Here is a 57,671-nt window from a genome sequence, read left to right on the forward strand (position 1 = left end):
GGCACCGGCATCCACGCGGTCGCCGGGATCCTGGCGGCCCTGTTCCAGCGCGAGCACACCGGGCGCGGACAGCGGGTGAACGTGGCCATGCAGCACGCCGTGCTGAACCTGTGCCGGGTCAAACTCCGCGACCAGCAACGCCTCACCCACGGCCCGCTGCCCGAATACCCCGGCGACGACTTCGCCGACGAGGTCCCCCGCTCCGGCAACGCCTCCGGGGGCGGGCAGCCCGGCTGGGCCGTGCGATGCGCGCCCGGCGGACCCAACGACTACGTCTACGTCATCGTCCAGCCCGTCGGCTGGCCACCCCTGGCCCACCTGATCGGCCGCCCGGAACTGGCCACCGACCCGGAATGGGCCACCCCCGAGGCCCGCCTTCCCAAACTCGCCAAAATGTTCCAGCTGATCGAGGAATGGACCGCCACCCAGCCCAAATGGCAGGTCCTGGAACGCCTCAACACACACGACATTCCGTGCGGGCCGATCCTGTCCACCAAGGAGATCATCGAGGACCCCTCGCTGGCCGCGAACGAGATCGTCGTCGAGGTCGAGCATCCCGAACGCGGCACCTTCACCACCGTCGGCAACCCCCTCAAACTCTCCGACTCCCCCACCCACATCACCCCCTCCCCCCTCCTGGGCCAGCACACCGAGGAAATCCTCATCGGCGAACTCGGCCTGGGAGACGAAGAGTTGCGGCTTCTCAGGTCGAGCGGGGTGATCAGGTGACCTGACTGAGCACGGGAGCCGCCGACGGTGCGCGTCGGCCGGCCCCATGATCCGTGCGCGCACGAAAGGAATTTGGACAGGGGGCGCTGGCCAGATCTTTCGACGCAAGGAGTGCTTGACCGAGATGACAACCATCGACTACTCGACGTCCGTCCCGTACCGGGAGGTGACGGACCACAACGGCCGCGTGTACCGCATCGGTGAGTCCGATGTCGACATCATGGGCCGCCGACGCAAATGGATGGTCATCCTGCCGTGGATCGGCATGATGGGCATCAGCTCCGCCGAGTACGCGTTCACGTCCGCGGAGGAAACGCTCCACGAGGCTCATCTGTGGAGCAGCGGACACATCTTCTGGCTGATGGGCGTCTGGGTGTTCTTCCAGGCGGCCGTGGCCTTCCCCGCCGGACAGCTGAGGGAGAGCGGCAAACTGCCCGCCCGTACGGCGATGATGATCGGCGCGGTGGGCACGATGCTCGGCTATGTCTCGCTGGCGTTCGCGCCGAACGTGCTCGTGGCCTACTTCGGCTTCGGCATGTGCAGCGGTATCGGCGCCGGTCTCGTCTACGCGACCTGCGTGAACATGGTCGGCAAGTGGTACCCGGAGCGCAAGGGCGGCAAGACCGGCTTCGTCAACGGCGGTTTCGCCTACGGTTCGGTGCCCTTCGTGTTCCTGTTCACCTCGTACATGGACCTGAGCAACTACCAGATCGTGCTCGCCTGCGTGGGCGTAGGACTGTGCCTGGTCGTGGCCTCCGCCGGCTGGTTCTTCAAGGACCCGCCGAAGAACTGGTGGCCCGCGCAGGTCGACCCGCTCAAGGTCACCGAGGACCCGAAAATCCGCCGGGCACTGGAGAAGAACCCGCCGTCGCCCAAGCAGTACACCCCGAAGGAGGCCGCTCGTCAGCCCGTTCTGTGGATGATGTGGTTCTGCCTGCTGTGCACGGCCGGCATCAACATCTTCGGTATCGCCTTCCAGGTGCCGTTCGGCAAGGACATGGGCTTCGCGGGCGGGATCGTGGCCACGGCGATGTCCCTGAAGGCCATCGTCAACGGCACCGGCCGCGGTGTCATCGGCTGGATCTCCGACCGCTACGGGCGCCGCAACACCCTGATCATCGTGTGTCTGGTGCTGGGCTCCGCCCAGTTCGGTGTGCTGATCTCCGGCCAGATGGGCAGCATGCCGTTCTTCCTCTTCTGCTCCATGGTCTCCGGCTTCGGCGGCGGCGCGATCTTCCCGCTGTTCGCGGCCATGACGGCGGACTACTTCGGTGAGAACAACAACGCCTCCAACTACGGCATGGTCTACAGCTCGAAGCTGATCTCGGGCCTCGTGGGCTCCGGAATGGGCGCGGTCGTGGTCGGCGCCTGGGACTACGAGGGCGCGTTCGTCCTGGCCGGCTCGATCGGTCTGGCCTCCGCGGTGCTGGCCGTGTTCCTGAAGGCACCCGGTACCCCGCGGACCAGTCGCGGTATCGCTCCCAACCCCCAGCCGCTCGGCGAGGAAATGGCCTGACCCGCACGTCCGACACGAATGGCCTGACACGGAGGAATTGGCCTGCAATGACGGCAGATCCCATCGCAACGAACAGCTCGTCGAACCACCCCGACGCCGCACACCGTCCCTACCGAGAAGTGACCGACGCGCGCGGCCGCGTCTACCGCGTGGGCGAGACCGACCGGGACATCCTCGGTCACTCGCGCAAGCTCATGGTGTATCTGCCGTGGCTCGCCATGATGGCCATCAGTGTCTTCGAATACGCGTACGGCTCGGCGGAGGACACCCTGTCCCACGCCCACGGCTGGACGCAGAGCAACACCTTCTGGATCCTCAGCGTCTGGGTCTTCTTCCAGGCCGGCATCGCCTTCCCGGCGGGCTGGCTGCGGGAGAAGGGCGTCCTGACGGCCCGCAAGGCCATGTACACCGGCTCAGGTCTGTGCCTCGTCGGGTTCCTCGCCCTGTCGCACCTGAGCAACGTCTGGCTGGCGATCCTGGGCTTCGGCGTCGTCGGGGGGATCGGCGCCGGGCTCGTGTACGCGACCTGCATCAACATGGTCGGCAAGTGGTTCCCCGAACGCCGTGGCGCCAGAACGGGATTCGTCAACGGGGGATTCGCGTACGGGTCACTGCCGTTCATCTTCATCTTCAACTACGGCTTCGACACCGCGAACTACCACCGGGTCCTGGACCTGATCGGCTGCTACATCATGATCGTGGTTCTCGGGTCCGCGTTCTTCTTCAAGGATCCGCCGAAGAACTGGTGGCCCGCGGACATCGATCCGTTGGCGTACTCCGGCGACCGGAAGAACGCGACGAGCCTCGCCAAGAACCCTCCGGCGGTGAAGCAGTACACACCCAAGGAGGCGATCAGGACCGGCATGCTCCCCCTGATGTGGCTCTCCATCGTGCTGACCGCGGGGGTGTCGATCTTCGGGATCTCCTTCCAGGTCGACTACGCCAAGGAGGTGGGCTTCGGCCCTCTGGTGGCGGCCTCGTCGATGGGTGTCATGGCGGTCATCAACGGCATCGGCCGGGGTGTCGTGGGCTGGCTGTCCGACAAGTGGGGCCGCAAGTCCACCCTGGTGTTCGTCATCGTCGTGCTGGGCCTGGCCCAGTTCGGCGTGATCTGGGCGGGCGATGTGAAGAGCGAGGCGTTGTTCCTGTTCTTCGCCTTCCTCTCCGGCTTCGGCGGCGGCGCGTTCTACCCGCTGTTCGCGGCGCTCACCCCGGACTACTTCGGGGAGAACTACAACGCCTCCAACTACGGGCTGGTGTACAGCGGCAAGCTGATCAGCGGTCTGTTCGGCGGCGGACTCGGCTCCATGGTGGTCGCCACCTGGGGCTACGACGGGGCGTACGCCCTGGCCGGCGCCGTGTCCATGGTGGCCGCGGTGATCGCCCTGCTGCTGCGGCAGCCCGGGCGGACAGCGGTGCCGCAACCCGCCGGCTGACGGCACGCGCGCGTGAGGAGGCCCTCCCGGGATCCCGGGAGGGCCTCCTCATGTGTGCGGGTCGGTCAGCACTTCTCGCGCAGCGAGTGGAGGTGTTCGCTGGAGCGCCGCGCGAACGTGAAGGACTCGGCCGGCTGGTCGTGCTCGGCCTGCCAGTGATGGGCGAACCGCTCACCGCGCAGCCTGGTCACGGCCGAGATGAACCGCTGGTAGTCGATGTCGCCGTCGCCGACGTCGGTCATGCGGTAGCCGTAGGTGTTCGCGGGGTCGCTCACCCCGTCCTTGACGTGGAACAGCGGATAGCGGTGGGGCTGCTTGAGGACGTAGTCCAGCGGCTCGAACGGTGCCGCCGTGCCGTCGGGGCGCTTGGAGAAGCGGAACTGGCCCGAGTACGCCCAGAAGATGTCCATCTCCAGGAACACCAGGTCGGGGTCGGTCTCGGCGAGCAGGACGTCGTAGAGACGGACCTTGGGGTTGTCGGTGGCGAAGGAGAACTCCTCGGAGTGGTTGTGCTGGTAGAACTTCATGCCGCGTGCCCTGGCGGCCGCGCCGTAGGTGTTGAACTCGTGCGCCGCGCGCTTCCAGGCGTCGACGGTGGAGCCGTAGCGGAACGGTCCCGAGGCGGTGCCGATGTGCTTGAGGCCGAGGGCCTGGGCGTCGTCGAGGACCTTGGTGAGGTTCTGGGCGAAGGTGTAGGCGTTCGGGTCGTCGGAGTAGTAGCCGACGTGGCTGCCGATCGGGTTCAGGCCGTGGTTCCTGGCCAGCCGCTTGAGCTGGGCGAGGGTGATCGGGCCGGCCGAGCCCTGGGTGTATCCGGCGAACTCGACCTCGTCGTAGCCGTACTTCGCGAGTTCGGCGAAGACGGGCGCGAAGCCGAGGGTGGAGACCTTGTCGCGCAGGCTGTAGAGCTGGATGCCGAGCCGGCCGGGCGGCAGGACGGGACGGCCCCGGCCCGCGCCGCCGGACGCGGCCTCGGTGGCGGCGCCGGCGGGGGTCGCGGCGGCTCCCACGAGCGCGGCGGCGGTGGCGCCCGCGGCCACACCGAGCATGCCTCGTCTGGTGAGGCGGTGGGTGAGTTCGGGGTCGGGCTGGGAGATGCGGCTCATGCCTGAACTCCTCGAGGTCGGAGGCGTTGTCAGTGGTGGGTGCTTCACTGGTGATCAGTCGCAGGAGACCGGTCGTGCGGGGCCGGTGGGGTGGGCCGGTCAGCCGAGACCGGCCAGTCGGAGCAGGAGTGCTTTCACATCGGTGGCCGCGACGCGGTCGCCGACAGCGCGGGGGGTGGAGCAGATGAGAAGCGGACCGTCGTCGTCGCTCGCCGGGAGGCGGCCGTGGCTGCCGCGGACAGGTGAGGGGTCCAGAGGCACGACCGCCATGCGGTAGCGCAGGCCGAGTTTCTTGCGGGCCAGTGCGGTGGCCGCCCTGACCTTGACGTAGGGGTCGCGGGGATCCATGAAGAGTTCGACCGGGTCGTAGCCGGGTTTGCGGTGGATCTCGACGAGTTGCGCGAAGTCGGGCGCGCGGGCGTCGTCGAGCCAGTAGTAGTACGTGAACCAGGCGTCCGGCTCCGCTACGGCGACGAGCTCTCCGGAGCGCGGGTGGTCGAGGTGGTGGGCCTTCTTGCCCTCGTCGTCCAGGAGCCGCTCGATGCCGGGCAGTCCGGCGAGAGCGTCCCGGGTCGCCTCCAGGTCTTCGGGTCGGCGCACATAGACGTGGGCGATCTGGTGGTCGGCGACCGCGAAGGCACGTGAGGCCATCGGGTCCAGGTACTCCATGCCGTCCTGGGTGTGCACCTCGAGCAGTCCTGCGCGGCGCAGGGCGCGGTTGATGTCGACGGGCCGGCTGACGCTGGTGATGCCGTACTCGGACAGCGCGACGACGGTACGGCCCTGCGCGCGGGCGTCGTCCAGGAGCGGGGCCAGGGCCCGGTCCAGGTCGGCGGCCGCCTTCAGGGAGCGCGGGTCGTCGGGGCCGAAGCGCTGGAGGTCGTAGTCGAGGTGCGGGAGGTAGCACAGCGTCAGATCGGGGTGCCGGGTGCTGTTGATGTGGCGGGTCGCGTCGATGATCCAGCGGCTGGAGACGAGGTCGGCGCCGGGGCCCCAGAAGTGGAAGAGGGGGAAGGTGCCGAATTTCGCGGTGAGTTCGTCGTGCAGGGCCGGAGGGCGGGTGTAGCAGTCGGGTTCCTTGCGGCCGTCGGAGTAGTAGACGGGACGGGGGGTGACGGTGATGTCGGTGTCGGCGCCCATGGCGTACCACCAGCAGATGTTGGCGACGGTGTATCCGGGATGGGCGCGGCGGGCGGCGTCCCACAGCTTGTCCCCGGCGACCAGGCCGTTGTGCTGGCGCCACAGGAGTACGTCGCCGAGGTCGCGGAAGTACCAGCCGTTGCCGACGACGCCGTGCTCGGCGGGGTGGGTGCCGGTCAGGAAGGTGGACTGGGCAGCGCAGGTGACGGCCGGCAGGACGGTTTCGAGGGGGGCGTGGGAGCCCGCTCGGGCGAGGGTCTTGAGGTGGGGCATGTGGTCGAGGAGACGGGGGGTGAGGCCGACGACGTCGAGGACGAGGAGCGGGGTGGGGCCTGAAGTGTTCCGGGCGGTGCTCATGGGAGTTCCTTCAGGCCGAGGTCCGTCAACAGGTCGCGGGCGAGGGTGAGTTCGGCGGCGATGCCGTCGGCGAGCTGGGTCCGGCCGCGGGGCCGCAGCTCGGGCGGGAGGGCCTGCCAGGTGTAGGTCTCGACCTCCAGGTGGCGGGTGAGCGGGTGCGGGCCACCGACCAGGCGGGTCAGCGCGGCCTTGAGGACGGGGAGCGTGGAGGTGAGGGGCGCGGCGGGGGCCGCGTGCAGGGGGACGTGGAAGTGGGCGCGCCAGGGGCTCGCGTCGGGCAGGGTGTCGCCGCCGAGTGCCTCGCCGAGGTCGTCGGTGCCGCGCAGGCCGGCGGCGGTCGCCGTGCGGGTCTGGTGCAGGAAGCGGGGTTCGTCGAAGGCGGCGAGGGCCGTGCGGACCTCCGGCAGATGGGGGTGCTCGGCGTGCAGGGCCGCCGAGAGCTGGGACTTGACGACGGGCACGTCGGCCGCGGTGAGGGCGTCGAGGGCGGTGTGCGGATCCTCGAAGGAGGTGGCGAGGTGGCACGTGTCGACGCAGACGCCGATCCGGTGGTGGGCGATCGCGGACAGGGGGGCGAGGGCGTCGTGGGTGGTCTCGACGACGCAGCCGGGTTCCGGTTCGAGGCCGATGCGGATGGACCGTCCGGTCAGCTCCTCCAGGGCGTCGAGGCGTTCGGCGAGTGTGCGCAGGGCCTTCTCGTGGCGCCCGGTGCCGTGGGCGGCGGTGCGCCACGCCAGCGGCAGGGTCGAGATGCTGCCCTCGGTGACGTCGTCGGGGAGGAGTCCGGCCAGGACCCGGGCCAGGGCGGTGGTGTGCTCCAGGCGTTCGGGGTCGGCCCAGTCCGGCCGGTAGACGCGGTACTTGACCTCCTCGGCGCCGAACCCTTCGTAGGGGAAGCCGTTGAGGGTGACCACTTCCAGGCCGCGCCGGTCGAGTTCGGCGCGCAGGGCGCGCAGGGCGGACGGGTCGGAGTCCAGGGCGCGGGCGGCGTCGGCGGCCAGCCACAGGCCGATGCCGAGGCGGTCGCGGCCGAGGCGGCGGCGGACGGGCTCGCAGTGGTCGCGGAGCTGGGCGACGACGCCGTCGAGGGTCTCCGCGGGGTGGACGTTGGTGCAGTAGGCGAGGTGGACGGTGGAGCCGTCGGGGTGGCGGAAGCGCATGCCCTACTCGCCCCCGCGCAGGATGGAGTTGCCCTCGTGGGTGGCCGCGGTGGCCGTGGTGTCGAGGGCGAGGCGGCCGCTGAGCCCGTAGAAGGCGACGGGGTTGCGCCACAGCACCCGGTCGACGTCGTCCTCGGTGAAGCCGTTCGCCAGCATGGTGTCGGCGACCCTGCGGGTCTTGAGGGGATCGCTTTTGCCCCAGTCCGCGGCGGAGTTCACGAGCACCTTCTCCGGGCCGTACTCCTTCAGGATCGCGACCATCCGCTCCTCGTCCATCTTGGTGTCGGGATAGACGGAGAAGCCCAGCCAGCAGCCGCCGGCCTTGGCCTCCTTGACGGTGGTCTCGTTGAGGTGGTCGACCAGAACGTGGTCCGGGGACAGTGCGGACTCCCTGACGACGTCGAGGGTGCGGCGCAGGCCGGCCAGCTTGTCGCGGTGCGGGGTGTGCACGAGGGCGGGCAGTCCGTGGTCGGCGGCGAGCTGGAGCTGGGCGGCGAGCGCGGTGTCCTCGGCGGGGGTCATGGAGTCGTAGCCGATCTCGCCGACGGCGACGACCTGGTCCTTGACGAGATACCGGGGCAGTTCGTCGAGGACGGGCATGCAGCGCGGGTCGTTGGCCTCCTTGGGGTTGAGGGCGAGGGTGCAGTGGTGGGCGATGCCGTACTGGGCGGCGCGGAAGGGCTCCCAGCCGAGGAGGGAGTCGAAGTAGTCGAGGAAGGAGGAGGGCGAGGTGCGGGGCTGGCCGAGCCAGAAGGAGGGTTCGACGACGGCGCGGACACCGGCCGCGTGCATGGCCTCGTAGTCGTCGGTGGTGCGGGACGTCATGTGGATGTGGGGGTCGAACAGGCGCATCAGGACTGCTCCTTGGACTCGGTCGGCGTCGCCTGGGTCAGGGCCAGCGCGCGATGGAGGTCTTCGGGCACTTCACGCCCCGCCGCGGTGCGTTCGGCGGCGTAGTCGCCGAGCATGCGGGCGAGTTCCGCGTCGGCGGCGGCCCGGCGGTCCAGGTCTGCCACCGCGTCGACGGGCACGCCGGTGAACAGGCACTTCAGGACGGCGTGCCGCCACTGGTGGGGGTCCAGGTGGCGGGCCGCGTAGGGGCCGACGGCGGCGGTGAGGAGCCGGGTGTCGTTGGTGCGCAGGGCGTCCTCGACGAGGGGGAGCGCGTCCGGGCCGGGCACGAGGTGGGGCAGGGCGTGCAGGACGGCGCGGCGTTCGGCGGCGGTGCCCTGCCGGTAGACGCGGGTGAGGGCGTCGATGTCGGCGTGGGCCGCGTGCAGGATGAGGACGCGGGCGGCGTCGGCGTGCTCGGGCCCGCAGCGGCGGCCTGCCTCGGCCAGGCGCAGTTCCCACACGGAGATGGGGCCGTGGACGCCGGGGTGGGCGGCGGCCTCGTCGAGGGCCTGGTCGAGCCAGGCGCGGGCGGCTCCGGCGAGGCGGGTGTCGAGGTGGGCGTGCAGGGTGGTCGGCGGGGTGTGGGCGAGGGCGTCGGGGTCCACCGTGGGGGTGTCCGGGGTGGAGTGGGTGCGGGTCATGCGGTGCTCCCTTCAGGGGTGGCGGAGGGATCGCCGGGAGGTGCGTGGGTGGCCGCCGCTCGGCGCAGGAACGGGAGGGACTGTTCGGCGAAGTGGGGGCCCGCGTGGGAGTGGCGGGGCAGTTCGACGACGGTGAGTCCCCGGTAGCCGGTGTCGGCCAGGGCGGCGAGGACGGCAGGGAAGTCGATCTCCCCGTCGCCGAGTGGGAGGTGTTCGTGGACGCCGCGGCGCATGTCCTCGATCTGGATGTGCCGCAGCCAGGGGGCGGCGGCGCGTACGCAGGCCGCGGGCGGGAGCGGTTCGAGGCACTGGCAGTGGCCGATGTCGAGGGTGAGGCCGAGGGGTTCGGGGTCGCCGAGTTCCCGGCGCAGGCGGTGGAAGTCGGCGAGGGTGGCGAGGAGGTGGCCGGGCTCGGGTTCGACGGCGAGGGGCACGCCCGCGGTGGCGGCGGCGTCGAGGACCGGGGTGAGGGTTTCGGCGAGGCGTTTCCAGGCCGTGTCCTGGTCGGTGCCCGTCGGGGTGATCCCGCTGAAGCAGTGCAGGGCGTGTGCGCCGAGGTCGGCGGCGACCCGGACGGCACGGATCAGGAGGTCGACGCGGCGGGCCCGGTCGTCGGGGTCCGGGTCGAGGAGGGAGGGGCCGTGTTTGCGGCGCGGGTCGAGAACATAGCGGGCGCCGGTCTCCACGGTGACGCCCAGGCCGAGCGCGTCCAGCCGCCGGGCGACGCGACCGGTGCGGGCGGCCAGGTCCGGGGCGAGCGGGTCGAGATGCATGTGGTCGAGGGTCAGGCCTACGCCGTCGTAGCCGAGGTCGGCGAGCAGTCCGAGGGCGTCGTCGAGCCGGAGGTCGGTGAGACCGTTGGTTCCGTAGCCGAAGCGCAGGGGTGTGCCGTTGCGGGATCGGGCGGGGGCCGCGGCTGCCGGACTCGTCGGACGCTCACCGTCCTCGCGAAGAGAGTCGGCCGGCCCGGGCGCGACCGCTCCCCTCCCCCGCCTCACCGCTCCTCCCCGCGACGCTCCGCGCGGACGGCGCCCTCCCCCGGCCCGTCGCCGGGTCTCGCCGCGCTCCGCCCGTCGGTCCCGGCCCCGCCTCCGGTCGTGTCACCGGGCGCCGCGTCGGTACGCCTCGTCGCCAGCCGCCGCGCGAACCCGACGAGAGCCTCGTACTGCTCCCCCAGCGCCGCCGGCCCGCCCCCCACCGGGTCCTTGAAATAGAAGCCCAGTTCCGTGAGCGGCCCCGACAGTCCCACCTCGTGAGCGCGCGCGGTGAGCCGGGCCAGGTCCAGCACCAGCGGTGCCGCGAGGGAGGAGTCGCAGCCCTGCCAGATGGTCTGGAGGATCATGCGGGTGCCGAGGAAGCCGTCGAAGGCGACGTGGTCCCAGGCCGTCTTCCAGTCGCCGAGCGCGGGGACGTCGTCGATGTGGACCTCGCCCTCGGGGGACATGCCCAGGGTGTCGGTGAGGACGCGCTCCTTGCCCGCGTTCTTCGCCGCCGCGGCGGCCGGGTCCGCCAGCGCCGCCCCGTCCCCGCCGCCCAGGAGATTCGTCCCCGACCAGGCCCGCACCGTCAGCGCCCGCTGCACGAACATCGGTGCCAGCACCGCCCGCAGCAGTGTCTGCCCGGTCTTGCCGTCCCGGCCCGCGTACGGCAGTCCGCTCGCCGTCGCCGACGCGGCCAGTGCCGGGTGGCGCAGGCCCGTGGAGGGTGTGAAGTCGACGTAGGGGCAGCCCGCGCGCAGGGCTGCCGCCGCGTACAGCGAACTCGGCGGCAGCGCTGGGCCGGTGGGCACCGGCTCGGTGGACGCCACGTTCACCACGACCGCCCGGGTCAGCCCGCGGCGTCGTACGAAGTCCTGGATGTCCGCGGCGAAGGCGGCGATCAGTTCGTCCTCGCTCCGGGGCTCCCCGGGGACCGGTCCGCCGGGCCTGATCTCCCGTTCGGCGGCGGCGAGTTCGGCCGCCACGGCGGAGGGCAGGCCCGGGGGCAGTACGCCACCGGCGGCCAGTGCTTCCGCGCGTTTGGGCAGGGGACAGTCATCCGTGTCGTGGCCGCCGAAGACGAGGGAGGACAGGGCGGGCAGGCCGCTGTCGGCGAAGGCCGGGGTCTCGGTGACCAGGCCGGTCGGCGGTTGCAGGCCCGCGGCGACGGCGGCGCAGCCGGTGACGACGGTCGTGGCGACGGAGCCGCGCGCCCCGATCAGCCAGACACCGACGCGTGGCGAGGAAACGGACGCGGGCATGGGCAGCCTCCTTGTCGAACGCGTCGTGTGTGAACCCCTGGTGGGGAAGCCCCTGTCGAGGGAGGGGACGAGACGGCGGGCGGAGGTCCGGCGTCCCCCGCCCGCCGCCGCTCAGCCGCCCTTGACGGGCAGTTCCTTGATGCGGACGTTCCGGAAGGACACCTGGTCGTCGGATCCGTGGTTCTGGATACCGAAGTGACCGTCGGAGAGGCTCCGGGCCGGATCGGTGTTGGTGAAATCGTTGATCTTCACGCCGTTGAGCCAGACGCGGAGTCGTTCGCCCTCCACGCGGATCTCGTACGTGTTCCACTCCCCCGGCGGGTTCAGCGCGCGGTCGCGCTTCTTCAGGTCGGCGGAGCGGAAGCCGTAGACGGACCCGGTCGTCCGCTCGGGCACGTCCGTGGCGTCGATCTGGATCTCGTAACCGTTGTTCACGGCCGACCACGGGTCGTCCGAGGGCGGGAATCCCACGAACACACCGGAGTTGTCGTCGCCGGCCGTCCTCCAGTCGAGCTTCAGCGAGTACGCACCGAAGTCCGTCGCGGCGTACCAGAGCATCCCCATGCCGCCGGTCGTTGTGAGGGTGGCGTCCTCGTCCAGGGTGAAGGAGCCCGGGCCGGCCTGCCGCCAGCCGCCCAGCGACTCCGCGGTGCCGTCGAACAGCGGACGGTATCCGTTCTCCGGTCGGCAGTCGGCCTGCGCCTCGCCGATCGCATACAGGATGCCGCCGACCAGGTGCTGTCGGAAGGCGGGGTCCGTGTACGACTCCTTCGTGTGGCCGCCGCCGGTGTAGAAGGCACGGCCGCCCTGGTAGTTCTGGCACCAGGCGATCGGGTGGTCCCCGTTCATCGTGCCGCCGGTGTACGACGACTCGTCGAGCGAGGCGAGGACATGGGCCCGTTCCCGGGGGTTGGAGCGGTAGTTGTACCACTCGTCGGTCCGGTTCCAGGTCGGCCCCAGTGCCGAGGTGGCCGGGTGGGCACGGTCCTCGACGACGACCGTCGCGGGCTGGATCGCCGGGTGCGACTGGAAGTAGGCGCCGGCGAGGCCGCCGTAGAACGCCCAGTCGTACTCGGTGTCGGCGGCGGCGTGGATGCCGACGTAGCCGCCGCCCTTGCGGATGTAGCCCTCGAAGGCCTTCTGCTGGGCGGCGTCCAGGACGTCGCCGGTCGTCGACAGGAAGACGACCGCGTCGTAGCGCCGGAGGTTGCCGGAGGTGAAGGCGCCGGCGTCCTCCGTGGCGTCGACGGTGAAGCCGCTCGTGGCGCCGAGCTCCTTCAGGGCGGTGACGCCGTCGGGGATGGAGTCGTGCCGGAAGCCGGCCGTCTTGGAGAAGACCAGTACACGTTCCCCGTCATGCCCGCCCTGTGAGGCGGCGGGTCCGGAGACACAGCCCAGAAGCACGGCGGCTCCCACAACTGCCGTGGTCAGTCGGCTCGTTGAGCGCATCGCAGGTTCCTCCTGTCAGCCGGTCGTGAAGGTGAGGTCGGCCGCGTCGAGCCGGGCCGCGGACCCGGTGCTCCCGTTGAGGACCGGGCAGGGCGTGGTGGTGCCCTCGGTGCGCAGGGCAGGGGCCGGCCGTACGGGCGGGTGCGTACGCCGGGATGCGCGTCATCCCGGCGTGTCGACAGGCGGTCAGTTGCCGAACGCCGCGTCGAAGGAGGCCGACGGCGGCTCGAAGTCGTATGCCTTGAGGCTCTTCAGTGCCTCGGGGGCACCCTGGAGCCGGTCCATGCCGGCGTCCTCCCACTCGACCGAGACGGGGCCCTGGTAGTCGATGGAGCGCAGCATCCGGAACACGTCCTCCCAGGGGACGTCGCCGTGGCCGGCGGAGACGAAGTCCCAGCCGCGGCGCGGGTCGCCCCAGGGCAGGTGGGAGCCGAGGCGGCCGTTGCGTCCGTCGAGGCGCTTGCGGGCCTCCTTGCAGTCCACGTGGTAGATGCGGTCGCGGAAGTCCCAGAGGAAGCCGACGGGGTCGAGGTCCTGCCAGACGAAGTGGCTGGGGTCGAAGTTGAGGCCGAACGCCGGCCGATGGTCGACCGCGTCCAGGGTGCGGACGGTCGTCCAGTAGTCGTAGGCGATCTCGCTGGGGTGGACCTCGTGGGCGAACCGCACACCCTGCTCGTCGAAGACGTCGAGGATGGGGTTCCAGCGGGTCGCGAAGTCCTCGTAGCCGCGCTCGATCATCGACTCGGGGGCGGGCGGGAACATGGCGACCAGGTGCCAGATGGCGGAGCCGGTGAAGCCGATGACGGTGTCGACGCCGAAGGCGGCCGCGGCCCGCGCGGTGTCCTTCATGCGGTCCGCCGCGCGCCGCCGAACCCCTTCCGGGTCGCCGTCGCCCCATACCTCGCTCGGCAGGATGGCCTGGTGGCGTTCGTCGATGATGGCGTCGCAGACGGCCTGGCCGACCAGGTGGTTGGAGACGGCCCAGCACTTCAGGCCGTACTTCTCCAGGAGTTGGTGGCGCGAGGTGAGGTACGTCGGGTCGGCCAGGGCCTTGTCGACCTCGAAGTGGTCGCCCCAGCAGGCGAGTTCCAGTCCGTCGTAGCCGAAGTCGCGGGCCAGACGGCAGACCTCTTCGAGGGGAAGGTCGGCCCACTGGCCGGTGAAGAGCGTGAATGTGCGCGGCATGTCGCTTGCGCCTCCTCAGACGGCTATGGGTGTGTAGACGGAGTTCTTCTCGGCGCTCTCCTCGACCGCCGCGAGAACGCGCTGGACCTGGAGTCCGTCGGTGAAGGAGGGTTCGGGGCGGCGGCCCTCGGCGACGGCGTGGACGAGGTCGCGGGCCTGGTGGACGAAGCTGTGCTCGTAGCCGAGGCCGTGGCCCGGCGGCCACCAGGCCTCCAGGTAGGGGTGGTCGGGTTCGGTGACCAGGATGCGGCGGAAGCCGGCGTGCGCGGCGGGCTCGGTGCCGTCGTGGTACGAGAGTTCGTTGAGGCGCTCCAGGTCGAAGGCCAACGAGCCGCGCTCCCCGTTGAGTTCGATGCGCAGGGCGTTCTTGCGGCCGGTGGCGTACCGGGTCGCCTCGAAGGAGGCGAGGGCGCCGGAGGTGAAGCGGCCGGTGAACAGGGCGGCGTCGTCGACGGTGACCTGGCCGGTGCCGGCGGACGTCACCGCGGACAGCCCGCTGGTGGCGCCGACGGGCAGGGGCCGTTCCCGGACGAAGGTCTCCGTGAGGGCGGACACCCCCGCGAGCCGCTCCCCCGCCAGGTACTGGGCGAGGTCGATGATGTGCGCCCCGAGATCGCCGAGCGAGCCCGAGCCGGCGTGTTCCTTGCGCAGCCGCCAGGTGAGGGGGAACTCCGGGTCGACCAGCCAGTCCTGAAGGTACGTCACCCGCACATGCCGCAGCCGCCCGAGGCGGCCCTCGGCGACCATGTTCCGGGCGAGCGCGGTGGCGGGCACCCGGCGGTAGTTGAAGCCGACCATCGACAACTGGCCGCGCCCGTAAGCCTCTTCGGCCGCCTCCGCCATCCGTGCGGCTTCCTCGACCGTGTTGGCGAGGGGCTTCTCGCACAGCACGTGCTTGCCCGCGGCGAGCGCGGCGACGGCGATCTCGGCGTGGCTGTCGCCGGGGGTGCAGATGTCGACGAGGTCGACGTCGTCCCGGGCGATCAGGGCACGCCAGTCGGTCTCGGCCGCCGCCCAGCCGTGCCGCTCGGCGGCGGCCCGCACGGCTGCCGGGTCACGGCCGCAGATCGCGGACAGCACCGGCTGCCTGGGCAGGTCGAAGACGCGGCCCACGGTGCGCCAGCCCTGGGAGTGGGCGGCGCCCATGAAGGCGTAGCCGACCATGCCCACCCTCAGGGGCGGCTTCTCGGCCCCTTCTGACTGCTGCGGCTGTGCCATGCGGAATGTCCTCCTCGTCGTCGTGGCGCGGTGGGGGGTGCCTCCCGCCCGACGGGCCGCTGCGGCCTGTCGGGCGGAACGCCTCACTTGAAGCCGGTGGACATGTACTGGTCGATGTTGGTCTTGTCGACGACGGCCGAGTAGAGCGTGAGCGAGGCCGGGATCTCGAACTCGGCAAGGCCGCCGATGCCCTTGCTCTGGCCGAGCGCGCGGGCGAGGTCGATCGCGGACGCGGCCATGGTCGGCGGGTAGAGGACGGTCGCCTTGAGGACACCGTCGTCCTTCTTGATGGCCTGGAACGCGGAGAGCGCGCCCGCGCCGCCGACCATCAGGAAGTCGTCCCGCCCGGCCTGCTCGATGGCCCGCAGCGCGCCGACCCCCTGGTCGTCGTCGTGGTTCCACAGGGCGTCGAACTTCGACTGGGCCTGCAGGAGTTGGGCCATCTTGGCCTGCCCGGACTCCACGGTGAACTCGGCGGCCTGCCGGGCCACCTTCTTGATGTTGGGGTAGTTCTTCAGGGCGTCGTCGAAGCCCTTGGTGCGCTGCTGGGTCAGCTCCAGGTTGTCCAGGCCGGCCAGTTCGATGACGCGGGCGTCCGACTTCCCTTTGAGCTTCTCGCCGATGTAGTGCCCGGCGTTGAGGCCCATGCCGTAGTTGTCGCCGCCGATCCAGCAGCGGTACGCCTGCGGGGTGTTGAAGATCCGGTCGAGGTTGACGACCGGGATGCCCGCGCGCATCGCCTGCAGTCCGACCTGGGTGAGCGCCTTGCCGTCGGCGGGCAGCACCACCAGGACGTCGACCTTCTTGTTGATCAGCGTCTCGATCTGGCCGATCTGCGCGGCCGTGTCGTTGGAGCCCTCGGTGATCTCCAGGGTGACGTCCGAGTACTTCTTGGCGCGGCTCTTGGCGTTGTCGTTGATGGCGTTGAGCCAGCCGTGGTCGGCCTGGGGTCCGGCGAAGCCGATGGTGACCTGCTTGCCGGGCTTGTCGTCGGCGGCCGGCTGGTCGTTGGCGGCCGGTTCGTCGTCCGAGTCGTTACTCGTGCAACCCACGAGGAGGGCACCCGCTCCTATGGCGGCGGTCCCGAAGAGCAGCCCTCTGCGGCTGGTGAGCTCTGGCATGGCGGTGAACCCTTTCCTCAGGTCGTGCTTGCGGTACGGCGCTGGACCAGCACGGCGGCGACGATGATCGCGCCCTTGGCGATCTGCTGGACGTCGCTCTGCAGGTTGTTCAGGGCGAAGATGTTGGTGATCGTGGTGAAGATCAGGACCCCGAGCACGGAGCCGGTGATGGTGCCGCGGCCGCCGCTGAGCAGCGTGCCGCCGATGATCGCGGCGGCGATCGCGTCGAGCTCGTAGAGGTTGCCGTTGGTGTTCTGGCCCGAGCCCGAGAGGATGATCAGCAGGAAGGCGGCGATGCCGCAGCACAGCCCGGACAGCAGGTAGAGGTAGAGGCGTTGGCGGCGGACGTCGATGCCGGCGAGGCGGGCGGCCTCCGCGTTCCCGCCGACCGCGACGGTGCGGCGGCCGAAGGTGGTGCGGTTGAGGACCAGCCAGCCGATGATCGTGACGACGGCGAAGACCATGACGAGCGGCGGGATGCCGAGGACGTAGGCGTCGCGCAGCCCGAGGTCCAGGACGCTGTCGACGGTGACGATCTGTGTCTTGCCGTCGGTGATCTGCAGGGCGAGGCCGCGGGCCGAGGCGAGCATGGCGAGCGTCGCGATGAAGGGGACCATCCCGCCGTACGCGATGAGCAGTCCGTTGACCAGTCCGCAGCCGAGGCCCACCAGGACCGCGGTGAGGAGGATGCCGCCGAAGCCGTACTCCTGGGTGGCGACCGTGGTGGCCCACACGGAGGCCAGGGCGACGATCGCGCCGACGGACAGGTCGATGCCGCCCGACATGATCACGAAGGTCATGCCGACCGTGACGACGCCGATCACCGAGCCCTGGGTGAGGACGAGTTGGAGGTTGCGGGTGTCGAGGAACTCGTCCGGCTTGGTGATCCCGCCGACCACGATCAGCGCGGCGAGGACTCCGAGCAGGGAGAGGGTGCGGAGGTCGACTCGGGCCAACAGCCCTCGCCAGACGGGTGGTTGAGACACGGGGGCGGTCTTTCCGGTGCCGTCCCGGGGCGGGGAGACGTGCTGCGTCATGACGCCGGGCTTCCTTCCATGACGAGGTCCAGTACGCGGGATTCGTCGAGCTCGCGGGCGGGGGCCGTGTGCACGACACGGCCCTCGCGCAGGACGAGGACGCGGTCGGCGAGGCCGAGCACTTCGGGCACCTCGCTGGAGACGAGCAGAACGGCCAGGCCTTCGTCGGCCAGTCGACGGACGACTGCATACAGTTCACTGCGGGCACCGACATCGACGCCGCGGGTCGGCTCGTCGAGGAGCAGCACCCGGCAGCCGCGCAGCAGCCAGCGGGCGAGGACGGCCTTCTGCTGGTTGCCGCCGGACAGGGTGCGGACCGGGACGGACGGGTTGTCGGGCCGCAGGGAGAGCTCGCGGGTGGCCGCCCTCGCCGCGCCGAGTTCGGCGCCGCGGTCGATCCAGCCGCCGCGCGAGAAGCGGGACATGGTGGAGACCGAGACGTTGCGGGTGACGGACTCCAGCATCAGCAGGGCCTGCGCCTTGCGCTCCTCGGGGGCGAGGCCGAGTCCGGCGCGGACGGCGGCGCGGACGCTGCCGGGCTTGAGCGGTCGGCCGTCGACCAGGACCTGCCCGGAGGTCGGCTTCCGTGCACCGTATACAGTCTCCAGTATTTCGGATCGGCCGGATCCGACGAGGCCGGCCAGTCCGACGATCTCACCGGGGTGCAGGGTGAGGTCGAAGGGCTCGAACTCGCCCTCCCGGCCCAGGCCTCGGACCTCCAGGACCGGGGTGCCCGTGGGAGGCGACACGGGCCGGTCGGGGAAGACGTACTCCACGTTCCGTCCCGTCATCAGCGCCACGACCTCGCGGGTCGGGGTCGACTTGGCGGGCAGCCCGCCCGCGACGGCCCGTCCGTCCTTCAGCACGGTGACGCGGTCGCCGATCCGCCGGATCTCCTCCAGCCGGTGGGAGATGTAGACGACGGCGACACCGTCCGCGGTGAGGTCGCCGACGATCCGGAAGAGGTTGTCGACCTCGTCCGGGTCGAGGGCGGCGGACGGTTCGTCCATCACGATGAGCCGTACGTCGTGGGAGAGGGCCCGTGCCATGGAGACGATCTGCTGCTGGGCCGCGGACAGGTCGCCGACCAGGCGGGCCGGGTCGATCTCGGGGTGCCCGAGCCGCTTGAGCAGCAGACCGGTCGACGCGCGGGCCGCCTTGCCCCGTACGACGAATCCGGCCGCCGTCGGTTCGTGGCCGAGGTGGACGTTCTCGGCGACCGACAGGTGCTCCACCAGGTCGAGTTCCTGGTAGATGGTGGCGATGCCGAGGCGCATGGCGGCGATCGGCGAGCGCAGGGTGACCGGCTCGCCGCGCCAGGTGATGGTGCCGTCGTCGGGCTGGTGGGCGCCAGCCAGGACCTTGATGAGGGTGGACTTGCCGGCCCCGTTCTGGCCGAGCAGACAGTGCACTTCACCGGCCTGGACGTCGAGGTCGACGCCGTCGAGGGCCCGGACTCCGGGGAACGACTTGGTGATGCCGGACATGCTGAGGAGCGGTGGTTCTGGTGCCATGTGTGGTTCCCCTCGGCTGGCGTGCGGGCCGTTTCAGGGCAGGGCGAGGCAGCGGGTCGTGCCGGTGGGCTGTGCCGGACCAGTGGCTTGCGGGGACTTGCGCGGGCCGCTTCCGGCTCACGCAGGCCTGTTCGGTGCTACGCGGGTGAGAACAGGTGGTCGCTGATCAGCCGGGCCGCGCCGATGACTCCGGCGGTGGGGCCCAACTCCCCCAGAACGATGGGCAGGTTGCCGGTCGCGAGGGGCAACGACTGGCGGTAGACCTGGGTGCGGATCGCGGCGAGCAGGGTGTGGCCGAGGCCGGTCACCCCGCCGCCGATCACCACCAGGCCGGGGTTGAAGAAGCTGACCAGGCCGGCGATGACCTGGCCGGTGCGGTTGCCGCCCTCACGGATGAGGTCGAGGGAGGTGGCGTCGCCGGCGGCGGCCGCGGCCGCGACGTCGATGGCGGTCAGGGTGCCGTTGCTCTCCAGCCGGGCGGCGAGTTCGGCGGAGTGTCCCTGCTGGGCCGCGTCGATGGCGTCCCGGGCGAGGGCCGCCCCGCTGAAGTGGGCTTCCAGGCAGCCCTGGTTGCCGCAGGCGCAGGGGCGGCCGTCGGGCACCGCCTGGATGTGTCCGATGTCGCCCGCGCTGCCCGTCGCACCGCGGTGGACCTCACCGCCGACGACGATGCCGCAGCCGATACCGGTGCCGATCTTGACGCAGAGGAAGTCGCCCACGGAACGTGCGACGCCCGCGTGCTGCTCCCCCATCGCCATCAGGTTCACATCGTTGTCGACCATGACCGGGCAGCCCAGCTCCTGGCTCAGCGCCTCCCGGACCGGGAACCCGTCCCAGCCCGGCATGATCGGCGGAGCCACCGGAACACCCTCGGGGAAACGGACCGGCCCCGGCACACCGATGCCGGCGCCGTCGAAACCCTCCGCGAGCCCCGTCGCCTTCAACTTCGCCGCCATGGACAGGACTTGCTCGAAGACCGCGACCGGGCCCTCGCGGACGTCCATGGGTTGGTTGAGGTGTCCCAGGATCTCCAGTTCGGCGTTGGTGACGGCGACGTCGACCGAGGTCGCGCCGATGTCCACACCGAGGAAGCGCAGATTGGGGGCGAGCCGGATGTTGTGGGAGCGGCGGCCGCCGCGCGAGGCAGCGAGTCCGTCGGCCACGACCAGGCCCGTCTCCAGCAGCCGGTCCACCTCCACGGCTAGTTTGGACCGCGACAGGTCGACCTGATCGCCGAGCTGCGCACGGGAGTTGGGACCCCCGTCACGCAACAGCTTGAGCAGCCGGGCCTGATGAGAATTCGCGGGTCGCGCCGTCATCCGTCTCACGAGCCCCTCCCCGCCTCACTCGGCCGCCTGCCGTCGTGCTTTCGAGGGGAACGTAGCAGCGGCTGCCCGACCTGGGAAGAAGCTGTGCATGAATTAGTGCCGACTTTCTCCACTCTCAGGACAAAGGAGAGTCGGCACCTCAGGACTTGGCCCGGGCGTGGTACGAGCGCCGCGTGTGTTCCGTGTGTTCGCGCATGAGCTGCGTGGCGCGGGTCTCGTCACGGTCCATGATCGCGCCGATCAGCTCCCGGTGTTCGTCCCAGGACTGCTGTCCGCGCTGCCGGGCGATGGGCGCGTAGTACCAGCGGACGCGCCGGTCGACCTGAGCGGCCAGCTCGGCGAGAACGGCGTTGCCGGCCAGTTCCATGACCTTCGCGTGGAAACGGGCGTTGAGCAGGACCGCGGCCTCCACGTCGTCCGCGGCGACGGCCCGCATGCCCTGCTCCTGGATGTCGCGCAGTGCCTCGATGCCGGCCTTGGACGCGCCCGCCGCGGCGAGCCGGGCGGCTTCGGCCTCCAGCAGCGTGCGGACGGTGAGGAGCTGGTCGGCCTCCTCCTCGGTGGGCTCGTGCACGAACGCACCCTGCGCGGGCCGCAGATCCACCCACCCCTCCGTGTTCAACCGCTGCAACGCCTCGCGCACCGGCTGCCGGGAGACGCCGAGGTGTCCGGCGAGCTCGCTCTCGACCAGATGCTGGCCCGGCTGCAGAGCACGGGTGGTGATGAGTTCGAGCAGCGCCTCGTAGACACGGTCGCGCAGCGGGCCGGGGCGTTCCAGCTTGGGCACCGCACCCTGCGGCAGTCCTGGCGTCGACAACATCGGTCGGTCCCCCTCCTGGCAGCGCGAGACGACTGCAGTCCGAAAGTCGGCATGAATTGTCTTTCGTCTACAGCCTACGGCGCACCGTAGCCAGTCCGTCACGGAGTCGACCGCGTCACACCATGTCGTACCGGCAGGTCACGGGCAGCGGACGACCTGTCCCGCGTACGACAGGTTCCCGCCGAACCCGAAGAGCAGCACCGGGTCCCCGGTGGAGAGGGCGCCCTGCTCGACGAGCTTGGAGAAGGCGAGCGGGATGCTGGCCGCGGAGGTGTTACCCGATTCGGCGACATCCCGTGCGACGACCGCGTTGACAACGCCGATCCGCTCGGCGAGCGGCTCGATGATCCGCAGATTGGCCTGGTGCAGGACGACCCCGGCGAGCTCCTCGGGCGCGAGCCCCGCCCGCTCGCAGGCCTTGCGGGCCAGGGGCGGCAGCTGGGTGGTCGCCCAGCGGTACACGCTCTGCCCCTCCTGCGCGAACCGCGCGGGCTGCCCCTCGATGCGCACCGCGTTCCCCATCTCGGGCACCGAACCCCACAGCACGGGCCCGATACCGGCCTCGTCGCCCGGACCGCAGGCCTCCACCACGGCGGCCCCCGCCCCGTCGCCCACGAGCACACAGGTCGTGCGGTCGGTCCAGTCGGCGACGTCGGACATCTTGTCGGCGCCGATGACCAGCGCCCGGGTCGCGGCACCCGCCCGGAGGGTGTGGTCGGCGGTGGCCAGCGCGTGCGTGAAGCCCGCGCACACCACGTTGACGTCCATCGCGGCGGGCGAGGGGATGCCGAGCCGGGCGGCGACCCGGGCGGCCATGTTCGGGGAGCGGTTCACGGCGGTGGACGTGGCGACCAGGACCAGGTCGATGTCGTCGGGCGCGAGACCGGCGGCGGCGAGCGCCTTGGCGGCGGCGTGCGAGGCGAGCTCGTCGACGGGCTCGTCGGGCCCCGCGATGTGGCGCGTGCGGATGCCCACCCGGCTCCTGATCCACTCGTCACTGGTGTCGACCAGGCCCGCCAGGTCCTCGTTGGTGAGTACCTTGGCGGGCTGGTAGTGGCCGACGGCGGCGATGCGCGAGCCGTTCATTGGGTGGTCCCCCTCGTTGCCTTGGGTAGCGGGATCCACCAGTCTGATCAGTGACTCGCGGGTACGACGGCACCCGAGGCGACAGGAAACCGTCGCCAAGGTTGTCGGCTTCTGTCAGGCCCTCGGACGCCCGAACACTTCCGGGACGCTCACTTGGTGAAGAGCTGCGTGGCCTTCTGGACGAGTTCGTACAGGCCGTAGGCGAGCGGCGCCCCCACCCACAGCCAGGCGAAGGCGATCAGCGGACGCCGGTCAGGCGGGCTCTGACTGCTGTCGGTCTGCGACATCGGCGGCCTCCCTCGGTGCGGGGATGTGGTGACGGACATCGACGGGCCGGACCAGTTCGTTGGCGACGAACCCGATCGCGAGCAGCCCGATCATGATGAAGAGGGACATGGTGTAGAGGGAGGAGCCGTCCTTGCCGGCCTCCTCCTGCCGGTCGGCGATCCAGTTCACGATCAGCGGTCCTAGGACACCGGCCGTGGACCAGGCGGTGAGCAGCCGGCCGTGGATCGCGCCGACCTGGTAGGTCCCGAAGAGGTCCTTCAGATAGGCGGGGATCGTGGCGAAGCCGCCCCCGTAGAACGAGAGGATCACCAGGGCGCACAGGATGAACACCGGCTTGGACGAGTCGCCGACCAGCGCGATGAGCAGATACATCAGCGCGCCCGCGCCCAGGTAGAGGCGGTAGATGTTCTTGCGGCCGATCAGGTCCGAGGTGGACGACCAGCCGATGCGGCCCGCCATGTTGGCCGCCGAGAGCAGCGCGACGAAACCGGCCGCGGCCGACACCGACACCGGCGTCGAGGTGTTCCTGAAGAAGTCCGTGATCATCGGCGCGGCCTTCTCCAGGATGCCGATGCCCGCGGTCACGTTCATGCAGAGCACGACCCACAGACACCAGAACTGCGGGGTCCGCACGGCATTGCGGGCGGAGACCTGCGGCCCCGCGAGAATGCTCGGCCCGCTGTCGCCGATGGGCTTCTCCGTGCGCGGCACCCGGACGAGCAGCACGCCCAGTGTCATGAAGACCGCGTACGACAGCCCGTGCACGAGGAACGCCGCCGCGATCCCGGAGCTGTCGGAGCCGAACGACTCCAGCATCTGCGCCGACCAGGGCGAGGCGATCAGCGCGCCGCCTCCGAAGCCCATGATGGCGATGCCGGTGGCCATGCCCGGCCGGTCCGGGAACCACTTGATCAGTGTCGACACGGGCGAGATGTAGCCGATGCCGAGGCCGATGCCGCCCACGAAGCCGTAGCCGAAGACGATCAGCCAGAACTGCTCGGTGTACGCACCCAGTGCGGAGAGCAGGAACCCGGACGAGAAGCAGATCAGGGCGACGGTCATCGCCCAGCGCGGTCCGTTGCGTTCCACGAGCGTGCCGCCGAACGCGGCCGACAGGCCGAGCATGACGATGCCCAGTTGGAAGGGCAGCGCGCTCTGCGTACCGCTGAGGCCGAGCGCGGACTCCAGGGGCGGCTTGAACACGGACCAGGCGTACGCCTGACCGATGGAGAGATGGACCGAGAGCGCGGCTGGGGGAACGAGCCAACGGCTCCAGCCGGTGGGGGCGACGGGGGGACTCATGATCCCGGACGGTAGGGAGAACCAGGGGAGTTGAGAAGGCGGCGCGTCGAAGGTATGCGATGAACGGTATGCAGCACGCGCCGAACGGTCGGACCATCCGGTTTCCGTGTCGTACCCACCACTGAGCGTGCCCTTGTCGGCACCTCGACCATACTGTAGACAATATGGGGTCGACGGCATTCGGTATCGCGCATCCCTCGGGGTGGGCTGCGGCCTGCGCCGGCGCGTGCAGGACAATGGCATCGTGAAGGTCACCGCGCCGCACGACGACCCGGTGACCGGGGGCAACCTCTGCATCAAGGGCCGTTTCGGCTACCAGCACGTACAGAACCGGGGCTGATCAGGACATGGGACGAGTCACGGAACGACGCAAGGTGATCCGCATCCGGGACGGGGCCGTCTCCTCCCGCCCGGACACGCTGGTCGCCGAGGAACCGCTGGAGATCCGGCTGAACGGCAAGCCGCTCGCGATCACCATGCGCACACCGGGCGACGACTTCGCCCTGGCGGCCGGTTTCCTGGTCAGCGAGGGTGTACTGGCGACCGGATCCGATCTGCGGAACATCGTCTACTGCGCGGGAGCGACCGTCGACGGTTCCAACACCTACAACGTGGTGGACGTGCGGACCGCCCCCGAGGTGGTGATCCCCGACATCACGCTCGAGCGCAACGTGTACACCACCTCGTCCTGCGGCCTGTGCGGCAAGGCGAGTCTCGACGCGGTCCGTACGACAACCCGATGGCCCATCTCCGACACTCCCCCGGTCCGTCTCGAACCCGAACTGCTCGCGGGCCTCCCCGACCGGTTGCGCGCGGCTCAGCGGGTCTTCGACCGGACCGGGGGTCTGCACGCCGCCGCCCTCTTCACCGAGGACGGCGAGCTCCTCGACATACGCGAGGACGTCGGCCGGCACAACGCCGTCGACAAGCTGGTCGGCCGTGCTCTCCAGAACGACGACCTGCCCCTGTCCCGCGTCGTCCTGCTCGTCTCCGGCCGGGCGTCCTTCGAGCTCGCCCAGAAGGCGGTCATGGCCGGCATCCCCGTCCTGGCCGCCGTCTCCGCGCCCTCGTCCCTCGCCGTCGACCTCGCCGTCGAGACCGGTCTCACCCTCGTCGGCTTCCTGCGCGGCTCGTCCATGAACGTGTACGCGGGAGAGGACCGCATCGCCCTGCGGACCACGGCCGCCCAGAACTGACCACGCCCCACGCGGCACACCGGCGAGCCCCGGGGTCCCGCCCCGGGGTTCAGCCCCGGCTGAGGGTCAGCTCCGCCGCGCGTACCACCGACCCCAGCCGGGGGAAGTCCAGCCGCACGGACGCCTCGTGCTCGGCCGTCGTGAACGCGGCCATGGCGTCCTCGACGAAGACGAGGTCGTAGCCGAGGTCGCCTGCGGCGCGGGCGGTGGACTCCACGCCGAGGTTGGTGGCGATGCCGCCGAACACGAGGGTGGTGACGCCGAGTTCACGGAGGCGGTCGTCGAGGCCGGTGCCCTGGAAGCCGCCGATGGTCCGCTTCACGATCTCGACGTCGCCGTCCCGGGCGAGGCCGGTCACCAGCCCGCTGCCGGGCGGCTGTTCGGCGACCCCGGGGCGTTCGACGCGGACGAGGACGACAGGGGCGCCCGCCGAACGGAAGGCGGTCGCCAACTCCTCGGAGACAGCGAGGACTTCGGTGCCCTTGCGGGGCTCCAGGGGCAGCGCGACGATCCGGTCCATCAGATCGACGAGGACGAGGGCACTGCGCGCCGGATCGAGGGTGACGGGTTCGGTCATGACGGAACGTTATCCGCCGTCAGCCGTCCGTACCGGAAATCCGGATCAACAGGCCCGGGAATCAACCGCGTTCGGCGACGCCGTACGCCGGCCCCGGGCGCCGCCCCGTTCGGCATCACGTTCCTCCGGCTGCCCATGGACCGGACGAGCAAGAGCCACTAACGTCCCGTGGGTGCCCGAGGACATACGAGCACGACAGCGGACGGGAACGGGGCTCGGCCTGTTGCTGGCCCTGGTTCTCGGGGCCGTGCTGCTCACGGCCCTGCCCAAGGACGACGATCGGCAGGATGCGGGCGACTGCATACCGCACACCGTCGGCGCGTGGTCGGCGGACGACCGGCTCACCGGCGAGTTCGCCCGCTACGGCGATGACGCCACCCGCGCCGACGACTGGACCGGCGGTGACGGCACCCACTCGGTGCGGCTGCCGGACGGCCGGGTGCTGTGGCTGTTCTCGGACACCTATCTCGGCCAGGTGTACGCCCCGCCCAACCCGGTCGGCGAGTCCTTCGCCTGGCGGGACACCACCGCCCCGCTGGTCCGCAATTCCGCGGTGCTGATGCGCGAGGGCCGGCTGGAGACCACCCTGCCGGCCCCGCTCTTCCCCGACCCGGCGCCCAACCAGTGGCGGTGGCCGGTCGCGGCGCGGGTCGAGCCGCGTGCGCCCGGGTCGGACGAGCGGGTCGTGCGGGTGCTGCTGTGGGTGCGGACGGCGGGGGCGGCGCCGTGGATCTACGGGATGCCGACGGCCACCGAGGTGGCCACGCTCTCGCTGCCCGATCTGCGGGTCGAGTCCATCACCAAGGTGTTCGACCAGCAGCTGGTCCCGGACGCCTCCCGGCGTGTCCTGTTCGGCACCACGCTGATCAAGGAGGACGGCTGGACGTACGTCTTCGGCGGCGACGACGGCCAGGCGGTGTCCCGTCCGGTCTCGTCGGCGTATGTGGCGCGGGTCCCGGAGGGCAGGCTCGGGGAGCCCGCGGCCTGGCAGTACTGGAACGGCTCCACATGGGCCTCCGGAGGCCGCCCGGCCCCGGTGCTCGGCAACCGGCACAAGCGCACCGGGGTCGGCAGCGCCTTCTCCGTGGTGCGCAAGGACGGCACGTACGTGCTGTTCACCATGGCGGCGGGTACCGCGGGACTGACCACCGTCACCTCGTACTGGGCCTGCTCCCCCACCGGTCCGTGGCACGGGCCGACCAGGAACCTCGGTGCCGCGCTGCCGGAGGGCGAGGTCGCGGCGTACAACCCGCAGGTCCACACCGAACTGGGCGGCGGCGGACGGCTGGTGCTCAGCTACGACGTGAACTGGCTGGAGCCGGCCGCCGCGGCGGCGCAGCTCAACCGGAACGTGTCCCTGTACCGACCGCGGTTCGTGACGCTGACGCTGAGGCCGACGAAGTGACCTCGGCCCCCGGCTCCTCCCCCGGCCGCCCCTCCGCGCCCAGGTCGTGGGAGCGGCGCTTGGCGATCACCGCGCACACCATCAGCTGCATCTGGTGGAAGAGCATCAGCGGCAGTACCGCCAGCGACGCGTGCGCGCCGAAGAGCACGCTCGCCATGGGCAGTCCGGAGGCGAGGGACTTCTTCGAGCCCGCGAACTGGATCGCGATCCGGTCCTCGCGGTCGAAGCGGAGCGCCTTTGCGCCGTACCAGGTCAGCGCCAGCATCACGGCGAGCAGTACGGCCTCGACCATGAGCAGCCCGGCCAGCCTGATCGGGCTCACCTGGTGCCAGATGCCCTGGACCATGCCCTCGCTGAACGCGGTGTAGACGACGAGGAGGATCGAGCCGCGGTCGACCAGTCCGAGGACCTTCTTGTGCCGGGTGACGAAGCCGCCGATCCAGCGGCGCAGCAGCTGCCCGGCGACGAACGGCACCAGCAGCTGGAGCACGATCTGGACGAGCGAGTCGGCGGAGAAGCCGCCGGCGCTGCTGCCGAGCAGGGCGGCGGCCAGCAGCGGGGTGATGACGATGCCGACCAGCGAGGAGAACGAGCCGGCGCAGATCGCCGCGGGCACGTTGCCGCGGGCCATGGAGGTGAAGGCGATCGACGACTGGATGGTCGAGGGGACGAGGGTGAGGAAGAGCAGGCCCTGGTAGAGCGGTTGGGTCAGCAGCACCGGGACGAGGCCGCGGGCGGCCATGCCGAGGAGCGGGAATATGAGGAAGGTGCAGGCCAGGACCGTGACATGGAGCCGCCAGTGCTTGACCCCCTCCATCGCCTCACGGGTGGAGAGGCGGGCGCCGTAGAGGAAGAAGAGGAAGGCGATCGCGGCGGTGGAGGCTCCGGAGGCGACGTCCGCGCCCGTCCCGCGCGCCGGGAGGAGGGCGGCGAGGCCCACCGTTCCCAGGAGCAGCAGGATGTACGGGTCGATCGGCATCCAAGTCGGCCAACGCAGGCGTTTCACGGTGCTCCATCTAGCTGGTGTCTGTCGGCGGTACCGGGGCCGCAGGACCCCCGTTCATCGTCCTCCTCCGGACCGCGATCGGGAATCCGGCATACGGCACTGACTGTCATCACGTTCCGCGATAAGCTCCGGCTCATGTACGACCCGTCGCAGTTGCGTACGTTCCTGGCGGTGGCGCAGACGCTGAGTTTCACGCAGGCGGCCCGGCGGCTCGGGCTGCGCCAGTCGACGGTCAGCCAGCACGTACGGCGGCTGGAGGACGCCACGGGGCGGCAGTTGTTCACCCGGGACACCCACTCCGTGGAGCTGACGGAGGACGGCGAGGCGATGCTCGGCTTCGCGCGCCGGATTCTGGACGTGCACGAGCAGGCGTCGGCATTTTTCACGGGTACCCGGCTCCGCGGCCGGTTGCGCTTCGGCGCGTCGGAGGATTTCGTGCTGACCCGGCTGCCGGAGATCCTGGAGGGCTTCCGCCACGACCATCCCGAGGTCGACCTGGAGCTGACCGTCGAGCTCTCGGGCACCCTGCACGAGCAGTTGGAGGCCGGGAAGCTGGATCTGGTGCTGGCGAAGCGGCGGCCGGAGGATCCGCGCGGTGAACTCGTCTGGCACGACAAGCTGGTGTGGATCGGCGCGGAACGGCTCCGCCTCGAGGCGGACCGCCCGGTTCCGCTGATCGTCTATCCCCCGCCGGGTATCACCCGCGCCCTCGCCCTGGAGGCGCTGGAGCGTCAGGGCCGTGAGTGGCGCATCGTCTGCACCAGCGGCAGCCTCAACGGCCTCGTCGCCGCGGCCCGCGCCGGCCTCGGCGTGATGGCCCACTCCCACGGCCTGGTCCCACCGGGCCTGGTCCGTGTGCCGGACCGCGCGGGTCTGCCCGAACTCGGCCGGGTCGACTTCGTCCTGGTCCACGGCCGCAGACGCACGGCGGCCCAGGGCGCGGCGGACGCGCTGGCGGCGGCGATCCTGACGGGCGGGGACCGGCTGCACCGGCGTTAGCGGCCGGGCATCGCGTACGTCAGCTGCTTCACCCGGCGCAGGAACGGCGTCGCCTCCACGTGCTGGACCCCCTCCAGCCGGCCCAGGGGCCCGCTCAGGTAGGCGTACAGACCCGCCGCGTCCCGGACGACCACGGTCGCGACGAGGTTGGACGGGCCGGCCGTGGCGCTGGCGAAGGCGACCTCGTCGTGACCGGCGAGGGCCCGGCCCACGGAGGTCAGGGCGCCCGGGGCGGCGGTGATCCACAGACAGGCCGCCCGCGGATAGCCGAGCACCTCGGAGTGGTACTCGATGTCGATGTACACGGCCCCGGAGCCGAGCAGCGTGGCGAGGCGGCGTTTGACGGCGGACTCGGAGCGGCCGGTGGCCCGCTGGAGTTCGGGGTAGCCCGCCCGTCCGTCGCGCCGGAGGACGGCGAGCAGGGGTTCGTCGTCGGGTTCGGGACGGACCGGTCCGGGCGCGGGCCGCGGGTGCGGTCGCAGGGCGGCGACCTGTTCGCCGGTGAGCGCGCCGAACTTCCCCGACCAGCCGCCCGGGCCGCCGTAGAAGCGGTGGAGCAGCTGGTGGGCGCGGATGTCCACGACGCTCGGGGTGCGAGGCAGTTTGCCGAGGAGCAGTTCGTCGTGGTCGCCGGAGCTGCGCGGCAGGGTCATGCAGACGATCTCGGTGCCCCCGGAGGCCAGTCCGATCCAGGACGTGTCGGGTCGTTTGGCGAGGGCGTCGGAGATGCTGGGGGCGCTGTCGGGCGCACAGCGGAACCGGAGCATCCACTGGTCCGCGCCGAGGACGTACGCGTCGCGGAGCGCGAGGACCCGCAGCCCGGCCTCGGCGCACAGCTTGCGGTAGCGGCGGGCGATCGTCTGGTCGGAGGCCCCGAGCACCGCGCCGAGACGGCTGAAGGAGGCGCGGCCGTTGACCTCGAGCGCCGAGAGCAATTGGAGGTCGAGGGCGTCCAGAACGGTGGATTCCAGCGTCAACATGCCTTCTCCTGTCGAGTTCCGGCGCTCTGATACCCATCACCGATGGGATCGTCCGTATCGGAGCCATCGTACGAACCGCTACGCAGCCCACGGACGAGGAGTTGAGGACATGCGTACATGGGGGCCGCTCACCGCGGTGTGCCTGGGCACGTTCATGTTGTTGCTGGATGTGACGATCGCGATCGTCGCGCTGCCGGACATGGCGCGTGCGCTGGACGCGTCGCTGAGCGATCTGCAGTGGGTGATGGACGGGTACGCGCTGGCGCTGGCCGCGCTGCTGCTCGGGATCGGGGCCGCGGCCGATGTGCTCGGGCACCGGCGGGTGCATGTGGCGGGTGTCGTGGTGTTCGCGGTGGCGTCGCTGCTGTGCGGCCTCGCCTCCGGGCCGGGGGCGCTGGTCGCGGCACGGGGACTGCAGGGGGTGGGCGCGGCGGCGATGTTCGCGACGACGCTGCCGCTGCTGGGCTCGGTCTACCAGGGGCGGAGGCGGTCGGTGGCGCTCGGTGTGTGGGGCGCGGTGAGCGGCGGGGCGGCCGCGGTGGGGCCGGTGCTCGGCGGGCTGCTGACCGACGGGCCGGGCTGGCGGTGGATCTTCTACGTCAATCTGCCGGTGAGCGTGGCCGCGGTGTGGCTGACGCTGCGGCTCGTGCCCGAGTCGCGGGCGGCGCGCGGGCGCCGGGTGGACTGGGCGGGCACGGTGACGTTCGCGGGCTTCGCGGGCGGGGTGACGTACGGGGCGGTGCGGGCCGGCTCGCACGGCTGGACCGCGGCCGGCACCCTCGCCTCGTTCGGGCTCGCGGCGCTCGCGCTGGTCTGCTTCGTCGTGGTGGAGCGGCGGGTGGCCGATCCGCTGCTGGATCTGCGGCTGTTCCTGCGCCCCGCGTTCAGTGGGGTGATGGCGGGGGCGCTCGCCTACAACGCGGCGGCGTTCGGGGTGATGGCGTACACCTCGATCTGGCTGCAGACCGTGCTGGGGATGAGCCCGGTGCGCGGCGGGCTGGTGTTCCTGTGGATGTCGCTGGCCGCGTTCGTGGTGTCCGCGGTCGGCGGGCGTCTGCTGCACGGGGTGCCGGTCCGGATCACCGTCGGGGGCGGGCTGCTGCTGATCGGTTCGGGGCAGTTCTGCATGGCGGTGCTGGACGCGGGGTCGGGGGCGGCGGTTCTGGTGCCGGGGCTGCTGCTGGTGGGCTTCGGTACGGGGCTGGTGGCGCCCGGTATCGCGGGGGCCGCGCTGGCCGCCGTACCGCCGGAGCGGGCGGGGATGGCCGGTGGCGCGGTGAACACCTTCCGGCAGCTCGGGTACGCGCTCGGGATCGCCGGTTTCGGTACCGCGCTGACCTCCCGGATGCGGGACACGCTGCCGCCCGAGGCGGCGCACACGCTCGCGGGCGGCGGCGCCGGGGCGCTGCGGGGCGTCTTCCCGGAGCAGGTGCTGCGGGCGGCGTTCGCCTCGGGGCTCAACACGGCGGCGGTGACCGCGGGTGCGCTGGCGACGGTCGGCGGGGTGCTGGTCCTCGCCCTGGTCCGGGCGCCGGTCGCCGGCGAGGCGGGTGTGACGGATCCGGCCGCGAAGACGCTGACAGAGGAGACGGCAGCGCGGCGGAACTGATCCTTCCGCGAGCCGCCGTGAGCCGTGCCCGGGTCCGTAGCCGGGTCGTACAGATTCGGTGGAGATTACGGGACCGAAACTTACTCAACCGTCAGTTTTCTGTCCGACCCTTCCCCATGTGAGCGCATTTTCCGGCGCTGACCAGTGCGTACCCGAACATCGCTCGGATCCGCACCCCCTCCCGCCCCGTCCCCGGGTGGGGTAGCTTTCACGGCGCTGTGCGGAGCCACCAGGAACGGGGACCAGGGAGCGGGGAGCGGGGTTTGCGCGAGTTCACCAACCCTCCGTTGGCGTTGCCGTCCCCCGTGGGGGGACTGGCCGACGTCGTCTTCCGGCGTGCCGAGGAGGACCCGCTGCACATCGCGCTCGGCCGCAAGGACGAGCAGGACCAGTGGCGTGACGTCTCCTCCGCGGAATTCCGGGACGAGGTGCTCGCCCTCGCCAAGGGGCTGCTCTCCCAGGGCATCCGGTTCGGTGACCGGGTCGCCATCATGTCCCGCACCCGCTACGAGTGGACCCTCTTCGACTACGCCCTGTGGACGATCGGCGCCCAGGTGGTGCCGATCTACCCCACCTCCTCGGCCGAGCAGTGTTTCTGGATGCTCTACGACGCCGAGTGCACGGCCGCGGTCGTGGAGCACGAGGACCACGCGATGACGATCGCCACCGTCATCGACCGGCTGCCGCAGCTGCACCGGCTGTGGCAGCTGGACGCCGACGCCGTGCACGAGCTGTACGACGCGGGCGCCGCCCTCGACGACGACGTGGTGCACCGGCACCGGCAGGCGGTCACCCCGGACTCGGTCGCCACGATCATCTACACCTCGGGCACCACGGGCCGCCCCAAGGGCTGTGTCATCACCCACGGCAGCTTCATGTGGGAGGCGGACACGGTCGCCGAGCGCTGGGAGCCGGTGTTCCACTCCAAGAAGGGCGACGAGGCGGCGACCCTCCTGTTCCTGCCGCTCGCGCACGTCTTCGGGCGGATGGTGGAGGTCGCCGCGATCAGCCGCGGGGTGCGCTTCGGGCACCAGCCGCAGCTCAACGCCGCCGCGCTGCTGCCGGACCTGGCCGCGTTCAAGCCGACGTTCATCCTCGCCGTGCCGTACATCTTCGAGAAGGTCTTCAACGCCGCCCGCCGCAAGGCCGAGAAGGAGGGCAAGGCCGGGCCCTTCGAGAAGGCCGTCGAGATCGCCGTGAAGTACGCGGAGGCCGTCGAGGCCAAGGCCTGGGGCATCGGGCCCGGCCCTTCGGCGGGTCTACGCGTGCAGCACCAGCTCTTCGACAAGCTCGTCTACGCCAAGGTGCGGGCCGCGATGGGCGGCCGCATCCGCAACGCGATGTCGGGCGGCTCCGCGATGGACCGCCGGCTCGGCCTGTTCTTCGCGGGCGCGGGCGTGCAGATCTACGAGGGCTACGGCCTGACCGAGTCGACGGCGGCCGCGACCGCCAACCCGCCCGGGCGCACCCGCTACGGCACGGTCGGCCAGCCCATCCCCGGCGTCACCGTGCACATCGCGGACGACGGCGAGATCTGGCTGCACGGTCCCAACATGTTCCAGTGCTACCTCAACAACCAGAAGGCCACCGACGAGACCCTGCACGACGGCTGGCTCGCCACCGGCGACCTGGGCTCCCTGGACGAGGACGGCTTCCTCACGATCACCGGCCGCAAGAAGGAGATCCTGGTCACCTCGGGCGGCAAGAGCGTGGCGCCCGGGCTGCTGGAGGAACGCGTCCGGGACCATCCGCTGGTCGCCCAGTGCATCGTCGTGGGCAACGACCGCCCGTACATCGCCGCACTGGTCACCCTCGACCAGGAAGCCGTCGAGCACTGGCTGGCGATGCGCGGCAAACCACAGCTGACGGCGGCCGAGCTGGTGCGGGACGCGGACCTGGAGACGGAGGTCAGACGGGCCGTGGTCGCCGCCAACACGCTGGTCTCGCAGGCCGAGTCGATCCGTACGTTCCGCATCCTGGCGCAGCCGTTCACCGAGGAGCACGGGCTGCTGACGCCGTCGCTGAAACTGAAGCGCAAGGCGATCGAGACGACGTACGCCGGCGAGGTCGAGGCCTTGTACCGGGCCTGAGCTTGTTTCCGGCGGATTCTGTCGGATTCCGCGGTCAGGAATGCATCGGGGCGGTTGATCGTTGACGATGGGAGTACCACCTGTCGGCAACCGTAAGGATCAAGAGCTCGTGAGCAGCAAGGTCCCCCCGATCATCCTCAACAACGGCGTGGAGATGCCCCAGCTGGGGTTCGGAGTCTGGCAGGTGCCGGACGACGAGGCCGAGCAGGCGGTCAGCACCGCTCTGGAGGCCGGGTACCGCAGCATCGACACAGCGGCGATCTACGGCAACGAAGAGGGCACCGGCAAGGCGATCGCCGCCGCCGGTCTCCCGCGCGAGGACATTTTCGTCACCACCAAGCTCTGGAACAGCGACCAGGGATACGACGCCACCCTGCGTGCCTTCGACACCTCGCTGGAGAAGCTCGGCCTGGACTTCGTGGATCTGTACCTGATCCACTGGCCCACCCCCGAGCGGGACTTGTACGTCGACACGTACAAGGCGTTCGAGAAGCTGCACGCCGACGGCCGCGTCCGTGCCATCGGTGTGTCCAACTTCGAGCCCGCGCACCTCGAGCGGCTGATCGCCGAGACGTCCGTCATCCCGGCCGTCGACCAGATCGAGCTGCACCCGCACCTCCAGCAGCGCGCGGCCCGCGAGTACCACGCGGAGCAGGGCATCGCCACCGAGGCCTGGTCGCCGCTCGGCCAGGGCAAGGGTCTCCTGGAGGTCCCGGCGGTCGTGGCCATCGCGCAGAAGCACGGGCGCACCCCGGCGCAGGTCGTCCTGCGCTGGCATCTTCAGCTGGGCAATGTCGTGATCCCCAAGTCCGTGACTCCGTCCCGGATCAAGGAGAACATCGAGGTCTTCGACTTCAGCCTGGACACCGAGGACCTCGCCGCGATCAGCGCGCTCAACGAGGACCGGCGGCTGGGCCCGGACCCGTCGACGTTCAACGCGGCCTGACGGTACGGCGTTCCGGGGCCCGGGCGGTGGTGCGCCGCCCGGGCCTTCGTCATGTCCCCGCCTCGGGCTCGGGGAACAGCCGCGCGAGGGCGGCGGTACGGCTGGAGACGCCGAGCTTGCGGAAGGTGTTCTCCAGGTGCTTGCGGACGGTACTGGGCGCGACGACGAACTGCCGGGCGATGGCGTCGGTGCCGAGCCCGTCCGCGACGGCCCGCATGACGTCGAGTTCCCGGACGGTGAGCCGCACCGGCGCCTGCCGGCGCAGCGCGGCCTCCCGGTAGACCGCGTACAGGTGCGGACGCATCAACTCCAGTACGAGGCGGTCGCGTTCGCTGAAGCGGCGTGAGGTCTCCCGGGAGAAGTTGTACGTGCGGATGCGGCCGGGCGCGCTGGGCAGCATCACGAAGAGCGTGTTGACGACGGGCTTCAGATACTCGCTGTAGAAGGCCTGGTTCCGTATCTCCCGTGCGGACTGGTAGTCCAGGTTCTGGGCGACCGGGAGACGGCCGCAGGCCTGGTCGGCGAGTCGGCAGTGCGGATGCTGGTGCCGCCAGCGCCAATAGGCCTCGATGTGCGGATCGTCGCCGTAGTCGCTCGCGTACACCTCCTCCTGGAGATGCAGATACCGGCGGGTGGGATTGTCGACCTCGTCGAACCCGGCCAGGTCGCAAGGGATCAGCCGGCCCAGCCCGCGCAGGAGACTGCGGGGCGGGAACTCGTCCCCGTCGTCCTGCCGGGCCTCGTCGAGGACGTCGAACATCGTCCGCAGGTCGTGTGTCGTGATCGAGTGACGGCTCATGTCCGCCTCCTGTCGCCGGACTTCTTCGACGGTACGCCTCTGCGGTCGAGGGCCCTGAGGATTCGTCAAATGGCGAATGGTGGCGGGGGCTTGGTGAGTCCACCGTGGTCTCCAGGTATCCGAGCGAGAAACGGGGTTCAGCAATGGAGACACGAACACGGACAGGGGCGTTCACCGCGGCCTGCGCGGCGGTCGCCCTCGCCGGCGGCATGGTCCTCGCGGCGCAGACGGACGCGGCGGCCGCAGCGCAGGACTGCTTTAACTCTCCCGCCACGGTGTGGGGCGGCAGCGGTCCGGACACCCTCAACACCGGTGCGGCCAAGGATGTGGTGCACGGGCTGGGCGGGAACGACAGGATCGACTCCGGCGCCGGCGCGGACACGGTCTGCGGGGGCAGGGGCAACGACACCCTGCTCGCGGGTAGTGGCGACGACCGGGTCACGGGCGATGAGGGCGAGGACGTCATCCGGGGGTATGCGGGCTCCGACGAGCTGCGGGGGTTCGACGGCAAGGACACCGTGGACGGCGGCGACGGAATCCACTTCACCTGGAACTGGGGCAACGACAGGCTGTTCGGCGGCCGCGGGCCGGACACCCTGCTGGGCAGCGCGGGCAAGGACACGCTGGACGGCGGACCCGGGCCGGACACCCTCGACGGCGGCCTCGGACGGGACGTGCTCAAGGGCGGCGCCGGGAAGGACATGCTCCGGGGCAACTCGGGTGACGACACGATCGACGCCCGGGACAACGAGAAGGACCGCGTGCGCGGCCACGCCGGCCACGACCGCTGCTACGTCGACCCGATCGACGACGTGTCCGGCTGTGAGGTCAAGGTGTTCGGCTAGGCGTCACGAGGGGCGTCCTCCTCCGAGGAGGGGGCGCCCCTTCGGCCGGTCACCGTGGCGTACGCGCTGACCAGGATCAGCGCGGCGCCGGCCCACTGCGCAGGGGAGGGCCGCTCCCCCAGTACCAGCGCCCCCAGCGCCAACGCGCCGACGGGCGTCAGGAGCAGCAGGACCGCGCCGACGTGGCTCGGGAGCCGGGGCGAGTAGACGGCGACCATGAGCCAGCCGATGATGCCGCTGGTGAGCGCCGCCAGGGCGAGCCAGGCCAGGGTGCCCGCGGGCGGGGCGAGGTCGAGGGCGCCCCAGGCCCAGCCGCCGAGAGCCGAGGCGACGGTGGCCGAGAAGACCACCGCGGTGTAGGTCGTGCGGACGTGGCCGTGGAAGCCGCCGCGGCGCAGGAGGAACAGGAAACCCGAGTAGCTGAGAGCCGCCAGAATCGCGTGGAGGGTGCCCGCCGCGGGGTCGCTGCCGCTCGCGCCCTTCTCGAACAGCCCACCGGTGAGCGCCACACCGGCGACCAGGACCGGCAGCCACAGCAGGAAACGGCCCGGGACGCACTCACGATCCACCGCCCAGGCCAGCAGCGGCACCAGGACGACCTGCACATTGACCAGCACGGTCGACAGTCCCGCGCCCACCTCGCCGATCGCCTTCGTCCACAGCAGCATGTCCCCCGCGAACAGCACCCCGCCCACCAGTCCGTACGCCAGCTGCCGCCGGGGCGGCGGGCCTTCGCGCCGGTACTCCGGAAGGACCAGCAGCACCAGCGCGGGCAGCGCCAGCAGACACCGGTACACCGAGGCCGTACCGGCGTCCGCGCCGGACAGTTCGATGCACACCGGCGACACGGCCAGCGTCAGCGCGGCGACCGCCTGCCCGCCGCGCGGGCCCAGGGGCTCCCGGGACGGGCGCAGACGGTCTCGGACGGTGTCGGTACGTGCCACGGAGCGGTCCTCGCGACGGTTACGGAGATCGCCCGCGTACCCGCGCCCCGACCGTCCATGCATCGGCCACCGGTCCGCGCGACGCACACGCGGACCGGTACCGGCCCGACCTGGCGCTCGTCAGTTGGGCTGGCCGATCGGCCGTACGACCACGGTGTTCACGTCGACGCCCTCTGGCTGCCGGATGGCCCACACCACCGAGTCGGCGATCTGGTCGGCGGTGAGGAGGTGGCCGGGCGGGAGGCTGCCGTAGCTGTCCCAGAAGGGGGTCTCCACCCGGCCCGGCGCGATATGGGTCACCCCGACGCCCCACTCGGTCACCTGGCGCCGGGTGTTCTCGGCGAGCCCGGTCACCGCCCACTTCGTCGCCCCGTAGATGTTGCCCGGGCCGGGCACGAACCCGGCGACGCTCCCGACCAGCACGATCCGGCCGCGCGTCTCCTTCAGGGCGTCGATGGAGGCGCGGATGAGCAGCGCCGGGCCCAGGACGTTGGTCAGCACCATCTCGGTCCAGCCGGCGGGGTCGCCTTCCGCGACGGAGTCGTGGGTGGCGAAGCCAGCGTTGGCGACGACCGTGTCCAGTCGGCCGAATTCCTTGAGCGTACGGTCGACCGCCGACCGCACACTGTCGTAGTCGGCCGCGTTGCCGACGAGCGTCAGCAGCTCGGTCGGGTTGCCGAGTTCCCCGGCGAAGCCGCGCAGCCGCTCCTCACCTCGCCCGGTGACGGCCACCCGGTGGCCCGCAGCGAGCAGTTGCCGGGCGACCGCGGCGCCGATACCGCTGCCGCCGCCGGTGATCAGTGCGACCGGAGAGTCGGTCATGGTTACCCCCTGTGGTGTCCTGCGGATGCCGGGGAGTAGATCACTTGAAGCGTTCTCGAAGTCAAGTGCCGCAGGTGGCACGGTAGTCGGCGGACGGGAAGTGGCGGCGCCACTCGGTGGTGGTCAGGCCGCTCCCGGCCCGCGCGCACACCTGGTCCGCCGCCCGCCGGGGTGACAGCGCGGCAGCGCGGTCGGCAAGATGGGCGGTCGTGATGAGCAACCGACCGCCGTCCGCGGTGAATCGGAGATCTCGTACGGGCCCGTCGCCGGCTCGCAGTGTGGCCGCGGGAACGGCGGGCGAGCCCGTCTCCCACACCTGCACCGCCGCGTCGGGCGCGCTGCCCGCGAGCAGTGACCCATCGGCGGAGAAGGCCAGGGCCGCCGGATGCACGGTCGATCCGGATCCCCGCAGAACGGCGAGGCGGCGCCAGCTGCGGGCGTCCCAGAGGGTGAGGCGGCCCTGCGGGTCGGCGGCGGCCAGATATCCGCCGTCCGCGCTGAATACGGCCCTGGTGAGGACGTCCTCTCCGCGGACACCCTTGACTCCCTTGAGCCGCCTGCCCGTTGTCACATCCACGAGCGTTCCCTCGTCGGTGAGTGCCGTGCGGCCCGTGGGGTCGACGGCGACCGTCTCCTCGCCGGCGACCGTGCGGCGCTCGGCCGAGTCGGGCGCCGCCTCGTCCCGCCAGCCGCGGCCCGTCAGCCCGTGCAGGGAGAGCGTGCGCACGACGCTCGTGCGTCCGCCCTCGCGATAGCGCAGCACGCCCTCGGCCAGGTCCAGCCGGAAGTCGCCGAGGGCCGAGTTCTGCACGGGATACGTCAGCAGCGGCTCTCGCGGCATGTCGCCCGCCGGTGTCGGAAGGTCCGTGCGCCATACCGCGACGGTGCCCACACCCCAGGTCACGGCGTAGTCGCCGGCGAACTCCACGAGGAGCGCGCCTCCGTCGAGCGGTAGCGGGGGTCGCTCCCGTCCCGCGCGGAAGTCCCAGGTCACGACCCCGTCGGGGGTGCCGGCGGCCACGGCCCGCTGATCGGCGGTGAAGGTGAGTTCGCCCTGGCACACGGCCCGTTGGGTCGCCGCGGGCGCGTGTCCGGTGACGAGGTCTTCCGTGCTGACGTCGAGGACGCGCAGGCGCGCGCCGTCCTGGTCGCACCAGGCGAGGTACCGGTCGTCGTGGCTCAGCACCGGCATCGCCCCGTCGTCGCTGCCGCGCTCGTACCGCATCACGACCCGCTGCCGCCGCAGGTCCCACAGTTCGAGCGTCGCGCGCCCGTCGTCCGCACCCGGCGCCCGCCATCGGACGAGGACCGTCCGCCCGCTGCCCCCGAACGTGACCTCCGTGTCGGGTCGCTCCCCTACCGCCAGCCGGCGTGCGCTCCCGTCCACCAGCCCGCCGATCAGCACATCCTTGCGGCCGGGCCCCTGGTAGGCGACGAACCTGCCGTCGGCACTGACCTGACGCACGCTCTCCGACAGCCCGGGCCGCTCGACGGACCGGATGCGCCGATGGGTCCGTACGTCCCACTGAACGGCCTTGTCGTGCACGACGGTGGTGAGGATCCGCCCGTCCCGGTCGAGCCAGGCGGGCGCGTTGAGGGCGCGGCCGCCCGCCTCGGGCTGGGTGAACACGTCCTGCTCGCTCTGTGCGGCGGCGGTGCGCAGGGCCTCCCGGGTCTCCGGCAGATCGGCGGTGCGCCAGGCGGCGAGGGCGAGGCGCATCGCGGTGCGTGGTTCGGCGGAGCGCAGGGTGCCGGACAGCGCGGCCGCCCTGCGGGCCTCGGCCTCGTCGCGCTGCCGCGCACTGACGTCGCTCTGCCGCCAGGCGGTGGCACCGGCGACCACGGTCAGACACAGCAGCACGGCGAGGCCGGCGGTGAGCGCCCGCAGCCTGCGCGCCGCCCGGGTGCCGGCCCGGCGGCTCTGCTCGTGGGCATCGACGCTCGCTGCGAGGAAGTCACGTTCGAGACGACTCAACTCGCCTTGCGGCGTCCCATCGCCGCCGTCCCCGAAGGCCTCCCGCGCCTCCGTCAGCCGCACCCCCCGGTACAGGGCGCCCGGATCCCGCCCCAACTCGCCCCAGGTGCGGGCCGCTTCGGTCAGTTTCCGGTGCAGGCGCAACCGGTCGCGGTCCTCGTCCACCCAGCCGTGCAGTCGGGGCCAGGCGGTGATCAGGGCCTCGTGGGCGAGTTCGACCATGTCGCCGTCGACGGTCAACAGACGGGCGCCGACGAGTCGTTCGAGGACTCTGGCGGTGGTTGCGTCGGCGTCCAGCTCTGTACGGTCCAGGGGCCGCCGGGTGTCCTCGGTGCCGTCGCCGGGGTTCACCAGCCGCAGCAGCAGCGCCCGGACGACCGGCGCCTCGGCCGCTGTGCAGGCGGTGTAGACGGACTCCGCGGTGTGCGCTACGGCACCCTGGACGCCGCCGACCGCCTCGTACGCGGCGAGCGTGAGTGTCTTTCCGGTGCGGCGCCGCCAGACCTCGCGCAGCGCGTGGGCCATCAGCGGCAGCCCGCCGGGTTCAGGGGCGACGTCCGCGACGATCCGGGCGGTCAGAGCGCGTTCGGCCACGGTCCGGTGTGCCGCGGCCGGCCGGACCACGGCCTCCCGCAGCTGGGCCGGTGTCATCGGGCCGACGAGCAGGGTGGAGTCACGCAACGCCTCGGCGAGAGGGCCGTGTTCGGCGCAGCGGCCGTAGAAGTCGGCGCGTACGGCGATCACGACCCGCAGCCGCGTCGCCGGGTCGTTCGCGGTGAGCAACTGCCCGAGGAAGCGGGTGCGTTCGGCCGGGTCGGCACAGAGCGTGAAGACCTCCTCGAACTGGTCGACGACGAGCAGAGTGTCGCCGGGTCCGGAGTGCGCGGTGAACAGGGCCTCGTGGGTGCGGGCGGGGTGGGGCCCGGGGGTGAGGAGACGGATGGCGGCGGGCCGTTGCGGCGCGCGGGCAGCGGCGCTGGAACCGGCGTCGGAGTCGGTATCGGTGCCGGAGCCGGTGCCGGAGCCGGAGTCGGTATCGGCGGCGTCCCGCACCCGTACCCCCGCCGCCCCGGCCGTCCGCGCCGGCGCCGCACGCCCCCACGCGCCCACCGTCCCAGCCGTCCGCACCGGGTCCGCGCTCCCACGCAGCGCCGGTATCAACCCGGCCCGCAGCAGGGACGACTTGCCGCTCCCCGACGCCCCCACCACCGCGGTGATCCTCGCCCGGCCGGTCAACCGGACCAGTCCGTCGATCAGTTCGCCGCGCCCGTGGAAGTGCTCCCCGTCGCCCGTGCCGAAGCGGGCCAGCCCCGGGTACGGGCCGGGATCGTCGTCCGAGCCGGCAAGGACGCGCGCCTCGCCCTCCTCGGCGACCGCCTCCTTCCACCGCCGCGCCCACTCCTCGGGGTCACCTCCGCACGCGACGACGTACGCCCGCACCACCGCCGGCGTCGGCAACCGCTCCCCGGCCGCCGCGGCGGACAGCGTAGGCCCCGAGTACCCCACTTGCCGCGCCATCGAGCGGTACGTCGGCGTGCCCGCCTCGTCGCGCAACTTGCGCAGTGCGTAGGCGAATCGCTGGACCGCGCCGCCCCCCGGATCCAGTGGTTTCTCACGGCGCCCCATGCACGTCCCCCCTGCGTTCGCGGCGTCCCCGCGCGTTGACAACCGCTCCGGTCGAATTGACAGGCGTTCCCGATCCGGGCTGCCCATCAATCCCCCGGCCTCTGGACTCGTGGTGCACGACCGCACGTCATCCGCCTCGGAGCCACGGAGCCGGCCATCGCCACCACACACTCACCCAGACCTCTTCTGCGACCCGTACGGTTGCCGGGCACGCCCTTCGACCCGCGCCCAGGTGCGTACCGGACGGCGCTCCCGCCCGCCGTCCTCGCTCTCGCCCTCGGCCTGTGGGGCGTCCGGCGCGGCGGCAGCATGTGGCGGGACGAGGCGGTGTCGTACGACATGGCGCACCGCTCGCTGCCCGACCTGTGGGCGACGCTGGGCCAGGCGGACGCCGTGCACGGCCTGTACTACCTGTTGCTGCACGGCCTGTTCGGGGTGTCCGGCGACGCCGATCCGCTGCTGGTGCTGCGGCTGCCATCGGTCGTGGCGACCGCCGTGGCGAGCGGGACGCTGGCGCTGCTGGGCGGTCGGCTGGCGGGGGCGCGGGCGGGGCTGCTGGCGGGGGTCGTGTTCGCGTTGCTGCCGTCGGTGCAACGGTATGCACAAGAAGGTCGATCGTATGCAGTCGTCTGCATGCTGGTGGTATGGGCGTCGTATCTGCTGGTGCGGGCGGTCGAGACGCGCTCGCGTCGCGTGTGGGCCGGCTACGGCGCGGTCATGGTGGCCGCGTGTCTGCTGCACGAGTTCGCCGTACTCGCCGTGGTCGCGCACCTGATCGCCCTGCCCCGGTCCGCCCGCCGCACCGGGCTGCGGGTGGCGGCCGTGGTCTGCGGCTGCCTCGCCCCGCTGGCCGTGGTGAGCATGGGTCAGTCGGCACAGGTCGCGTGGATCGGCGGCGTGAGCGGCGACCTTGCGGGGTTCGCCGGGGTGACCGTGCTCGGGCTGGTCTGCGCGGTGCTGCTCCGGCGGGACCCGTCGGCCCGGCGTGGCCCGCTGACCGGCTTCGCACTGGCCCTGCTGGTGCTGCCCGCGCTCCTGCTGCTGCTCTCCACCCCGTTCAAGCCGCTCTTCGTGGACCGTTACGTGCTCTACGGTCACGCGGGCGCCGCCTTGCTGGTCGGCGCCGCCCTCGACCGGTTGCTGCGGGCGCGGGGCCGGATCCGGGCGGTCGCGGTCCTGGCCGCGGGCGCCGCCGTCCTCGTGCTGCTGCCCGTCGGACTGAGCCTGCGGACCCCGCAGAGCCGTCCCGACGACGTCACCGCCGTGGCGGAGGCCGTGCGCGCGGCCGGGCGAGACGGTGACGGGGTGCTGTACATGCCGTCGCGGCGCAGGGTGTGGTCGCTGGTGGACCCCGGGTCCGTGCACGGGCTGCGGGACCTGGCCCTGGAAAGGGGGCCGGTCGCCTCGCACACGCTGTACGGCACGGAGCTGCCCGCCGCCCGGATCCGGGCCCGGACGCTGGCAGCGGAGCGCCTCGTCGTGGTGAGAGACCCAGTGGGTCAGCCACTCGACCAGACTGCCCAGGAGCAGGCCAAGCGACAGGTGCTGACCGAGCACTTCGTGCGGTGCGGCACCCGCCGGGTGCAGGGCGCGGAGATCAGCGTCTACGCCCGGCCGGGCCGCTGCTGAGCGTCACACCCCGCGTGCTGCCGTGTGCACCGTGCGTGCCGCCAGGACGAAGACGTCCGGCCGGTGGTGGATGCTCGCCTTGTCGTCGGGGTCGACAAGCCGGTCCAGGGTGGCGCGGTCCTCGGCGTCGAGGCGGTCGCCGACGACCTCGCGCATCCGGGTCAGGGTGTTGACGGCGACATGGCGGGCCCGGTCCGTGGTCGGCGCGGGCAGATCGAGCAGGAAGCTGCGGGTGCCGGTGGGCTTGAGGCCCACGGAGGCCAGCAGCGCCGGCCAGTCCTCGATCACGTCGACGGTGCCGGGCAGCCCGGCCCGCATCTCGCTGAACCAGTCCTCGTGCACTGCGTCGAGCCGGGCCTGGAGTCCGGGACGGCCCATGCCGATGTCGCGCGGCAGATACCGGGTGGGCAGGCTGCCCTCCAGCAGGGCCAGCGTGCCGCCGGGCGCGAGCCGGTCGGCGAACGAGGCGAGGGCGGCCCGCTGGTCGCCGAGGTGGTGCAGGCTCCAGCTGGCCCAGATCAGATCGGCCGGATACTCCAACTCCTCCAGCACGCCGGGCAGTTCACCGGTGAGGGTGCCGAACCGGTCCGCGACACCGAGGCGGTCCGCCCGGTCGCGGGCCCGCTCCAGAAGCGGTTCGGAGCCGTCGACGGCGACGATCCGGGCGCCGGGGAAGTTCTCCGCGAGCAGACAGGAGGCGACACCGGGTCCGCTGCCCGCGTCGACGACCAACCCGGGCTCGGTCTGCCGCTTGGCGAGCCAGGCCATCGCCCGCTCGTACATCGGCATGTACAGCTCGGCCTGCTCCTCCAGCATCGGGGCCATCTCGGCCCAGTCGATGTCGGCATGGTCGTGGTGGTGGCCGCGCTGTTCGTGGGCGTGGTCGTGGTGGTCGTGCGCCATGGGGGTCAGCCTCTCGTCCGGTTGCGGCCAGCGTGCGCCGACGCACCGTGGCGAGGCCACCACTGTTGCCGGGACGGCAAAAAGATGAGGGGCGGTCCCCCTGCCGGACCCGGCGGTCCCCCGCGCCCCCGAAGGGGCGCGGGGGACCTGCGCGACCGGTCACAGCGGTCTCGCAGCCGCGTTCACGGTGTTACGACAGCGGCGGGTACGCGTTCGTCATCAGCTGCTGGAACTGCGCCGAGAACCAGTGCCCGGACAGCGGCGCGTTCGGCAGGGCGCCGGACATGCTGTTGCCGTTGCGCGGGTTGCCCGTGTAGGTCGGGTCGCACATCCGGTCGAAGCCCTTGCCCTCGTCGTTGGGGATGGCAGAGCTCGAACCGTCGGACTCACCCGGGGGCTTGATCCACACGTAGGCGTCGATCCCGGCGGCCGGGCTGGCCTTCGGGCGCTCACCGAGTCCGGCTCCGGACTGGTTGCACCAGTTGCCGACGTGGATACGACGGTCGTAGCGGCCGCCGTTGACGTAGGTGTCGACGTCGGTCATCGCTCCCGGTCCCGCGGGCCGGGCGGTGCCGCCCCAGCCGTTGCGGGAGGTGTCGATCAGCATGCCGACACCGGAGTTGAAGCCGGCGGTGACCAGCTGGTTGCGGAACGCCTGGGCGAACGACAGCTCGTCGACGTACCGGTTCCAGTCGACCCACTTGGACTCACGGACGGACTTGCCGCCCACGGAGTCGTTGATGGTGAAGTTGTTCTCCTTCAGGGCGCTGTAGTTGGCCGTGTTGGTGATGAAGCCGTGCACGTCGTTGACGGTGGCGCCTTCGGTGGTCGCCGCCTCCTTGATGATGGCCGCGCTGGGTGCGAAGTTGTCGTCCCAGCCGAGCCAGCCGTGGTGGCCGGCGTCGATGTAGTTGTAGACGTTGGGGACGTCACCGAGCTTGTTGAGGGCGTAGCCGACGCCCTTCTGGTAGTTGCCGTTGGCCTTCATCACGTCGCACTGCGGGGTGGCGGTGGGACGGCTGCCGGTGTTGGTGACGAGGTTGGGCAGCGAGTCGATCTCGATGGTGGTGACGATCCGCAGTCCGGCGTACTTGGAGTCGGCGAGGATCGCCTTGATCGGGTCGATGTACTGCGTCTTGTACTTGTCGATCTCCGTCGGGCCGAGCTCGCCGTTGGAGGCGAGGGCCGAGCAGTCGCGGCCGGGCAGGTTGTAGATCACCAGCTGGACGACGAGTTCGCCGGAGCCCTTCTGGGTGAGCGCCGCGTCGAGGTGGTCGCGCAGGCCCATGCCGCCGTTCACGCCGTTGATGGCGGCGGTCCGGTCCAGCCACACACCGGTGGGCTGGTTGGAGATACGGCTGCCGCCCGGCTCGGCGGCGGCCTTCGCGGACCACTCCGGGTTCACGTACACCTTGGCGCCGGTGTACGGGTTGTCGACCCGGGTTCCGGTCCCGGGGTCCGGCGGGTCGGTCGGGTCCGTCGGACCGCCGCCGCCGTCGACGTTGCAGGTCACCCCGTCGAGGGTGAAGGTGGCCGGGATCGCGTTGGTGCCGCTGTAGGTGCCCTGGAAGCCGAAGCTGGTCGAACCGCCGGTGGCGAGTGTGCCGTTGTAGGACTCGTTGGCGGCGGTGACGGCCGTCCCGCTCTGGGTGATCTTGGCGTTCCAGCCGCTGGTGACCTGCTGGTTGCCGGCGTACGCCCACTTGACCGCCCAACTGCTCTTGGCGGCACCGTTGTTGGTGATCGTCACGGCGGCGGTGAAGCCGGTGCCCCACTGGTTCTGGATCTTGTAGTCCACGGTGCAGGGGACGGCGGCCGCGCCGACGTCCGCCGGATTGACGGCCAGCGCCGTCCCGGAGGCCCCGGCGACCAGGGCCAGGGCTGCGAGCAGCGCAGTTCTGGTACGACTCATGAGTGCGGGTTTCCTTCTCCGTCGCGAGATTCTCGGATTTCGGTGGTGCGTGAGCGGTCAGCCGTCGAGCGAGCGCAGGTGGTCGCGCAGCCCGATGCCGTACGCCGTCGGCGTACCGTCGTAACGGGAGATCAGAGCGGGACCCGAGGTGCAGCTCCATGTGTTCCAGGTCCAGCCCAGGTAGGACAGGCCACGGTCGTCGAACCACTTCATGACCTGGTCGACGAAGGAGTGACCGCAGGTGTTCTCGCCGATCTCCCCGGCGACCAGCGGCACTTGGGCCGCCACCGGGGCGAGCTGGGAGTTCCAGCAGCTCTCGTTCGCGCAGGTGTTGAAGTTGTAGACGTGCCAGGCGGCCGCGAGATTGTTCTTCGGATCGTCGGGCCTGTACGTCAGCCATTGGCTGAGGTCGTTCGAGTAGGCGATCCCGCCGACGAGGATCAGGTTGCCGGCGCCGGTCGCCCGTACGGCGTCGACGAGATCCTGCATACCGGCGACCTCGTAGCCGATGCCGGGGCAGGTACCGCCGTCCCGCCAGCACTGCCACGCCTGGGTGGTCGTGGGGGTGGCGCGGTCCGGGTAGGGCTCGTTGAACAGGTCGAGGACGACGGTCGGGTCGTCCTTGAAGGTGTTGGCCACCGACGTCCAGAAGGACGGGGTGTACTGCATGTTCGGCATGGGCTTCTGGCAGCTGGCGTGCACGTCGGAGCAGCCGGCGGAATTACCCGTGTACTGGCCGTGGGACCAGTGGAGTTCGAGCATCGGGGTCATACCGTTGGCCTTCACCTTCGCCACCAGATCCTTGACGGCGTCGATGTAGTTGCTGCCGGCGTACTCCGGCTTGATGTGGGACAGGCCGAGCCAGCACTCCTCGTTGAGAGGAATGCGGACCGTGTTGGCGTTCCAGTCGGCGATCGCCTTGACCGAGGCGTCGTCGACCGGTCCGTCCCAGATGCCGTAGCCCTGCACACACATGAACTCGCCGCCGGAGCGGTTGACGCCGAGCAGACGACGGGTGGTGCCGTCGGCGTCCACGAGCTTGTTCCCGGCGGCCCGCAGAGTCGGCGGTACACCGTCGCCGGTATCCGGTGGATCGGTTGGTGTCGGCGTCGGCATGGGCGAGGGGTCCGCGTCGACGTTGCAGGTCGTGCCGTTGAGCTTGAACGAGGTCGGTACGGCGTTGCTCCCCGTCCCGGAGGCGAGGAACCCGGCGCTGACGCTCGCGCCGGTGGCGAGCGCACCGTTGTAGCTCTCGTTGGCCGCCGTGACCGTCGTACCGGACTGGGACCACCTGGCGTTCCAGCCCTGGCCCAGCTTCTGTCCGCCCGCGAAGTCGAAGGTGAGACTCCAACTGCTCACGGCGGCGGTGTTGTTGGTGATCGTCACGGCACCCTGGAAGCCGGACTCCCACTGGCTGGTGACGGAGTACTCCACCGTGCACGCGGGGGTGGCTCCCGACGCCGTGACCACCGGCACCGACACGGACCCGAGGAGGGCCACGGCGCCGGCGACGGCTAAAAGTACTGAACGCGGGGGGTGTCGCATGAGCGACTCCTTGCAGATCAGCGCGCCGTGACCGACGCGTCGACTGATGGAACCGCTCCCACTGGTGTCACCGAAGTTAGCGCCAAGTGACGGCAAAGAACAGAGGAGTCACTTGACTTTTCCTCAACCACATTCATCGAATCTTTTCGACTCTTCAAGCATCTTGACCCCTCACACCCTCATCCTCACTATGGGAGCGCTCCCACTGGTTCAAGCCTTGACTTCTCCGAGCCGCAAGGAGGAACCAGCACATGGCACCGAGAAGGAGACGCCGGACTGTCCGGCGCTTATGGACGGCTGTCACGGCCGCCCTGGCTCTGCCGTTCGCCATGCTGAGTGTGGCTTCAACTCCCGCACAGGCAGCGGCAGTTCAGTGCAGCGTCGACTACAAGACGAATGACTGGGGCTCCGGCTTCACCACGGACGTGACGATCACGAACCGCGGTACGGACGCCATCAGTGGCTGGACCCTGACGTATGCCTACGCCGGCAACCAGAAGCTGTCGAACGGCTGGAACGGTACGTGGTCCCAGTCCGGCCAGACGGTCACGGTGAACAGCGCAAGCTACAACGGGAACATCGCGGCCGGCGCCGCGGTCTCCACCGGCGCGCAGTTCAGCTACAGCGGCACCAACGCCGCCCCGACGTCCTTCGCGATCAACGGCACCACCTGCACCGGCGCGCACCAGCCGCCCATCACCGTGCTGACCAGCCCGGCAGCGGGCGCCGTCTACACGCAGGGCAACGCCGTCCCGCTCGCGGCGACCGCCGCGGCCGCCGACGGCGCGACGATCAGCAAGGTGGAGTTCTACGACAACACCACGCTGCTCGGCACCGACACGACCTCGCCGTACTCGCTCTCCGCCTCCAGTTTGACCGTGGGCAGTCATTCCCTGCTGGCGAAGGCGTACGACAGCCTGGGCGCGTCGGCGGAGTCCACACCGGTCGGCATCACGGTCGTCTCGGGCCCCGCCATCGTGGCCTCCGCGACCCAACTCGCCGTCCAACAGGGCGAGACGGGCACGTTCGGGGTGAAGCTGTCGACGCAGCCGTCCGCGAACGTGACGGTGACGACCGCCCGCGCCAGTGGCAACTCGGGCTTGTCCGTGACCGGCGGGGCTTCCCTGACCTTCACCCCGTCGAACTGGAACACCGCCCAGAACGTGACCATCACGGCCGACTCCTCCGGCACCGGAGCCGCTACCTTCGAGTCGACGGCGACCGGGCACGCCAAGGCGTCGGTGACGGTCACACAGATCGAGGCGGCGGGCGAGTACGACGCCCGTTTCCTTGAGCTGTACGGCAAAATCACCAATCCGGCGAACGGCTACTTCTCACCCGAGGGCATCCCCTATCACTCGGTGGAGACGCTGATCGTCGAGGCGCCGGACCACGGTCACGAGACCACGTCGGAGGCGTACAGCTACCTGCTCTGGCTGCAGGCCATGTACGGCAAGGTGACCGGCGACTGGACCAAGTTCAACGGTGCCTGGGACATCATGGAGAAGTACATGATCCCCACGCACGCCGACCAGCCGACCAACTCCTTCTACAACGCCTCGAAGCCGGCGACCTACGCGCCCGAGCTGGACACGCCCAACGAGTATCCGGCGAAGCTGGACACCGGGGTGTCGGTGGGTTCGGATCCGATCGCCGGTGAACTGAAGAGCGCCTACGGTACGGACGATGTCTACGGCATGCACTGGCTGCAGGACGTCGACAACGTCTACGGCTACGGCAACGCGCCCGGCAAGTGCGAGGCGGGTCCGACGGACACCGGCCCGTCGTACATCAACACCTTCCAGCGCGGTGCGCAGGAGTCGGTGTGGGAGACGGTGCCGCAGCCGACCTGTGATGCCTTCAAGTACGGTGGCAAGAACGGGTACTTGGACCTCTTCACCGGTGATGCCTCCTACGCCAAGCAGTGGAAGTTCACCAACGCCCCGGACGCCGACGCACGTGCGGTGCAGGCCGCGTACTGGGCCGACAAGTGGGCCGACGCCCAGGGCAAGGGCAGCCAGATCTCCGCGACCGTCGCCAAGGCCGCGAAGATGGGCGACTACCTGCGCTACTCGATGTACGACAAGTACTTCAAGAAGATCGGCAACTGCGTCGGACCGACCACCTGTGCGGCCGGGACCGGCAAGGACGCCTCGATGTACCTGATGTCCTGGTATTACGCCTGGGGCGGCGCCACCGACACCTCGGCGGGCTGGGCCTGGCGCATCGGCTCCAGCCATGCGCACGGCGGCTACCAGAACCCGATGGCCGCGTACGCGCTGAGCGCCTACGCCGACCTGAAGCCGAAGTCGAGCACGGGTGCCGCCGACTGGGGCACCTCGCTGACCCGGCAGATCGAGTTCTACCGCTGGCTCCAGTCCAACGAGGGAGCCATCGCGGGCGGTGCGACCAACAGCTGGGCGGGCCGCTACGCGACCCCGCCGGCCGGCAAGTCCACCTTCTACGGCATGTACTACGACCAGCAGCCCGTCTACCACGACCCGCCGTCCAACCAGTGGTTCGGCTTCCAGGCGTGGTCGATGGAGCGGGTGGCCGAGTACTACCAGCAGACGGGCAACGCGGCCGCGAAGACCGTCCTCGACAAGTGGGTGGACTGGGCACTGGACCACACCACCATCAACCCCGACGGCACCTACCAGATCCCGTCGACCCTCCAGTGGTCGGGCCAGCCCGACACCTGGAACGCATCAAGTCCCGGCTCCAACAGCGGACTTCACGTCACCGTCGCCGACTACACCAACGACGTCGGTGTGGCCGCCGCGTACGCCAAGACCCTGACGTACTACGCGGACCGCTCCGGTGACACGGCTGCCGCGACGACGGCGAAGGCGCTCCTGGACGGCATGTGGGACAACCACCAGGACGCACTGGGCATCGCGGTGCCGGAGAACCGGGCCGACTACAACCGGTTCGACGACGGCGTCTACATCCCGAGCGGCTGGACCGGCACCATGCCGAACGGCGACGCGATCAACTCGTCGTCGACCTTCGACTCGATCCGGTCGTTCTACGAGGACGATCCGGCCTGGTCGAAGATCGAGGCGTATCTCGCGGGCGGTGCGGTGCCGTCGTTCACGTACCACCGGTTCTGGGCCCAGGCGGACATCGCCCTGGCCATGGGTTCGTACGCGGAGCTTCTCGAATAGCCCCCGCGAAGCGTTCCACGAGAAGGCCGGTGGTCCGAGTGCGGGCCGTCTGCGGCTGATCGCGCAGTTCCCCGCGCCCCTGACAGGGCGCGGGGGCACCGCCCCTTCTCCGGAACCGCTTGAAGGCTCCGCGTACGAGGTCTCGCCACCTGACGGCGAGACCGACTCGCCGGGCGGCCCCCTCCCGCACTGGGGGTCGCCCGGCACCTCTCACCCCACATGGCAAGCGCTTGCTATTCGCACCTCCCCCTCCTCCCTCCCCCCACGTCCCGGAAAGGACCCCCGTGCGAAGAACACGCATCCTCACGGCCGTGCTGGCGCTCGCGGCCGGCCTGCTCGCGGGCACCCCGCCCGCACTGGCCGCCGACAGTCCGAGAACGGCCCTCGCCGCCGACACCTACACCTGGAAGAACGCCCGGATCGACGGCGGCGGATTCGTCCCCGGCATCGTCTTCAACCGCAGCGAGAAGAACCTGGCCTACGCCCGCACCGACATCGGCGGCGCCTACCGCTGGGTGCAGTCGAGCAAGACCTGGACGCCCCTGCTGGACTCCGTCGGCTGGGACGACTGGGGGCACACGGGCGTGGCGAGCCTGGCCACCGACTCCGTGAACCCGGACCGGGTGTACGCGGCGGTCGGCACGTACACCAACAGCTGGGACCCCGGGAACGGGGCGATCCTGCGCTCCTCCAACCGGGGCGCGAGCTGGCAGAAGACCGATCTGCCGTTCAAGCTGGGCGGCAACATGCCGGGGCGCGGCATGGGCGAGCGGCTGGCGATCGACCCGAACAAGAACAGCGTGCTGTACCTGGGCGCGCCGAGCGGCAAGGGGCTGTGGCGGTCGACGGACTCCGGCGTGACCTGGTTGCAGGTGGCGAACTTCCCCAACGTCGGCAACTACGTACAGGATCCGAGCGACACGTCCGGCTACGCCAGTGACAACCAGGGCATCGTCTGGGTCACCTTCGACGAGCGCACGGGCACCTCGGGCAACGCGACGCAGACGATCTACGTCGGGGTGGCCGACAAGGACAACGCGGTCTACCGCTCGACGGACGGGGGCGCGAGCTGGTCGCGGCTGGCCGGGCAGCCGACCGGATACCTCGCGCACAAGGGCGTACTGGATACCGCCAACGGCTATCTGTACATCACATACAGCGACAAGGGCGGTCCGTACGACGGTGGCAAGGGCCGGCTGCTGCGGTACGCGACCTCGACCGGCACGTGGACGGACATCAGCCCGGTCGCCGAGGCAGACACGTACTACGGCTTCAGCGGGCTGACCGTCGACCGGCAGGATCCGGGCACGGTGATGGCGACGGCGTACAGCTCCTGGTGGCCGGACACCCAGATCTTCCGCTCCACCGACAGCGGCGCCACCTGGACGAAGGCCTGGGACTACACGTCGTATCCCAGCCGTTCCAACCGCTACACGATGGACGTGTCGTCCTCGCCCTGGCTGACCTGGGGCGCCAACCCCTCACCGCCCGAGCAGTCGCCGAAGCTCGGCTGGATGACGGAGGCGCTGGAGATCGACCCGTTCGACTCGGACCGGATGATGTACGGGACGGGAGCGACGGTCTACGGCACGGAGAACCTGGGGAACTGGGACAGCGGAAGCCAGTTCACCATCAAGCCGATGGTGCAGGGCCTGGAGGAGACCGCGGTCCTCGACCTCGCCTCTCCCCCGTCCGGTGGTGCCCAGCTCTTCAGCGGCCTGGGCGACATCGGCGGCTTCCGGCACACGGATCTCGCCAAGGTGCCGTCGATGATGTACACCCAGCCGAACTTCACCACGACGACGAGCCTGGACTTCGCCGAGACCAACCCGAACACGGTCGTGCGGGTCGGCAACCTCGACTCGGGTCCGCACATCGCGTTCTCGACGGACAACGGCGCCAACTGGTTCGCCGGGACCGACCCTTCGGGGGTCAGCGGGGGCGGTACGGTCGCTGCGGCGTCCGACGGCAGCCGCTTCGTGTGGAGCCCGGAGGGCACCGGTGTGCAGTACGCGACGGGCTTCGGCTCGTCCTGGGCGGCGTCGAGCGGAATCCCGGCCGGCGCGATCGTCGAGTCCGACCGGGTCGACGCGAAGACCTTCTACGGCTTCAAGTCCGGGAAGTTCTACGTCAGTTCGGACGGCGGCGCGACCTTCACGGCCTCGGCGGCCACCGGGCTCCCGAGCGGCGACAGCGTCCGCTTCAAGGCCCTGCCCGGCACCAAGGGCGATGTGTGGCTGGCGGGCGGCGCGACGGACGGCGCGTACGGCCTGTGGCACTCGACGAACGGCGGTACGTCCTTCACCAAGCTCTCCGACGTCGAGCAGGCCGACGCCATCGGTTTCGGCAAGGCGGCGACGGGAGCGTCGTACCAAACCCTCTACACCAGCGCGAAGATCGGGGGTGTGCGCGGCATCTTCCGTTCCACGGACCAGGGTTCGACCTGGACGCGCATCAACGACGATGCCCACCAGTGGGGTTGGACGGGCGCGTCGATCACCGGTGACCCGCGGGTGTACGGCCGGGTCTATGTGTCGACGAACGGCCGTGGTGTCATCTACGGCGACTCCTCCGACGCGGGCGGTGGTGGCGGTGGCGGCACCGACCCCACGCCGACGCCCACGGGTGCCTGCGCGGTGACGTACAAGATCACGAACCAGTGGTCGGGCGGCTTCCAGGCGGACGTCCAGCTCAGCAACACCGGCTCCAGCGCCTGGAGCGGCTGGTCACTCGGCTGGTCCTTCCCGGGCGGCCAGACCATCGGCCAGCTGTGGAACGCCGAGTACACCCAGTCGGGTTCGGCGGTGACGGCGAGGAACGTCACCTGGAACGCGAACGTGGCGGCGGGCTCCTCGGTGAGCTTCGGCTTCACGGGGAACTGGTCGGGGTCGAACACGAAACCTACGGCGTTCAAGCTGGGTGACCAGTCCTGCACGGTCCTCTGAGCCAACCGCGCACGAGGAGGCCCCGTCCGATCACGGACGGGGCCTCGTCGTGGGTCGGTCAGGGCGTGTATACCGTCGGCCGCGGTGCCGTGGGCATGCCGTTGCCGATGAAGAAGCTCGGGTGCGGGGGCTGGTTGTAGGCGGTGTTCTGCCAGGCCAGGCCCGTGCGGTACATGGTGTCGTGGAGCAGGGTCGTGATCTTCGTGGTGGTCTCGTACGGCGTGGAGTAGATCCGCAGGGCCGTGTTGTCGGAGGTCGGCCAGACGACCTCCTCGCGCCAGTCGCCGAAGAGGTCGCCGGACAGCGACGGGGTGGCCTTGGTGCTGTTGTTGGAGTGGACGCTCGCGCCGGTCAGCAGGCGGGTGTCGGAGGAGGTGCCGTACTTGTCGATGTGGGTGCCGTCGAGGAGTTCGCGGGTGGTGTCGCCGTCCCACCAGGAGAGGAAGTTGACCGACGACGGTTCGCGGCCCTTCGTCGCGCCGCCCTCGTCGCGGATGGACGAGTCGGAGGCGGACCAGACCTCCGCGCCGTCGTTGCCGGCGTAGATGTCACCCGCGACGCCACGGCCGTTGTCGCAGCAGGCGGCCAGCTTCCAACGGACCGCTCCTGTCGCGGGGTTGATGTAGAGCTCGGCGGGCTGGGAGGCCGACTCCGAGACCTTGAAGTACTCCAGGCCGGACGTCGACGGGTCCAGGTCGCCCAGATGCTGCGCGTCGCCGTGGCCCGTCTTCGTGGTCCACAGACCGTTGCCGTTGTCGTCGACGGCCATCGCGCCGTACACGATCTCGTCCTTGCCGTCGTTGTCGACGTCCCCGACGGACAGACTGTGCGAGCCCTGACCGTCGTACCCCTTGCCGGAGTTGGTGGAGGAACTGGTGTCGAAGGTCCAGCGGCGGGTGAAGGTTCCGTTGCGCCAGTCCCAGGCCGCGAGCACCGAACGGGTGTAGTAGCCCCGCGCCATGATCAGCGAGGGCCGGGCGCCGTCCAGATACGCCGTGCCCGCGAGGAAGCGGTCGACGCGGTTGCCGTACGCGTCTCCCCACGAGCTCACCGTGCCGCGGGCCGGCACGTAGTCGACGCTCTGCATCGCCTTGCCGGTCTGGCCGTTGAACATGGTCAGGTACTCGGGTCCGGACAGGACGTACCCGCTGGAGTTGCGGTGGTCCGCCGATGAGCTGCCGATCACCGCGCCCGTCCCGTCGACGGTCCCGTCCGCGGTCTTCACGGCGACCTCGGCCTTGCGGTCGCCGTCGTAGTCGTACACCTGGAACTGTGTGTAGTGCGCGCCGGAACGGATGTTGCGGCCCAGGTCGATGCGCCACAGCCGGGTGCCGTCGAGCTTGACGCCGTCGAGGATCGTGTTGCCGGTGTAGCCGGACTGGGAGTTGTCCTTGGCGTTGGTGGGCTGCCACTTCAACACGAAGTCCAGCGCCCCGTCACCGTCGAGATCCGCGACGGAGGCGTCGTTGGCCTCGTAGGTGTAGGCGACGCCGTCGGGGGTGGTACCGCCCGCGGGCGGGCTGATCGGTACGTCCTTGTAGCCGGTGCGGAACTGGATCGCGTGCACCGAGTCGGCCTGCTCCGCACCGCCGACGATCGCGCGGACCGTGTAGTCGGCCTGGGAGGGGGCGCCGGAGTGGAAGTAGTTGGTGGAGCCGGTGACGGGCGTCGAGTTGACCTTCGTACCGGCCCGGTAGACGTTGAACGACACGTCGTTCGGGTCGGTGCCGAGCCAGCGCCAGCTGACCAGGTTGCCGGCGTCGGTGTGGACGCTGACGACGCCGCGGTCGAGTGCCTCCACCTGCCGGGCGGTCGCGGCCTCGGCCGTGCCGGTGGCGAGCTGGGTGAGGCCGGCGGCGACGAGCGCCGTGGCGGCGGTGAGCGCGGACAGGACGGCCCTTCGTCTGCGGCGTGGGGGCGGCTGCGGGTGCGGGTGCTGCACGAGACGTACCTCCTGGGAGGACGGACCGGGGGTCCGTGAGGACGTGCGGATTCCGTTCCTCAGTGGCCGCCGCGCGCGCCGGGGTTGCCGTACATTTCGGCCAGTTCCGCCGCCGTGCGGGCGAGCCGCTCGCGCAGCTCGGGCGGCTGGAGGACCTCGATGTCCGTGCCCATGCGCAGGAACTCCCCGAGGGCGTGGTCGACGGACTCGATGGGGACGGTGGCCACAGTCCCCCCGTCGTCGTCGGCACGGACGTCGGCCGCCCTGGCGAGCGTCACGCCCGGCGCCAGCCGCACCACCGCCTCGCCCCGGTACAGCCGCTCGTGGAAGTCCCGCTGGTGGGCCGCCCAGTACGCGGCCAGGTCGAAGTCGTCGGGACGCGTGAACTCTCCGTCCGCCACGGCGAGTTCGAGAATCTGGTCGACCCGGAAGGTGCGCGGCCCCGGTCCCGCGACGACGTACCAGCGCCCCGCCTTCAGCACCAGCCCGTACGGTTCCAGCCGACGCTCCACATCGGTCGGCGCACGCCATCGACGGTATACGATATTCAGTACACGGTTGTTCCACACCGCGTCGGCGACCGTCGGCAGATACGGCGTCTCCTCCGCCTCCGCGTACCAGCCGGGTGCGTCCAGATGGAAGCGCCCGCTGATCCGGTCGGCGTGCGCCCGCAGCTCCACCGGCAGCGCCGCCCGCACCTTGAGCTGCGCCGCCGCCAGCACCGAACCCAGCCCGAGCTCGGCGGCCGGACCGGGCACGCCCGCGAGGAACAGCGCCTCGGCCTCGTCGGCGGTGAGCCCGGTCAGACGGGTGCGGTAGCCGTCGAGCAGGCGGTACCCGCCGGCGTGGCCCGCGTCGGCGTACAGCGGGACCCCGGCCGCGCTCAGCGCCTCCACGTCCCGGTAGACCGTACGCACCGACACCTCCAGCTCCTCCGCGAGCTGGGCGGCGGTCATCCGCCCCCGGGTCTGGAGCAGGAGCAGGATCGAGACGAGCCGACTGGACTTCACCACCACAGAATCCCAGACTTCACTGACAGAGGATGTCAGTGAAGCGGTCCTAGCGTCCCGGCATGAGCTTCACCGAGAAACTCCTCACCGTCCCCCCACCCATCGAGGTGGCCGGCCGGCACATCAAGCGCTACCACGTCACCGCCGACCCGGCGGGCATCGCGCCCGACGTGGAGAAGGCGGCGTACGAGATCCTCCCGGAGCTGCTGCCGGAGCCGGACGACACCCCGCCCGCGACCTTCGTCGTCCTGCACCGGGGCGGCGACGACGGCGCCTACCTCAACGCCTACAGCTGGGTGTGGGACAACGTCCTGCACTTCCGCGGCGCCTGTGCCGGGCAGCCCGTGCTCGGCTGCCCCGACCGCGACCCCACCCACTTCATCAGGCCCGACCTGCCCTGGATCGGCTGTGTCTGGGAGCTCCCGCCGATCCTGCACGAACGGGACGCCTGGGTGCGGCATCTGCTGGCCCCCGAAGTCCCGGACCTGGCCGCCTACTTGACCGACTCCCTGCCCGGGGGAACCACGGGGGACCGCACATGAGCAGCCCGCACGACTTCGACTTCTTCCACGGCGAGTGGCAGGTTCTCAACCGCCGCCGCACCGACTTCCTCGACCCGGCCGGCGCCTGGGAGGAGTTCCGGGCGACCAGCCGCTGCTGGCCGCTGTTCGACGGCGCCGCCAACGTCGACGAGATCGACATGCCGCATCTCGGCGCGAAGGGAGCGACCCTGCGGCTGTTCGACCGGGAGAGCGGGCAGTGGTCGCTGAACTGGGCCTCCAGTCGCAGCGGCACCCTCTTCCCACCGGTCTTCGGCCGGTTCGACGGCGACCGCGGCGAGTTCCACGGCGACGACCGTCACGACGGCAAGGACGTGCGGGTCCGCTTCGTCTGGTCCGACGTCCGCGACACCGGGGCCCGCTGGGAGCAGGCCTTCTCGCTCGACGGCGGGGGCACCTGGCTGACCAACTGGGTCATGGAGTTCACCCGGGCTTCCTGAAGGCCCGCAGCACGAACACCGGGTCGGCGCGCGGCCGGTCCTGGTCCGGCAGGGCTTCGAGGCGGGCGGCGAGCGTGTCGGTGCGCGGGTCGCCAGGCGGCAGCAGGGTGAACCAGCCGCGCCGCAGATCGGCTGCCGTACGGCGAGGGCTGCGGCCCTGCCCCCGGCCCGGAAACCGGGCCCGCCCGGCGTCGACCAGGCCCTGTGCGGCGGCGTACGCCTCGACGCGGGGC

Annotated in this window: 46 protein-coding genes and 1 pseudogene (1 of these 47 running past the window's edge); 16 read left to right on the forward strand and 31 right to left on the reverse strand. The window is 70.8% G+C overall.

All coding sequences use genetic code 11. The features are described from left to right. From ACIOHP_RS26525 to ACIOHP_RS26535, 3 genes are all read left to right on the forward strand, one after another. A partial coding sequence (locus tag ACIOHP_RS26525) for a CoA transferase (RefSeq protein ID WP_401891497.1) occupies window positions 1-729 on the forward strand: 729 nt, incomplete at its 5' end. 124 nt (window positions 730-853) lie between these two features. Next, a complete protein-coding gene (locus ACIOHP_RS26530) occupies window positions 854-2,245 on the forward strand; it encodes an OFA family MFS transporter (protein WP_361541888.1) in 1,392 nt (463 codons plus the stop codon). Between the two features lie 47 nt (window positions 2,246-2,292). Next, window positions 2,293-3,681, forward strand: a complete 1,389-nt coding sequence (locus ACIOHP_RS26535; protein WP_401891499.1) for an OFA family MFS transporter — start codon at window positions 2,293-2,295, stop codon at window positions 3,679-3,681. Between the two features lie 65 nt (window positions 3,682-3,746). On the opposite strand, the gene ACIOHP_RS26540 is transcribed toward ACIOHP_RS26535, so the two are convergent. The 18 genes from ACIOHP_RS26540 to ACIOHP_RS26625 form a co-directional block, all read right to left on the reverse strand. Continuing rightward, window positions 3,747-4,787 (reverse strand): sugar phosphate isomerase/epimerase family protein, encoded by a 1,041-nt coding sequence (locus ACIOHP_RS26540; protein ID WP_401891501.1) that lies wholly within the window; start codon window positions 4,785-4,787, stop codon window positions 3,747-3,749. A 99-nt stretch (window positions 4,788-4,886) separates the two neighbouring features. Continuing rightward, the gene (locus ACIOHP_RS26545) at window positions 4,887-6,284 is read right to left on the reverse strand and encodes a nucleotide pyrophosphatase/phosphodiesterase family protein (protein WP_401891502.1); all 1,398 of its coding nucleotides are present in this window, start codon (window positions 6,282-6,284) and stop codon (window positions 4,887-4,889) included. After that, the gene (gene eboE / locus ACIOHP_RS26550; protein WP_401891504.1) at window positions 6,281-7,444 is read right to left on the reverse strand and encodes a metabolite traffic protein EboE; all 1,164 of its coding nucleotides are present in this window, start codon (window positions 7,442-7,444) and stop codon (window positions 6,281-6,283) included. Before eboE ends, ACIOHP_RS26545 begins: the two co-directional genes overlap by 4 nt. Before the next feature lie 3 nt (window positions 7,445-7,447). Beyond that, complete coding sequence (locus ACIOHP_RS26555; RefSeq protein WP_401891505.1) at window positions 7,448-8,296, reverse strand: TatD family hydrolase; 849 nt, start codon at window positions 8,294-8,296, stop codon at window positions 7,448-7,450. Then, complete coding sequence (locus tag ACIOHP_RS26560; RefSeq protein ID WP_361540991.1) at window positions 8,296-8,979, reverse strand: EboA domain-containing protein; 684 nt, start codon at window positions 8,977-8,979, stop codon at window positions 8,296-8,298. The genes ACIOHP_RS26555 and ACIOHP_RS26560 overlap by 1 nt, the downstream gene beginning before the upstream one ends. Continuing rightward, window positions 8,976-9,860 carry a sugar phosphate isomerase/epimerase family protein gene (locus tag ACIOHP_RS26565; protein ID WP_401891872.1) on the reverse strand — a complete coding sequence of 295 codons (885 nt, stop codon included), beginning with the start codon at window positions 9,858-9,860 and terminating at the stop codon, window positions 8,976-8,978. The genes ACIOHP_RS26560 and ACIOHP_RS26565 overlap by 4 nt, the downstream gene beginning before the upstream one ends. 113 nt (window positions 9,861-9,973) lie before the next feature. Further along, window positions 9,974-11,218 (reverse strand): inositol-3-phosphate synthase, encoded by a 1,245-nt coding sequence (locus tag ACIOHP_RS26570; protein ID WP_401891507.1) that lies wholly within the window; start codon window positions 11,216-11,218, stop codon window positions 9,974-9,976. A gap of 111 nt (window positions 11,219-11,329) precedes the next feature. Further along, complete coding sequence (locus ACIOHP_RS26575) at window positions 11,330-12,667, reverse strand: ThuA domain-containing protein (RefSeq protein WP_401891508.1); 1,338 nt, start codon at window positions 12,665-12,667, stop codon at window positions 11,330-11,332. Window positions 12,668-12,853: 186 nt separating this feature from the next. Then, window positions 12,854-13,852 (reverse strand): sugar phosphate isomerase/epimerase family protein, encoded by a 999-nt coding sequence (locus ACIOHP_RS26580; RefSeq protein ID WP_401891510.1) that lies wholly within the window; start codon window positions 13,850-13,852, stop codon window positions 12,854-12,856. Between the two features lie 15 nt (window positions 13,853-13,867). After that, window positions 13,868-15,070, reverse strand: a complete 1,203-nt coding sequence (locus ACIOHP_RS26585; protein WP_401891511.1) for a Gfo/Idh/MocA family protein — start codon at window positions 15,068-15,070, stop codon at window positions 13,868-13,870. A gap of 83 nt (window positions 15,071-15,153) precedes the next feature. Further along, window positions 15,154-16,191 (reverse strand): substrate-binding domain-containing protein, encoded by a 1,038-nt coding sequence (locus ACIOHP_RS26590; protein WP_266885940.1) that lies wholly within the window; start codon window positions 16,189-16,191, stop codon window positions 15,154-15,156. A gap of 17 nt (window positions 16,192-16,208) precedes the next feature. Then, window positions 16,209-17,228, reverse strand: coding sequence for an ABC transporter permease (locus ACIOHP_RS26595; protein ID WP_401891513.1), 1,020 nt, complete (start codon window positions 17,226-17,228; stop codon window positions 16,209-16,211). Continuing rightward, window positions 17,225-18,742, reverse strand: coding sequence for a sugar ABC transporter ATP-binding protein (locus ACIOHP_RS26600; RefSeq protein ID WP_266820691.1), 1,518 nt, complete (start codon window positions 18,740-18,742; stop codon window positions 17,225-17,227). Before ACIOHP_RS26600 ends, ACIOHP_RS26595 begins: the two co-directional genes overlap by 4 nt. A 137-nt stretch (window positions 18,743-18,879) precedes the next feature. After that, a complete protein-coding gene (locus ACIOHP_RS26605) occupies window positions 18,880-20,061 on the reverse strand; it encodes an ROK family protein (protein WP_401891874.1) in 1,182 nt (393 codons plus the stop codon). A 148-nt stretch (window positions 20,062-20,209) separates the two neighbouring features. After that, entirely contained in the window at window positions 20,210-20,890 is a 681-nt protein-coding gene (locus tag ACIOHP_RS26610; RefSeq protein ID WP_401891515.1) for a GntR family transcriptional regulator, read from the reverse strand. A gap of 138 nt (window positions 20,891-21,028) precedes the next feature. After that, the gene (locus ACIOHP_RS26615) at window positions 21,029-21,976 is read right to left on the reverse strand and encodes a beta-ketoacyl-ACP synthase III (protein WP_401891517.1); all 948 of its coding nucleotides are present in this window, start codon (window positions 21,974-21,976) and stop codon (window positions 21,029-21,031) included. Window positions 21,977-22,125: 149 nt separating this feature from the next. Then, window positions 22,126-22,263 carry a hypothetical protein gene (locus ACIOHP_RS26620; protein ID WP_361541015.1) on the reverse strand — a complete coding sequence of 46 codons (138 nt, stop codon included), beginning with the start codon at window positions 22,261-22,263 and terminating at the stop codon, window positions 22,126-22,128. Continuing rightward, entirely contained in the window at window positions 22,229-23,566 is a 1,338-nt protein-coding gene (locus ACIOHP_RS26625; RefSeq protein ID WP_401891519.1) for an OFA family MFS transporter, read from the reverse strand. The genes ACIOHP_RS26620 and ACIOHP_RS26625 overlap by 35 nt, the downstream gene beginning before the upstream one ends. A 190-nt stretch (window positions 23,567-23,756) precedes the next feature. On the opposite strand from ACIOHP_RS26625, the pseudogene ACIOHP_RS26630 reads away from it, so the two are divergent. Further along, a pseudogene (locus tag ACIOHP_RS26630) lies at window positions 23,757-23,906 on the forward strand (Fe-S-binding domain-containing protein); the annotation flags it as partial. Window positions 23,907-23,913: 7 nt separating this feature from the next. Beyond that, entirely contained in the window at window positions 23,914-24,762 is an 849-nt protein-coding gene (gene fdhD, locus ACIOHP_RS26635; RefSeq protein ID WP_401891520.1) for a formate dehydrogenase accessory sulfurtransferase FdhD, read from the forward strand. A 49-nt stretch (window positions 24,763-24,811) separates the two neighbouring features. Here the strand turns inward: fdhD and ACIOHP_RS26640 are convergent, their stop codons facing one another. Further along, complete coding sequence (locus ACIOHP_RS26640) at window positions 24,812-25,339, reverse strand: isochorismatase family protein (RefSeq protein WP_401891522.1); 528 nt, start codon at window positions 25,337-25,339, stop codon at window positions 24,812-24,814. A gap of 172 nt (window positions 25,340-25,511) precedes the next feature. On the opposite strand from ACIOHP_RS26640, the gene ACIOHP_RS26645 reads away from it, so the two are divergent. Continuing rightward, complete coding sequence (locus tag ACIOHP_RS26645; RefSeq protein WP_401891523.1) at window positions 25,512-26,744, forward strand: DUF4185 domain-containing protein; 1,233 nt, start codon at window positions 25,512-25,514, stop codon at window positions 26,742-26,744. Here ACIOHP_RS26645 and ACIOHP_RS26650 read toward each other — a convergent pair. Beyond that, window positions 26,680-27,723, reverse strand: coding sequence for a bile acid:sodium symporter family protein (locus tag ACIOHP_RS26650; RefSeq protein ID WP_401891875.1), 1,044 nt, complete (start codon window positions 27,721-27,723; stop codon window positions 26,680-26,682). The genes ACIOHP_RS26645 and ACIOHP_RS26650 overlap by 65 nt on opposite strands. A 162-nt stretch (window positions 27,724-27,885) precedes the next feature. Between ACIOHP_RS26650 and ACIOHP_RS26655 the strand changes: the two genes are divergently transcribed. After that, entirely contained in the window at window positions 27,886-28,749 is an 864-nt protein-coding gene (locus tag ACIOHP_RS26655) for a LysR substrate-binding domain-containing protein (RefSeq protein ID WP_401891525.1), read from the forward strand. On the opposite strand, the gene ACIOHP_RS26660 is transcribed toward ACIOHP_RS26655, so the two are convergent. Beyond that, complete coding sequence (locus ACIOHP_RS26660; RefSeq protein ID WP_401891527.1) at window positions 28,746-29,729, reverse strand: Lrp/AsnC family transcriptional regulator; 984 nt, start codon at window positions 29,727-29,729, stop codon at window positions 28,746-28,748. The genes ACIOHP_RS26655 and ACIOHP_RS26660 overlap by 4 nt on opposite strands. A 109-nt stretch (window positions 29,730-29,838) precedes the next feature. Between ACIOHP_RS26660 and ACIOHP_RS26665 the strand changes: the two genes are divergently transcribed. From ACIOHP_RS26665 to ACIOHP_RS26675, 3 genes are all read left to right on the forward strand, one after another. Next, window positions 29,839-31,338: an MFS transporter gene (locus tag ACIOHP_RS26665; protein ID WP_361541035.1), complete on the forward strand. Its 1,500-nt coding sequence runs from the start codon at window positions 29,839-29,841 to the stop codon at window positions 31,336-31,338. Between the two features lie 263 nt (window positions 31,339-31,601). Then, window positions 31,602-33,428, forward strand: a complete 1,827-nt coding sequence (locus ACIOHP_RS26670) for an AMP-dependent synthetase/ligase (RefSeq protein WP_401891529.1) — start codon at window positions 31,602-31,604, stop codon at window positions 33,426-33,428. Window positions 33,429-33,537: 109 nt separating this feature from the next. Beyond that, window positions 33,538-34,374 (forward strand): aldo/keto reductase, encoded by an 837-nt coding sequence (locus ACIOHP_RS26675; protein ID WP_361541041.1) that lies wholly within the window; start codon window positions 33,538-33,540, stop codon window positions 34,372-34,374. Window positions 34,375-34,423: 49 nt separating this feature from the next. Here ACIOHP_RS26675 and ACIOHP_RS26680 read toward each other — a convergent pair whose 3' ends face one another. Continuing rightward, window positions 34,424-35,173: a LuxR C-terminal-related transcriptional regulator gene (locus ACIOHP_RS26680; RefSeq protein ID WP_401891530.1), complete on the reverse strand. Its 750-nt coding sequence runs from the start codon at window positions 35,171-35,173 to the stop codon at window positions 34,424-34,426. A 143-nt stretch (window positions 35,174-35,316) separates the two neighbouring features. Between ACIOHP_RS26680 and ACIOHP_RS26685 the strand changes: the two genes are divergently transcribed. Then, the gene (locus ACIOHP_RS26685) at window positions 35,317-36,018 is read left to right on the forward strand and encodes a calcium-binding protein (protein WP_401891532.1); all 702 of its coding nucleotides are present in this window, start codon (window positions 35,317-35,319) and stop codon (window positions 36,016-36,018) included. Here the strand turns inward: ACIOHP_RS26685 and ACIOHP_RS26690 are convergent. From ACIOHP_RS26690 to ACIOHP_RS26700, 3 genes are all read right to left on the reverse strand, one after another. Continuing rightward, on the reverse strand, window positions 36,015-36,962 hold the full coding sequence (locus ACIOHP_RS26690; RefSeq protein ID WP_401891534.1) for a DMT family transporter: 948 nt from the start codon (window positions 36,960-36,962) through the stop codon (window positions 36,015-36,017). The two genes, ACIOHP_RS26685 and ACIOHP_RS26690, sit on opposite strands and share 4 nt — an antisense overlap. Window positions 36,963-37,082: 120 nt before the next feature. Then, window positions 37,083-37,784, reverse strand: a complete 702-nt coding sequence (locus tag ACIOHP_RS26695; RefSeq protein WP_401891535.1) for an SDR family oxidoreductase — start codon at window positions 37,782-37,784, stop codon at window positions 37,083-37,085. 61 nt (window positions 37,785-37,845) lie between these two features. Continuing rightward, the gene (locus tag ACIOHP_RS26700) at window positions 37,846-41,385 is read right to left on the reverse strand and encodes a hypothetical protein (protein ID WP_401891537.1); all 3,540 of its coding nucleotides are present in this window, start codon (window positions 41,383-41,385) and stop codon (window positions 37,846-37,848) included. A gap of 201 nt (window positions 41,386-41,586) precedes the next feature. Here ACIOHP_RS26700 and ACIOHP_RS26705 point away from each other — a divergent pair, with 201 nt between their 5' ends. After that, a complete protein-coding gene (locus ACIOHP_RS26705) occupies window positions 41,587-43,014 on the forward strand; it encodes a glycosyltransferase family 39 protein (protein ID WP_401891539.1) in 1,428 nt (475 codons plus the stop codon). A gap of 3 nt (window positions 43,015-43,017) precedes the next feature. Here ACIOHP_RS26705 and ACIOHP_RS26710 read toward each other — a convergent pair whose 3' ends face one another. From ACIOHP_RS26710 to ACIOHP_RS26720, 3 genes are all read right to left on the reverse strand, one after another. Further along, entirely contained in the window at window positions 43,018-43,917 is a 900-nt protein-coding gene (locus tag ACIOHP_RS26710) for a class I SAM-dependent methyltransferase (protein WP_401891540.1), read from the reverse strand. A gap of 190 nt (window positions 43,918-44,107) precedes the next feature. Then, window positions 44,108-45,829, reverse strand: coding sequence for a glycoside hydrolase family 6 protein (locus ACIOHP_RS26715; protein ID WP_401891541.1), 1,722 nt, complete (start codon window positions 45,827-45,829; stop codon window positions 44,108-44,110). A gap of 57 nt (window positions 45,830-45,886) precedes the next feature. Next, window positions 45,887-47,374: a cellulase family glycosylhydrolase gene (locus ACIOHP_RS26720; protein ID WP_401891542.1), complete on the reverse strand. Its 1,488-nt coding sequence runs from the start codon at window positions 47,372-47,374 to the stop codon at window positions 45,887-45,889. Between the two features lie 251 nt (window positions 47,375-47,625). Between ACIOHP_RS26720 and ACIOHP_RS26725 the strand changes: the two genes are divergently transcribed. Both ACIOHP_RS26725 and ACIOHP_RS26730 read left to right on the forward strand, forming a co-directional pair. Continuing rightward, a complete protein-coding gene (locus tag ACIOHP_RS26725; RefSeq protein WP_401891544.1) occupies window positions 47,626-50,541 on the forward strand; it encodes a glycoside hydrolase family 48 protein in 2,916 nt (971 codons plus the stop codon). Between the two features lie 284 nt (window positions 50,542-50,825). Continuing rightward, the gene (locus tag ACIOHP_RS26730; protein WP_401891546.1) at window positions 50,826-53,486 is read left to right on the forward strand and encodes a cellulose binding domain-containing protein; all 2,661 of its coding nucleotides are present in this window, start codon (window positions 50,826-50,828) and stop codon (window positions 53,484-53,486) included. Between the two features lie 58 nt (window positions 53,487-53,544). On the opposite strand, the gene ACIOHP_RS26735 is transcribed toward ACIOHP_RS26730, so the two are convergent. Beyond that, window positions 53,545-55,428, reverse strand: a complete 1,884-nt coding sequence (locus tag ACIOHP_RS26735; protein WP_401891548.1) for a rhamnogalacturonan lyase — start codon at window positions 55,426-55,428, stop codon at window positions 53,545-53,547. 59 nt (window positions 55,429-55,487) lie between these two features. Next, the gene (locus ACIOHP_RS26740) at window positions 55,488-56,438 is read right to left on the reverse strand and encodes a helix-turn-helix transcriptional regulator (protein ID WP_401891549.1); all 951 of its coding nucleotides are present in this window, start codon (window positions 56,436-56,438) and stop codon (window positions 55,488-55,490) included. A 62-nt stretch (window positions 56,439-56,500) separates the two neighbouring features. Between ACIOHP_RS26740 and ACIOHP_RS26745 the strand changes: the two genes are divergently transcribed. Then, a complete protein-coding gene (locus ACIOHP_RS26745; RefSeq protein WP_361541080.1) occupies window positions 56,501-56,980 on the forward strand; it encodes a hypothetical protein in 480 nt (159 codons plus the stop codon). Then, window positions 56,977-57,438 carry a hypothetical protein gene (locus ACIOHP_RS26750; protein ID WP_401891551.1) on the forward strand — a complete coding sequence of 154 codons (462 nt, stop codon included), beginning with the start codon at window positions 56,977-56,979 and terminating at the stop codon, window positions 57,436-57,438. Before ACIOHP_RS26745 ends, ACIOHP_RS26750 begins: the two co-directional genes overlap by 4 nt. On the opposite strand, the gene ACIOHP_RS26755 is transcribed toward ACIOHP_RS26750, so the two are convergent. Beyond that, window positions 57,422-57,671, reverse strand: partial view of a class I SAM-dependent methyltransferase gene (locus ACIOHP_RS26755; RefSeq protein ID WP_361541086.1) — the 3' end only. The gene runs 494 nt beyond the window's last position; 250 of the gene's 744 nt are visible here — the last part of the coding sequence; its start codon lies off the right edge, out of view — the gene reads right to left on this strand; its stop codon occupies window positions 57,422-57,424. The two genes, ACIOHP_RS26750 and ACIOHP_RS26755, sit on opposite strands and share 17 nt — an antisense overlap.

Source organism: Streptomyces sp. NPDC087859, from assembly GCF_044742595.1.
Classification (GTDB): domain Bacteria; phylum Actinomycetota; class Actinomycetes; order Streptomycetales; family Streptomycetaceae; genus Streptomyces; species Streptomyces canus_F.

Coding starts and splice junctions, on each gene's coding strand:
- ACIOHP_RS26530 (WP_361541888.1), top strand. CDS start 854: ATGACAACCATCGACTACTCGACGTCCGTCCCGTACCGGGAGGTGACG.
- ACIOHP_RS26535 (WP_401891499.1), top strand. CDS start 2,293: ATGACGGCAGATCCCATCGCAACGAACAGCTCGTCGAACCACCCCGAC.
- ACIOHP_RS26540 (WP_401891501.1), bottom strand. CDS start 4,787: ATGAGCCGCATCTCCCAGCCCGACCCCGAACTCACCCACCGCCTCACC.
- ACIOHP_RS26545 (WP_401891502.1), bottom strand. CDS start 6,284: ATGAGCACCGCCCGGAACACTTCAGGCCCCACCCCGCTCCTCGTCCTC.
- eboE (WP_401891504.1), bottom strand. CDS start 7,444: ATGCGCTTCCGCCACCCCGACGGCTCCACCGTCCACCTCGCCTACTGC.
- ACIOHP_RS26555 (WP_401891505.1), bottom strand. CDS start 8,296: ATGCGCCTGTTCGACCCCCACATCCACATGACGTCCCGCACCACCGAC.
- ACIOHP_RS26560 (WP_361540991.1), bottom strand. CDS start 8,979: ATGACCCGCACCCACTCCACCCCGGACACCCCCACGGTGGACCCCGAC.
- ACIOHP_RS26570 (WP_401891507.1), bottom strand. CDS start 11,218: ATGCCCGCGTCCGTTTCCTCGCCACGCGTCGGTGTCTGGCTGATCGGG.
- ACIOHP_RS26575 (WP_401891508.1), bottom strand. CDS start 12,667: ATGCGCTCAACGAGCCGACTGACCACGGCAGTTGTGGGAGCCGCCGTG.
- ACIOHP_RS26580 (WP_401891510.1), bottom strand. CDS start 13,852: ATGCCGCGCACATTCACGCTCTTCACCGGCCAGTGGGCCGACCTTCCC.
- ACIOHP_RS26585 (WP_401891511.1), bottom strand. CDS start 15,070: ATGGCACAGCCGCAGCAGTCAGAAGGGGCCGAGAAGCCGCCCCTGAGG.
- ACIOHP_RS26590 (WP_266885940.1), bottom strand. CDS start 16,191: ATGCCAGAGCTCACCAGCCGCAGAGGGCTGCTCTTCGGGACCGCCGCC.
- ACIOHP_RS26595 (WP_401891513.1), bottom strand. CDS start 17,228: ATGACGCAGCACGTCTCCCCGCCCCGGGACGGCACCGGAAAGACCGCC.
- ACIOHP_RS26600 (WP_266820691.1), bottom strand. CDS start 18,742: ATGGCACCAGAACCACCGCTCCTCAGCATGTCCGGCATCACCAAGTCG.
- ACIOHP_RS26605 (WP_401891874.1), bottom strand. CDS start 20,061: ATGACGGCGCGACCCGCGAATTCTCATCAGGCCCGGCTGCTCAAGCTG.
- ACIOHP_RS26610 (WP_401891515.1), bottom strand. CDS start 20,890: ATGTTGTCGACGCCAGGACTGCCGCAGGGTGCGGTGCCCAAGCTGGAA.
- ACIOHP_RS26615 (WP_401891517.1), bottom strand. CDS start 21,976: ATGAACGGCTCGCGCATCGCCGCCGTCGGCCACTACCAGCCCGCCAAG.
- ACIOHP_RS26620 (WP_361541015.1), bottom strand. CDS start 22,263: ATGTCGCAGACCGACAGCAGTCAGAGCCCGCCTGACCGGCGTCCGCTG.
- ACIOHP_RS26625 (WP_401891519.1), bottom strand. CDS start 23,566: ATGAGTCCCCCCGTCGCCCCCACCGGCTGGAGCCGTTGGCTCGTTCCC.
- fdhD (WP_401891520.1), top strand. CDS start 23,914: ATGGGACGAGTCACGGAACGACGCAAGGTGATCCGCATCCGGGACGGG.
- ACIOHP_RS26640 (WP_401891522.1), bottom strand. CDS start 25,339: ATGACCGAACCCGTCACCCTCGATCCGGCGCGCAGTGCCCTCGTCCTC.
- ACIOHP_RS26650 (WP_401891875.1), bottom strand. CDS start 27,723: ATGCCGATCGACCCGTACATCCTGCTGCTCCTGGGAACGGTGGGCCTC.
- ACIOHP_RS26655 (WP_401891525.1), top strand. CDS start 27,886: ATGTACGACCCGTCGCAGTTGCGTACGTTCCTGGCGGTGGCGCAGACG.
- ACIOHP_RS26660 (WP_401891527.1), bottom strand. CDS start 29,729: ATGTTGACGCTGGAATCCACCGTTCTGGACGCCCTCGACCTCCAATTG.
- ACIOHP_RS26665 (WP_361541035.1), top strand. CDS start 29,839: ATGCGTACATGGGGGCCGCTCACCGCGGTGTGCCTGGGCACGTTCATG.
- ACIOHP_RS26680 (WP_401891530.1), bottom strand. CDS start 35,173: ATGAGCCGTCACTCGATCACGACACACGACCTGCGGACGATGTTCGAC.
- ACIOHP_RS26685 (WP_401891532.1), top strand. CDS start 35,317: ATGGAGACACGAACACGGACAGGGGCGTTCACCGCGGCCTGCGCGGCG.
- ACIOHP_RS26695 (WP_401891535.1), bottom strand. CDS start 37,784: ATGACCGACTCTCCGGTCGCACTGATCACCGGCGGCGGCAGCGGTATC.
- ACIOHP_RS26700 (WP_401891537.1), bottom strand. CDS start 41,385: ATGGGGCGCCGTGAGAAACCACTGGATCCGGGGGGCGGCGCGGTCCAG.
- ACIOHP_RS26710 (WP_401891540.1), bottom strand. CDS start 43,917: ATGGCGCACGACCACCACGACCACGCCCACGAACAGCGCGGCCACCAC.
- ACIOHP_RS26715 (WP_401891541.1), bottom strand. CDS start 45,829: ATGAGTCGTACCAGAACTGCGCTGCTCGCAGCCCTGGCCCTGGTCGCC.
- ACIOHP_RS26720 (WP_401891542.1), bottom strand. CDS start 47,374: ATGCGACACCCCCCGCGTTCAGTACTTTTAGCCGTCGCCGGCGCCGTG.
- ACIOHP_RS26725 (WP_401891544.1), top strand. CDS start 47,626: ATGGCACCGAGAAGGAGACGCCGGACTGTCCGGCGCTTATGGACGGCT.
- ACIOHP_RS26745 (WP_361541080.1), top strand. CDS start 56,501: ATGAGCTTCACCGAGAAACTCCTCACCGTCCCCCCACCCATCGAGGTG.
- ACIOHP_RS26750 (WP_401891551.1), top strand. CDS start 56,977: ATGAGCAGCCCGCACGACTTCGACTTCTTCCACGGCGAGTGGCAGGTT.